48 protein-coding genes and 2 pseudogenes (2 of these 50 only partly in view) are annotated in these 57671 nt (G+C 65.1%); 30 read left to right on the top strand and 20 right to left on the bottom strand.

Features of this window, described 5'->3' with window-relative positions:
* The 3 genes from PMO31116_RS01480 to PMO31116_RS01470 all read right to left on the bottom strand — a co-directional run.
* Nucleotides 1-20 carry the 5' end (the start) of an MFS transporter gene (locus tag PMO31116_RS01480; RefSeq protein WP_150565137.1) on the bottom strand. Its footprint begins 1471 nt before the window's first position, so 20 of the gene's 1491 nt are visible here — the first part of the coding sequence; its start codon is at nucleotides 18-20; its stop codon lies off the left edge, out of view.
* Nucleotides 21-113: 93 nt separating this feature from the next.
* Entirely contained in the window at nucleotides 114-1706 is a 1593-nt protein-coding gene (locus tag PMO31116_RS01475; protein WP_150565136.1) for a lactate dehydrogenase, read from the bottom strand.
* A 367-nt stretch (nucleotides 1707-2073) separates the two neighbouring features.
* Nucleotides 2074-2601 carry a thioredoxin family protein gene (locus PMO31116_RS01470; RefSeq protein WP_150565135.1) on the bottom strand — a complete coding sequence of 176 codons (528 nt, stop codon included), beginning with the start codon at nucleotides 2599-2601 and terminating at the stop codon, nucleotides 2074-2076.
* 247 nt (nucleotides 2602-2848) lie between these two features.
* Between PMO31116_RS01470 and PMO31116_RS01465 the strand changes: the two genes are divergently transcribed.
* Genes PMO31116_RS01465 through PMO31116_RS01450 form a run of 4 tightly spaced genes read left to right on the top strand, consistent with a single transcriptional unit; the run spans nucleotide 2849 to nucleotide 5509 of the window.
* The gene (locus PMO31116_RS01465) at nucleotides 2849-3220 is read left to right on the top strand and encodes a GFA family protein (RefSeq protein WP_150565134.1); all 372 of its coding nucleotides are present in this window, start codon (nucleotides 2849-2851) and stop codon (nucleotides 3218-3220) included.
* The gene (locus PMO31116_RS01460) at nucleotides 3217-3408 is read left to right on the top strand and encodes a hypothetical protein (protein WP_150565133.1); all 192 of its coding nucleotides are present in this window, start codon (nucleotides 3217-3219) and stop codon (nucleotides 3406-3408) included. Before PMO31116_RS01465 ends, PMO31116_RS01460 begins: the two co-directional genes overlap by 4 nt.
* Before the next feature lie 8 nt (nucleotides 3409-3416).
* Nucleotides 3417-4157, top strand: coding sequence for a response regulator (locus PMO31116_RS01455; protein ID WP_150565132.1), 741 nt, complete (start codon nucleotides 3417-3419; stop codon nucleotides 4155-4157).
* On the top strand, nucleotides 4154-5509 hold the full coding sequence (locus tag PMO31116_RS01450; protein ID WP_150565131.1) for a sensor histidine kinase: 1356 nt from the start codon (nucleotides 4154-4156) through the stop codon (nucleotides 5507-5509). Before PMO31116_RS01455 ends, PMO31116_RS01450 begins: the two co-directional genes overlap by 4 nt.
* Nucleotides 5510-5741: 232 nt before the next feature.
* Here PMO31116_RS01450 and hutG read toward each other — a convergent pair whose 3' ends face one another.
* The 7 genes and pseudogenes from hutG to PMO31116_RS24320 form a co-directional block, all read right to left on the bottom strand.
* Nucleotides 5742-6704 (bottom strand): formimidoylglutamase, encoded by a 963-nt coding sequence (hutG, locus tag PMO31116_RS01445; protein ID WP_150565130.1) that lies wholly within the window; start codon nucleotides 6702-6704, stop codon nucleotides 5742-5744.
* A gap of 35 nt (nucleotides 6705-6739) precedes the next feature.
* Complete coding sequence (gene hutI, locus PMO31116_RS01440; protein WP_150565129.1) at nucleotides 6740-7957, bottom strand: imidazolonepropionase; 1218 nt, start codon at nucleotides 7955-7957, stop codon at nucleotides 6740-6742.
* Between the two features lie 7 nt (nucleotides 7958-7964).
* The gene (locus PMO31116_RS01435; protein WP_150565128.1) at nucleotides 7965-9344 is read right to left on the bottom strand and encodes an amino acid permease; all 1380 of its coding nucleotides are present in this window, start codon (nucleotides 9342-9344) and stop codon (nucleotides 7965-7967) included.
* Between the two features lie 181 nt (nucleotides 9345-9525).
* Nucleotides 9526-11058: a histidine ammonia-lyase gene (hutH, locus tag PMO31116_RS01430; protein WP_150565127.1), complete on the bottom strand. Its 1533-nt coding sequence runs from the start codon at nucleotides 11056-11058 to the stop codon at nucleotides 9526-9528.
* Between the two features lie 64 nt (nucleotides 11059-11122).
* Nucleotides 11123-12802, bottom strand: a complete 1680-nt coding sequence (hutU, locus tag PMO31116_RS01425; RefSeq protein WP_150565126.1) for a urocanate hydratase — start codon at nucleotides 12800-12802, stop codon at nucleotides 11123-11125.
* A gap of 101 nt (nucleotides 12803-12903) precedes the next feature.
* Nucleotides 12904-13659, bottom strand: a complete 756-nt coding sequence (gene hutC / locus PMO31116_RS23565) for a histidine utilization transcriptional repressor HutC (RefSeq protein WP_174970796.1) — start codon at nucleotides 13657-13659, stop codon at nucleotides 12904-12906.
* 144 nt (nucleotides 13660-13803) lie between these two features.
* A pseudogene (locus tag PMO31116_RS24320) lies at nucleotides 13804-14313 on the bottom strand (alanine racemase); the annotation flags it as partial.
* Between the two features lie 28 nt (nucleotides 14314-14341).
* On the opposite strand from PMO31116_RS24320, the pseudogene PMO31116_RS23960 reads away from it, so the two are divergent.
* Nucleotides 14342-14952 (top strand): annotated as a pseudogene (locus PMO31116_RS23960) (LysR substrate-binding domain-containing protein); the annotation flags it as partial.
* 105 nt (nucleotides 14953-15057) lie between these two features.
* Here the strand turns inward: PMO31116_RS23960 and PMO31116_RS01410 are convergent.
* Both PMO31116_RS01410 and PMO31116_RS01405 read right to left on the bottom strand, forming a co-directional pair.
* On the bottom strand, nucleotides 15058-15477 hold the full coding sequence (locus tag PMO31116_RS01410) for a hypothetical protein (protein WP_150565124.1): 420 nt from the start codon (nucleotides 15475-15477) through the stop codon (nucleotides 15058-15060).
* Between the two features lie 156 nt (nucleotides 15478-15633).
* Entirely contained in the window at nucleotides 15634-16950 is a 1317-nt protein-coding gene (locus PMO31116_RS01405; protein ID WP_150565123.1) for an aspartate aminotransferase family protein, read from the bottom strand.
* Nucleotides 16951-17064: 114 nt separating this feature from the next.
* Here PMO31116_RS01405 and PMO31116_RS01400 point away from each other — a divergent pair, with 114 nt between their 5' ends.
* The 4 genes from PMO31116_RS01400 (at nucleotide 17065) to PMO31116_RS01390 (ending at nucleotide 20767) form a co-directional block, all read left to right on the top strand.
* Nucleotides 17065-17928, top strand: a complete 864-nt coding sequence (locus tag PMO31116_RS01400; RefSeq protein ID WP_150565122.1) for a LysR family transcriptional regulator — start codon at nucleotides 17065-17067, stop codon at nucleotides 17926-17928.
* 176 nt (nucleotides 17929-18104) lie between these two features.
* Nucleotides 18105-18233, top strand: coding sequence for a hypothetical protein (locus PMO31116_RS24215; protein ID WP_023595918.1), 129 nt, complete (start codon nucleotides 18105-18107; stop codon nucleotides 18231-18233).
* 451 nt (nucleotides 18234-18684) lie between these two features.
* Nucleotides 18685-20295 carry a methyl-accepting chemotaxis protein gene (locus PMO31116_RS24210; RefSeq protein WP_150565121.1) on the top strand — a complete coding sequence of 537 codons (1611 nt, stop codon included), beginning with the start codon at nucleotides 18685-18687 and terminating at the stop codon, nucleotides 20293-20295.
* 79 nt (nucleotides 20296-20374) lie between these two features.
* Nucleotides 20375-20767 (top strand): carboxymuconolactone decarboxylase family protein, encoded by a 393-nt coding sequence (locus PMO31116_RS01390; protein WP_150565120.1) that lies wholly within the window; start codon nucleotides 20375-20377, stop codon nucleotides 20765-20767.
* A gap of 91 nt (nucleotides 20768-20858) precedes the next feature.
* Here PMO31116_RS01390 and PMO31116_RS01385 read toward each other — a convergent pair whose 3' ends face one another.
* From PMO31116_RS01385 to PMO31116_RS01370, 4 genes are all read right to left on the bottom strand, one after another.
* Nucleotides 20859-21788, bottom strand: coding sequence for a hypothetical protein (locus PMO31116_RS01385; protein ID WP_150565119.1), 930 nt, complete (start codon nucleotides 21786-21788; stop codon nucleotides 20859-20861).
* Nucleotides 21789-21974: 186 nt separating this feature from the next.
* Nucleotides 21975-22799, bottom strand: a complete 825-nt coding sequence (locus tag PMO31116_RS01380) for an HpcH/HpaI aldolase/citrate lyase family protein (protein ID WP_150565118.1) — start codon at nucleotides 22797-22799, stop codon at nucleotides 21975-21977.
* Nucleotides 22800-22802: 3 nt separating this feature from the next.
* Nucleotides 22803-23990: a CaiB/BaiF CoA transferase family protein gene (locus tag PMO31116_RS01375; protein WP_150565117.1), complete on the bottom strand. Its 1188-nt coding sequence runs from the start codon at nucleotides 23988-23990 to the stop codon at nucleotides 22803-22805.
* Between the two features lie 65 nt (nucleotides 23991-24055).
* Nucleotides 24056-25447: a 2-hydroxycarboxylate transporter family protein gene (locus PMO31116_RS01370; RefSeq protein ID WP_150565116.1), complete on the bottom strand. Its 1392-nt coding sequence runs from the start codon at nucleotides 25445-25447 to the stop codon at nucleotides 24056-24058.
* Nucleotides 25448-25708: 261 nt separating this feature from the next.
* Between PMO31116_RS01370 and PMO31116_RS01365 the strand changes: the two genes are divergently transcribed.
* Together PMO31116_RS01365 and epsC are read left to right on the top strand one after the other, a co-directional pair.
* Nucleotides 25709-26713, top strand: coding sequence for a LysR substrate-binding domain-containing protein (locus tag PMO31116_RS01365; RefSeq protein ID WP_023595926.1), 1005 nt, complete (start codon nucleotides 25709-25711; stop codon nucleotides 26711-26713).
* A 130-nt stretch (nucleotides 26714-26843) separates the two neighbouring features.
* On the top strand, nucleotides 26844-27785 hold the full coding sequence (gene epsC / locus PMO31116_RS01360; RefSeq protein WP_023595927.1) for a serine O-acetyltransferase EpsC: 942 nt from the start codon (nucleotides 26844-26846) through the stop codon (nucleotides 27783-27785).
* A 6-nt stretch (nucleotides 27786-27791) separates the two neighbouring features.
* On the opposite strand, the gene PMO31116_RS01355 is transcribed toward epsC, so the two are convergent.
* Nucleotides 27792-28868, bottom strand: a complete 1077-nt coding sequence (locus PMO31116_RS01355) for a MerR family transcriptional regulator (RefSeq protein ID WP_145863788.1) — start codon at nucleotides 28866-28868, stop codon at nucleotides 27792-27794.
* 177 nt (nucleotides 28869-29045) lie between these two features.
* On the opposite strand from PMO31116_RS01355, the gene PMO31116_RS01350 reads away from it, so the two are divergent.
* The gene (locus PMO31116_RS01350; protein ID WP_246185094.1) at nucleotides 29046-31757 is read left to right on the top strand and encodes a penicillin acylase family protein; all 2712 of its coding nucleotides are present in this window, start codon (nucleotides 29046-29048) and stop codon (nucleotides 31755-31757) included.
* Nucleotides 31758-31831: 74 nt separating this feature from the next.
* Here PMO31116_RS01350 and chrA read toward each other — a convergent pair whose 3' ends face one another.
* Complete coding sequence (chrA, locus tag PMO31116_RS01345) at nucleotides 31832-32986, bottom strand: chromate efflux transporter (RefSeq protein ID WP_246185126.1); 1155 nt, start codon at nucleotides 32984-32986, stop codon at nucleotides 31832-31834.
* Between the two features lie 355 nt (nucleotides 32987-33341).
* Between chrA and PMO31116_RS01340 the strand changes: the two genes are divergently transcribed.
* The 8 genes from PMO31116_RS01340 to PMO31116_RS01305 all read left to right on the top strand — a co-directional run bounded on the left by PMO31116_RS01340 (nucleotide 33342) and on the right by PMO31116_RS01305 (nucleotide 45803).
* Nucleotides 33342-35081, top strand: coding sequence for an ATP-binding cassette domain-containing protein (locus PMO31116_RS01340; RefSeq protein WP_150565115.1), 1740 nt, complete (start codon nucleotides 33342-33344; stop codon nucleotides 35079-35081).
* A 500-nt stretch (nucleotides 35082-35581) separates the two neighbouring features.
* Nucleotides 35582-39343, top strand: a complete 3762-nt coding sequence (locus PMO31116_RS01335; protein WP_150565114.1) for a nitrate reductase subunit alpha — start codon at nucleotides 35582-35584, stop codon at nucleotides 39341-39343.
* Entirely contained in the window at nucleotides 39340-40866 is a 1527-nt protein-coding gene (gene narH, locus PMO31116_RS01330; protein ID WP_150565113.1) for a nitrate reductase subunit beta, read from the top strand. The genes PMO31116_RS01335 and narH overlap by 4 nt, the downstream gene beginning before the upstream one ends.
* 1 nt (nucleotide 40867) lies before the next feature.
* Nucleotides 40868-41590: a nitrate reductase molybdenum cofactor assembly chaperone gene (gene narJ, locus PMO31116_RS01325; RefSeq protein WP_150565112.1), complete on the top strand. Its 723-nt coding sequence runs from the start codon at nucleotides 40868-40870 to the stop codon at nucleotides 41588-41590.
* Nucleotides 41591-41614: 24 nt separating this feature from the next.
* Nucleotides 41615-42298: a respiratory nitrate reductase subunit gamma gene (gene narI / locus PMO31116_RS01320; protein WP_150565111.1), complete on the top strand. Its 684-nt coding sequence runs from the start codon at nucleotides 41615-41617 to the stop codon at nucleotides 42296-42298.
* Nucleotides 42299-42340: 42 nt separating this feature from the next.
* The gene (locus PMO31116_RS01315; protein ID WP_150565110.1) at nucleotides 42341-43147 is read left to right on the top strand and encodes a peptidylprolyl isomerase; all 807 of its coding nucleotides are present in this window, start codon (nucleotides 42341-42343) and stop codon (nucleotides 43145-43147) included.
* Between the two features lie 10 nt (nucleotides 43148-43157).
* On the top strand, nucleotides 43158-44426 hold the full coding sequence (locus PMO31116_RS01310; protein ID WP_150565109.1) for an MFS transporter: 1269 nt from the start codon (nucleotides 43158-43160) through the stop codon (nucleotides 44424-44426).
* Between the two features lie 174 nt (nucleotides 44427-44600).
* A complete protein-coding gene (locus tag PMO31116_RS01305; protein WP_150565108.1) occupies nucleotides 44601-45803 on the top strand; it encodes a GGDEF domain-containing protein in 1203 nt (400 codons plus the stop codon).
* A gap of 43 nt (nucleotides 45804-45846) precedes the next feature.
* Here PMO31116_RS01305 and PMO31116_RS01300 read toward each other — a convergent pair whose 3' ends face one another.
* Nucleotides 45847-46509 (bottom strand): helix-turn-helix domain-containing protein, encoded by a 663-nt coding sequence (locus tag PMO31116_RS01300; protein ID WP_150565107.1) that lies wholly within the window; start codon nucleotides 46507-46509, stop codon nucleotides 45847-45849.
* Nucleotides 46510-46628: 119 nt separating this feature from the next.
* Between PMO31116_RS01300 and PMO31116_RS01295 the strand changes: the two genes are divergently transcribed.
* The 7 genes from PMO31116_RS01295 to PMO31116_RS01265 all read left to right on the top strand — a co-directional run bounded on the left by PMO31116_RS01295 (nucleotide 46629) and on the right by PMO31116_RS01265 (nucleotide 54974).
* Nucleotides 46629-47861: an NAD(P)/FAD-dependent oxidoreductase gene (locus tag PMO31116_RS01295; RefSeq protein WP_150565106.1), complete on the top strand. Its 1233-nt coding sequence runs from the start codon at nucleotides 46629-46631 to the stop codon at nucleotides 47859-47861.
* Nucleotides 47862-48083: 222 nt separating this feature from the next.
* Nucleotides 48084-49589, top strand: a complete 1506-nt coding sequence (locus PMO31116_RS01290; protein WP_150565105.1) for an amidase — start codon at nucleotides 48084-48086, stop codon at nucleotides 49587-49589.
* A 44-nt stretch (nucleotides 49590-49633) separates the two neighbouring features.
* Nucleotides 49634-50953 carry an MFS transporter gene (locus PMO31116_RS01285; RefSeq protein ID WP_150565104.1) on the top strand — a complete coding sequence of 440 codons (1320 nt, stop codon included), beginning with the start codon at nucleotides 49634-49636 and terminating at the stop codon, nucleotides 50951-50953.
* A 204-nt stretch (nucleotides 50954-51157) separates the two neighbouring features.
* Nucleotides 51158-51889 (top strand): iron-containing redox enzyme family protein, encoded by a 732-nt coding sequence (locus tag PMO31116_RS01280; RefSeq protein ID WP_023595944.1) that lies wholly within the window; start codon nucleotides 51158-51160, stop codon nucleotides 51887-51889.
* 78 nt (nucleotides 51890-51967) lie between these two features.
* Nucleotides 51968-53422 (top strand): aldehyde dehydrogenase family protein, encoded by a 1455-nt coding sequence (locus PMO31116_RS01275; protein WP_150565103.1) that lies wholly within the window; start codon nucleotides 51968-51970, stop codon nucleotides 53420-53422.
* Between the two features lie 33 nt (nucleotides 53423-53455).
* Nucleotides 53456-53935, top strand: a complete 480-nt coding sequence (locus PMO31116_RS01270; RefSeq protein WP_150565102.1) for a GlcG/HbpS family heme-binding protein — start codon at nucleotides 53456-53458, stop codon at nucleotides 53933-53935.
* 13 nt (nucleotides 53936-53948) lie between these two features.
* Nucleotides 53949-54974: a 2Fe-2S iron-sulfur cluster-binding protein gene (locus PMO31116_RS01265; protein WP_150565101.1), complete on the top strand. Its 1026-nt coding sequence runs from the start codon at nucleotides 53949-53951 to the stop codon at nucleotides 54972-54974.
* Between the two features lie 98 nt (nucleotides 54975-55072).
* On the opposite strand, the gene PMO31116_RS01260 is transcribed toward PMO31116_RS01265, so the two are convergent.
* A complete protein-coding gene (locus PMO31116_RS01260; protein ID WP_150565100.1) occupies nucleotides 55073-56002 on the bottom strand; it encodes an ornithine cyclodeaminase family protein in 930 nt (309 codons plus the stop codon).
* Nucleotides 56003-56230: 228 nt separating this feature from the next.
* Between PMO31116_RS01260 and PMO31116_RS01255 the strand changes: the two genes are divergently transcribed.
* The 3 genes from PMO31116_RS01255 to PMO31116_RS01240 all read left to right on the top strand — a co-directional run.
* Complete coding sequence (locus PMO31116_RS01255; RefSeq protein WP_150565099.1) at nucleotides 56231-56539, top strand: 2Fe-2S iron-sulfur cluster-binding protein; 309 nt, start codon at nucleotides 56231-56233, stop codon at nucleotides 56537-56539.
* Nucleotides 56540-56876: 337 nt separating this feature from the next.
* Nucleotides 56877-57155, top strand: coding sequence for a 2Fe-2S iron-sulfur cluster-binding protein (locus tag PMO31116_RS01245; protein ID WP_150565487.1), 279 nt, complete (start codon nucleotides 56877-56879; stop codon nucleotides 57153-57155).
* Nucleotides 57149-57671, top strand: the 5' portion of a protein-coding gene (locus PMO31116_RS01240; protein WP_150565098.1) for an alpha/beta hydrolase. Its footprint extends 437 nt past the window's final position; only the first 523 of its 960 coding nucleotides appear in the window; it begins with the start codon at nucleotides 57149-57151; its stop codon lies off the right edge, out of view. The genes PMO31116_RS01245 and PMO31116_RS01240 overlap by 7 nt, the downstream gene beginning before the upstream one ends.

The following is a 57671-nucleotide window of genomic DNA, read 5'->3' as shown; positions in this document are numbered from 1 at the left end:
GCGTCTGTCGTCTCTGACATCGGGCGGTCGAGAACTCCGGAAATCCCCGTGGTTCATCAATATTTGCCCACCATCTTACTCCGCGACCGCAATCGCGCGTCGCGGATCACCTCTCACGACGACGCGGAGCCGAGCCGCGCCAGATCGATTTCGAGCGCGGTCCGGCGGCGAATCTCGGCGCGGGCGGCGTCGTCGACTTCGGCGTCATCGCTGCCGGCGGGCGGTGCCGGGTGAGCAACGTCGTTACGCAGCATCGAAGCGAGCAGGGTGGTCAAGTCGCTGCGCTGCGACATCGCTTGCGGCGTGATGACGTCGCTGACCAGCCGGGCCATCTCGAAGCGCTGCACCTCGGTGGACTGGTCCGCGCTGCGGTACACCGCGGCGCGGACCGGCAGGCCGTCCCGATAGCCGACCTGAATGTCGGTGTTTGCCGAGTCGTGCACTTTCACGTATTCATAATTCTGCGATTTCGGATCGGTCGTCAGATTCAACGGCACGCCGGCCCAGAGTGATCGGTGATAGCTCGCCGTGAGCGTCGCCTCGGCTTGTTGCGCGACCGTGCGGTTGAGCGTGTCCTTGCCGCCGATATCCGTATGCTGCGAGATCCGGTAATCGAACCCGTCGACTTCCGATGGGCGCAGCGGGTTGGATGCCGAGGTCGTTTGCGAGATCGACGCGCTGAAGTCGGCCAGACCGCTCAGCACGGACTTGTCGGCGCTGCTCAGGGCGATGCGCGGCAAGGCCGGCGCCGGCGGGTAGTGGCCGTTGAGCCCGGTGAAGGCGCCCTTGAACATTTGCATCAGCGAGGCGTCCCCGTTACCGCGTGTCCGGGCGATATCGAACCGGGCGAGCCAGGCGTCGAGCGCCGCGGCCTGTGCTTTCGGGCTGCCGACGGCCTGCATGGACTGCAGGTCGACGTTGACCTCGAATCGGCCGCTCGCGCCGTCGACGTGGACGTTACGTTGCATCGCGTCGGCGTGGAATGCGATGGTTTGCGCAGATGTCCCGTTGGCGCCGAGCGTCGCCGACAGGTCGACGGACGAGAGTAGGGCGGTGTCGAAGCCGGTGAGCGCGCCGAAATCCACGACGGGCGGCTGCTTGGCCAGGCCATCGACGGCGCGTTGAAAGGCGTCTGCGAGCTTGCCGAGCTGATCGCGCTCGGCATCCGTCAACGTGCCCTTGGTGACGGCGACCTCGGCCGACAGCCCATCGTCGCTGCTGCCCAGACGCACGCTTACCTGTGCGCCTGACGCGGTCTTGATCGTCAGAGCGAAGCGATTGTCCGCATCGGTCTGGAGTTGCGTGCGCTGCACCGCGAGCGCGTCGGCAGACGGTGCGGCGACGGTACGCGAGCGAAGCACGCTTTGTGAATATGCCGTGGCGCCGCCCGCGATGACATCCAGCAGCCTTCGGCCGAGACTGTCGAGACGGTTGCCCAGCGCTTGAGTGCTGGCGTTGCCAGACATCAGCAACGACAGAGGATCCGAAGGCGGTGTCTGCCAATACAACGTCGCACCGTTGGCGACTGGCTGGGTATAGGTTGGCCAGTTGGCAAGGGGCGGCGCAGTCGTGAGCGTGACCCACGTGGACGCGGATGGGCCCGTCGCGACAGGTGGCGCGTCGGCGGCGCTCGCGCTGGCGGCGCGCGAGGCGATTTCCGCGCTTGCCAGCGTTACAGAACGGGAGAGGGGGGTGATGGCCGTCATCGGGGGAGGGCTGTCGTCAAAGACACCAGATTTTCCGCAAGCATCGGCAGGCGTTGCCGAAGGTCTGTAAGAACCGGTATGGAAGCCGGCGGGTTCATGAGGAATAACGACTCCCGGACGCCAATATTTAGCGCCGCCTCTCATTTTCGGTGGGCGACTTGAATAACGACGGCCTGGCATGACATTTTGAAACATCAAAAGTTACTTGATTGGACATGTCATGCAGCGAGAGACGATAGCGATGTTCGACCAGCACGCGGCGATAACGCCGGCGGATCTGGCGCAGAGCTTCGACGTGCTATGCCGCGAGCCGCCGCGGGGCGCGGCATGAGTCGACGCCTGTGGGCCCGATGGTGTGCCGCGCGCATTACCGTGCCGTTGCCAACTGCGCCTTGATCGCGGCCTCGGTCTTCTCGTAGTCGCCTTCGCCAAAGTGCGTGTAGACGATCTTTCCGGACTTGTCGACGAGATAGAACGCGGGCCAGTACAGGTTGCCGTAGGCTTTCCACGTGGCGTAGCGGTTGTCCTGGGCGATGGGATAGGTGAGTCCGAATCGGCGGATGGCGTCACGGACATTGCCGGTGTCGCGCTCGAAGGCGTATTCAGGGGTGTGCACGCCCACCACGACCAATCCCTGGTCCTTGTACTTCCGGTGCCACTGTTGCACGTACGGGAGCGTGTGGATGCAGTTGATGCACGAGTAGGTCCAGAAATCGACCAGCACGACCTTGCCGCGGAGTTGCTGCAGTGTAAGCGGCGCGCTGTTCAGCCAGTTGTCGATGCCGGCCAGTTCCGGCGCGGCGCCGCCGGTCGCCGGACGCGCCTGAGATGGGCTGCAGGCGGCAAGTCCGGCGAGCGTGAGCGCGATGAAGGCACTTCTGAGTACGGTCAACATGGCAGTGATCTCCTGTGGGCGTGCAAGGTCGGCGAGGATCGCCGCGAAAGCGGCATCCGTCCTGGGGTGCCGGTAGTCGTATTGCATCGCCCGGGCGTATCCGCCATGTGTTCGGAACCCCTCATTTCGGCAACGTCGTGTATCCGGGCGGCCTTCGGATACACAGTGATACAAACGCGTTCGACATTTGCTCTATAAAGCACTCAGCGATCGCGCCACCGGCGCGGGCCAACCCGGGAGTCACGAGATGTCGTCCGACCTGCTGCAAGGTTCCTGCCACTGTGGAGCCGTCCGTTTCGAAGTCAGAGCGCCCGTCGAACCGGCCGCCCGCTGCAATTGCAGCCTGTGCCGTCGCAAGGGGGCGATGATGACGCCGGCTTTTCCCGCGTCGCAACTGCATCTCCTGTCCGGCGAAGGCGACCTGGCGTGCTATCAATTCAACACGCGCGTCGCACGCCACTATTTTTGCCGGCATTGCGGTATCTATACGTTCCATGAGACCCGTACGGCACCCGGCATGTGGCGTGCGAACATTGGCTGTCTGGAGGGTATCGATCCGTATGCCATGACGGCATCGGTGGCCGATGGCCAACGGCTTTCCGTGGTGGAGGACGCATGAGACGCCTGCTTGGCATCGTCGCCTTTCTGGCGGGCGGCTTCAGCGTGGAAGCCTTGCATCCGCTGCAATGCGAGCTGGCGTCCACCCTCCGCGGCGTGACCCTGGAGCCCGAGCGCGCACGCAGGCGCGCCATGCCGGACCCGTCGGGCGCCGGCAGGGCCCGTGTGCCGACTTCTCCGTCGCTATAATCGCTCGCATGGACAAAATCGATCATGTGCTGATCGTCGACGACGATCGCGGAATTCGCGAACTGCTCGCCGACTATCTCGAGAAGAACGGCATGCGGGTCAGCGTGGCGGCGAACGGTCGGGAGATGCGCTCGGTGCTCGCCGACGGCGCCCCCGATCTCATCGTGCTCGACCTCATGCTGCCCGGCGACGACGGTCTCGTCTTGTGCCGGGAGCTGCGCGCGGGCAAGTTCCGAACCGTGCCGGTGCTCATGCTCACCGCTCGCAGTGAGGAGACCGACCGGATCGTCGGTCTGGAAATGGGCGCCGACGACTATCTCGCCAAACCGTTCGCGGTGCGCGAGTTGCTCGCCCGGATCAAGTCGGTGCTGCGCCGCACCCGCATGCTGCCACCCGGCATGCAGGTCACCGAGACCGCCGAGGTGCTCGCCTTCGGTGACTGGCGGCTCGACACCACCGCGCGACACCTGCTCGACGGTGACGGCACGGAAGTGGCGCTCAGCGGCGCGGAGTATCGACTGCTGCGCGTGTTGCTCGATCACCCGCAACGGGTGCTGACGCGGGACCAACTGCTCAATCTCACGCAAGGGCGGCAGGCCGATGTCTTCGACCGCTCCATCGACCTGCTCGTGAGCCGTTTGCGGCAGCGCCTGCGCGATGGCGCGCGCGAACCGCGCTACATCAAGACGTTGCGCAACGAAGGATATGTGTTTTGCGCGGCCGTAACGGTCGTGGCGTCGCCAGCATGACACCCGTGCCGACCGTGCCTCCCAGTCCCTCGCCGCGGGGCGCATGGCGCAAATGGCGCTGGCGGCATTGGCCACGCTCGCTGTTTGCGCGCCTCGCGCTCATCCTCGTGGTCGGGCTCACGCTTGCCCAGGCGCTGTCGTTCTGGCTCACCATGACCGAGCGCAACCGCGTCACGTCGAACATGATGAGCGTCTACATCGAGAGCGAGGTCGCCAGTTCGGTGGCGCTGCTCGATCATCTGCCGGCGAGTGAACGTGCACAGTGGCTGCCGCGTCTGGCACGCCGCAGCTACCGCTTCGAACTGGGGCCGGGTGCGAGCGGCGGCACGCCCGATGCGGGACTGGCCGCGCAGGTCGCGGCGGTGATTCGGGACGCCATCGGCGTGACCTATCCGCTGACGGTGAGCAGCGTGCCCGGCGACGCCGACCGCCTACAGGTGCATCTGCGCCTGCGTGACGGCTCGCCGCTGACCATCGACGTGTTCCCGACACCGACACTGCCGCTCTCCGGCTGGCTGCCTGTAGTGCTCGTCCTGCAATTGCTGCTCATCGCCGGATGCTGCTGGCTGGCCGTGCGCGTGGCGACACGTCCGTTGAATGCGCTGGCGAATGCCGCCGATACGCTCGGTCCCGACTTGCGTGCCGAGCGCCTGAATGAAGAGGGACCGTCCGAAGTGGCGCGCGCCGCGAGGGCATTCAACGCGATGCAGGATCGCATCGGCGGCTACATGACCGAGCGCATGCAGATACTCGCGGCCATCTCGCACGATTTGCAGACGCCGATCACGCGCATGCGCCTGCGCGTCGACACCATGGAAGACGAATCCTCTGCCGAGCGCCTGCAACAGGACCTGCGCGAGATGGAGTTGCTTGTCAAGGAAGGGGTGACGTATGCGCGCACGCTCCATGGCGCCGCAGAAGCGCCTCGCAAGGTCGATCTCGATGCGTTGCTCGACACATTGGTCTGCGACTACGCGGACGCCGGTCAACCCGTTACCTTGACGGGAACCGTCGGGCAGCCGGTGGTCACGCGCCCGCAGGCGTTACGCCGCATCGTGGGCAATCTGATCGACAACGCGCTGAAGTACGGGGGCGATGCCAATCTGTCGGTCGTGCGTTGCGACGAGGGCATCGAGATCGTGGTGACCGATCACGGCCCGGGCATCCCGGAGGACAAACTGGAGGCGGTGTTTGCGCCGTTCGTGCGGCTGGAGACCTCGCGCAACCGTCACACCGGTGGCACCGGATTGGGGCTTGCGATCGCGAAGCAGCTCGCACAGGCGATGGACGCGCGTCTGACACTGCGCAACCGCGACGGTGGCGGGCTCGAAGCGCGCCTTCGCCTGGCGTGACGTCGTCGAAAGCGATTCAGGGAGATTCACGGCGCATCTCGGTGTTGCAAGCCGCTTTATCGCTCGAGTATCGACCACAGGCGCTGTCACACCGTTCGACAGGCCGGCATTGCCCAGTCAATCCAGCACCGGCAGGGGCGCGTTCGGCGCAAATGTCACGCCCGGCTTCTGATCCCGAGGACCTGCGGCGAATTCACGCCACCGCATCGGCGAATGGCGGAGCGGGGATCGGCTAGAGCAACCGATAGGCGAGCCGCGCCGCCACGCGAGCGCCGTTGCCCTGGGGATCGAAGCGGGGATTGTATTCCGCGAGGTCGGCCGTGCGGAGTTTGCCGGAGCGTCGCACGTGCGTGAGGATGGCTTCGATCACGGACATGGGCACACCATAGGCCGCCGGGGCCGACACGCCGGGCATGACGGGGGCGGGTAGCACGTCGAGGTCGATGGTGAGATAGACGTGTGCGACATCGGCGATCAACGCATCGATTTGCGAGAGGCGGGCGTCGAGGTGGCGATCCTGCATCTCGGTGTCCTCGACGTAGGTCACGCTCAACGCACGGGCCCGCTCGAACAGCGACGCGGTGTTGCTCAGGCGGCTCACACCGAAGCAGGCGTAATCGAAAGGCAGGCAGGCGGATTCGCAGGCCTGCGCGATCTGGTCGAACGGGGTGCCCGATGTGCCGGGTCGCGCTGTACGAAGATCGAAATGCGCGTCCAGGTTCAGGATCAGCACGCGCGATCGATCGCCGATGGCGTCGAGATGCGCGCGCAAGCCTTGCCATGTTCCCCAGGCGACTTCGTGACCGCCGCCGAGGACGATCGGTAGTGCGCCGGCGTCAAGTTGACGACGTACCGCATCGGCCAGCGCCTGTTGAGCAACCTCCAGGGCATCGCCCTCGCACGTGACGTCGCCTGCGTCGTGCAGCGTGCAGATGTCATGCGCGGGCAGGTTCGCCAATGCGCGACGAATCGCTGACGGGCCCTCGGCGGCGCCGATGCGGCCCTGATTGCGTTTGACGCCGGCGTCGCACGCAAAGCCGAGCAACACCCGTGCGCCCGCAGGGGGCGCCGACTCGCGCGAATCGATTTCATTGACGACATTGAACAGCCGGCGCGTGTCGCCGCGCTCGCCCGTGTCGGTGCGTCCGTGCCAGATCGGCAGGCTTTGCGGCGCCGGCTTCAATGGCGTTGCCATGATTTCATCTCCTGAATGGGTGTCGTGCGGCGGCGTCACGCCGAGGCGGGGTCGCGCCACTCGCCGTTGCGAACCGTGCGCGACGTCAGCTCGCCGCCAAGCCAGTACGCGAGTTCCGCTGGTCGTTCGATCTGCCATGCCACGAAATCCGCCGTCTTCCCGGCCTCGATCGTCCCATGCGTCTCGAGCATGCCGAGCGCCTTCGCCGCGTTGCGCGTAACCCCGGCCAGCGCCTCCTCGGGGGTCAGGCCGAACAGCGTGCAAGCCATGCTGAGCATCAGGCGCAGCGACAGCGCGGGCGACGTTCCCGGATTCAGGTCCGAGGCCACCGCGATGTCCACGCCATGCCGGCGCAGCAGGTCAACCGGGGGGCGGCGGGTCTCCTGCAACATGTGGAAGGCACCGGGCAACAGCACCGCCACCGTGCCGGCGCGTCCCATCGCGGCGGCGTCTTCCGGCGTCATGTACTCCAGATGATCGGCCGACAGCGCCCCCAGTTCGGCCGCCATGCTCGAGCCGCCCAGCGGCGACAACTGCTCGGCGTGCAGCTTCACCGGCAACTTCAGCTTCTGTGCACGCAACAGTACGCGCATGACCTGTGCCGGCGTGAACGCGATCGTCTCGCAAAACGCATCCACCGCGTCCACCAGCCGCTCCTCGGCCAATGTCGGCAAAATCTCCGAGCAGACATAATTCACATACTCGTCCGCCTTGCCGGCAAACTCCATCGGGACCGTGTGCGCGGCCAGGCAGGTTGTCTTTACCGTCACGGGCAGCGATTCGCCCAGGCGCCGCGCTACCCGCAACATCTTGCGCTCGCTGGTCAGATCGAGGCCGTAACCGGACTTGATCTCGACGGTCGTCACGCCGTCGCGCATCAACGCCAGCAGACGCTTGCGGGCCGAGACGAATAGCGCGTCCTCGGTGGCGTCGCGCGTATGACGCACCGTGTGCCGGATGCCACCGCCAGCCGCCGATATCTCGGCGTAGCTCACGCCTTGCAGGCGTTGTTCGAATTCCTGACTTCGGTTACCGCCAAAGACCAGATGCGTGTGGCAGTCGATCAACCCGGGTGTGACCCACGCGCCTTGCAGGTCGACGCAGATATCGGAGCCGGAGGCCGATCGCTCGCCGCGCGGGCCAACCCATTCGATGTGCTTGCCTCGCGTGACGATGACGGCGTCTTCGATGGCGTTGTAGCGACCGTCGCGCATGGTCGCGACGTGGCAGTGCTTCCAGTAGGTACGTTTCATAAGAGACTCATTCCATGCGCATCTGGCTGCGCAGTTGCGCTTGCTTGGGTTTGACACCGAACTGGTAGCCGAGCGACATCAACAGGATCCAGCCCGCGCCGACGTACAGTGCGACGCGCGTGTCGTCCCGATAGCCCAGCACGCCGATCACGAACAACAGGAAGGCGATGGCCAGCGCAGGGCCGACCGGCCAAAGCGGGACCTTGAACTTCAGGGCGGCGACTTCCCGCGCAGGCAGACGCCGACGCATCGCGACCTGTGAGAGCAGGATCATCAGCCAGACCCATACCGTGGCGAACGTGGCGATCGATGCAATGATCAGGAACACCCCTTCGGGAATCAGGTAATTGAGGACGACGCCGCCGAGCAATGCGGCGGTCATGACGAGCACCGTGACCCATGGAACACCGTGGCGCGACGTTGCCGCAAAGACCGCGGGCGCCTGATCTTGTCCGGCCATGCCGAACATCATGCGGCCCGCGCCGAAAATGTTGCTGTTGATGGCCGAGATCGCCGCGGAGATCACGATCACGTTCAGAATCGCGGCTGCCGAGCGGATTCCGAGTCCGGAGAAGATCTGCACGAACGGACTTCCCTGGCTGCCGATGCCGGTCCAGGGAAAGATCGCCATCAGCACGCACATCGTGAGCACGTAGAACAGCAGGATGCGCGCCGGCACAGCGTTGATGGCACGCGGGATCACCGTCTCGGGATTCCTCGCCTCGCCGCCCGTGATGCCGATGATCTCGATACCTCCGTATGCGAACATCACCACCGCCAGCGATGCGACGAGACCGCCCCAGCCGTTGGGCAGAAAGCCGCCGTGCGTCCACAGATTGCTCAGCGCCGGTGCGTGGTCGCCATGCAATTGCACACCCGCGAACAGAATCACGCCGCCGCCGACGATCATCGCCGCGATGGCGAGAATCTTCACCAGCGCCAGCCAGAACTCCAACTCGCCGTAGACCTTCACGTTGCACAGATTCAGGCCGCAGATCAGCATCACGATGCCGAGCACCCAGATCCACTGCGGTACGTGCGGAAACCAGAAGCCCATGTAGATGCCGAACGCCGTCACGTCCGCCAGGCAGACGATCACCATCTCGAGGATGTACGTCCAGCCGGTGAGAAACCCCGCCAGCGGCCCGAGATTGTCGCGGGCGTAGCGTCCGAAGGAGCCGGACACCGGTTCCCGCACAGCCATCTCACCGAGGGCGCGCATGACCATGTAGACGGCGGCGCCGCCGAGGATGTACGCGAGGATGACCGCGGGACCGGCGAGTTGGATGGCGGATGCCGAGCCGTAGAACAAGCCCGTGCCGATGGCGGAGCCGAGCGCCAGGAAGCGGATGTGCCGCGCGCTCAGATTGCGTTGCAGGTTTTTCAAGCTGTCTCCTGAAAGCATGATTCACCGGCCCGCGAGCGCGGGCGGCAGAGGAAGTCGGCGTGTCGGGGCGGCGGTCGTGACACCCGGTGGACGACCGCCGCACGAAAGACACCCGTGCGTCATGAGGCCGGAGCGCGAATCGCTGTTCGTTTCGCCCCGGCAGGGCGGAATCAAAGGCGAGTCAAAGGCTTGGCAATGTACCGGCCGGCAAGAGTCTGCTCAGTTCACGCCGGGCGATCAGTTCGCTCGCGCCTTCGATGTCCGGCGCGAAATAGCGGTCCTTATCGTAGAACGGAACCGACTGGCGCAGAAGGGCGCGTGCGCGCTCGAGCACCGGTGTCGTGCGCACGCCTTCGCGGAAGTCCAGCCCCTGACAGGCGCCGAGCCATTCGATCGCGACGATGCCCTTGACGTTATCGGCCATCTCCCAGAGCCGCTTGCCGGCGTTGGGTGCCATCGATACGTGGTCTTCCTGGTTGGCGGAGGTCGGGAGACTGTCGACGCTCGCCGGATGTGCCAAGGCTTTGTTGTCCGACGCCAGTGCGGCAGCCGTGACCTGCGCGATCATGAAGCCCGAGTTCACGCCCCCGTTGGCCACGAGAAACGCTGGCAACTGCGACATGTGCTTGTCCATCATCAGCGAGATGCGGCGCTCGCTTAGCGAGCCGATTTCGGCCAGCGCCAGCGCGAGATTGTCCGCCGCCATGGCGACCGGTTCGGCGTGGAAATTGCCCCCGGAGATCACGTCGCCCTGTTCCCAGAACACGAGCGGGTTGTCGGATACGGCGTTGGCTTCCACGGCGAGCACCTCGGCTGCCTGACGGATCTGCGTGAGACACGCGCCCATGACTTGAGGCTGGCAGCGCAGCGAATAGGGGTCCTGCACCTTCTCGCAGCTGGCGTGCGATTGACCGACTTCGCTCGTCTCGCCGAGCAGATATCGATAAAGCGCCGCCGCGTCGATCTGGCCGCGTTGACCGCGGGCGTCATGAATGCGGGCATCGAAAGGCGCACGCGAGCCGAGCATGGCCTCGACGGTCAGGGCGCCACAGACGCTGGCCGCCGCGAACAGATCTTCCGCCTCGAACAGGCCGCGCAGCGCATAGGCGGTGGAGACCTGCGTGCCGTTCAGGAGCGCCAGGCCCTCCTTGGCCGCCAGTGTGAGCGGGGCCAGTCCGGCCACGGCGAGCGCTTCGCGCGCGCTCATCCATTGGCCGCGATGACGGGCCTGACCTTCGCCGAGCAACAGCAGCGACATGTGAGCCAGCGGGGCAAGGTCGCCCGAGGCACCGACGGAGCCCTTGAGTGGAATGCGAGGGTACACCTGCGCGTTCACCAGCGTGACGAGGGCGTCGATCACCTTGCGCCGGATGCCGGAAAAGCCGCGGGCAAGGCTGTTGATCTTGAGCACCATGATCAGGCGCACGAGCGCGTCGTCGAGCGGGGTGCCAACGCCGGCCGCGTGCGAGAGCACCAGCGAGCGCTGCAGGTTCTCCAGGTCTTCGTGGGCGATGCGGGTCGACGCGAGCAGTCCGAACCCGGTATTGATGCCGTAAGCGGTGCGGCCTTCGCTCACGATATTTTCGACGCACGCCACGCTCCGGTCGATGGCCGTGTAAGCCGATTCGTCGAGCGCGAGGGTGGTCGGGTTCTGATAGACGTTGCGCAGTTGCGCCAGCGTGAGCGCACCGGGCGTCACAAAGAGTTTTGCCATGGACGGAATTCCTTGATTCGGCATAGTCGGGGATGTCTTGCTATTGGGCTGTCGTGGTGCGCGCTCACCTGGCGGCGTTCAGCATCGGCAGGTTCAGGCCCTGATCGCGAGCGCAGTCGATGGCGATGTCGTATCCGGCGTCGGCGTGGCGCATCACGCCGGTTGCCGGATCGTTATGCAGCACGCGGGCGATACGAGCGGCGGCGGCGTCGGTGCCGTCACACACGATGACTACGCCAGAATGCTGCGAAAAGCCCATGCCCACGCCGCCGCCGTGATGCAGCGAGACCCACGTCGCGCCGCTGGCCGTGTTGAGCAGGGCGTTGAGCAACGGCCAGTCCGAGACGGCATCGGAGCCATCGCGCATGGCTTCCGTTTCGCGATTCGGGCTGGCGACCGAGCCGGAGTCGAGGTGATCGCGGCCGATCACGACCGGGGCCGACAATTCCCCCGAGCGTACCATTTCATTGAACGCCAGTCCGAGCTTCGCCCGCAGCCCGAGACCGACCCAGCAGATGCGCGCCGGAAGGCCCTGGAAGCTGATGCGCTCGCGCGCCATGTCGAGCCAGCGGTGCAGATGGGCATCGTCCGGAATCAGTTCCCTGACCTTGGCGTCGGTCTTGTAGATGTCTTGCGGATCGCCGGAGAGGGCCGCCCAGCGAAACGGCCCCACGCCACGGCAGAACAGCGGCCGGATATATGCCGGCACGAAACCCGGGAAGTCGAACGCGTTGGCGACGCCTTCCTCCTTGGCCATCTGCCGGATGTTGTTCCCGTAGTCGAACGTGGGCACGCCCACGGCCTGGAACGCGAGCATGGCATTCACGTGCACGGCCATCGATTGCCTCGCCACCTTGACGACTTCGGCGGGGCTGGAGCGCGCGCGTTCCCGGTACTTGTCCCACGTCCAGCCGATCGGCAGGTAGCCGTTGAGCGGATCGTGCGCACTGGTCTGGTCGGTCACCATGTCCGGGCGAACGCCGCGGCGCACCAGCTCGGGCAAGATTTCGGCGGCGTTGCCGCACAGGGCGATTGAGACGGCCTGGCCGGCGGCGGTGTACTTCGCAATGCGTGCGAGTGCGTCGTCGAGATCGGCCGCTTGCTCATCGACATAGCGCGTGCGCAGACGGAAGTCGATGCGACTCTGCTGGCACTCGATGTTCAGCGAGCATGCACCGGCCAGCGTGGCGGCGAGCGGTTGCGCGCCGCCCATGCCGCCAAGACCGGCGGTGAGCACCCAGCGACCTTTCAGGTTGCCGTCGTAATGCTGACGGCCGGCTTCGACGAACGTCTCGTAGGTGCCTTGCACGATGCCCTGGCTGCCGATGTAGATCCACGAGCCGGCGGTCATCTGGCCGTACATGGCGAGCCCCCTGGCGTCGAGCTCGTTGAAATGCTCCCAGTTAGCCCAATGGGGAACCAGGTTCGAGTTGGCGATGAGCACTCGTGGGGCGTCGGCATGCGTCTTGAAGACGCCGACGGGCTTGCCCGACTGGATCAGCAGCGTTTCGTCGTCGCCCAGTGTCTTGAGTGTTTCGACGATCTTGTCGTAACACTCCCAGTTGCGCGCCGCGCGGCCGATGCCGCCATAAACGACCAGCGCGTTCGGGTTCTCGGCAACGTCGGGGTCGAGATTGTTCATCAGCATGCGCAGCGGCGCTTCGGTGAGCCAACTGCGGGCATTGAGTTTGGTGCCGCGCGGGGCGCGGATGGTGACGTCGCGATATCGGGTGAATGGGCTCACGGCATTCCTCTGGGTCTGAGCGTTGAATGACTTGTACAGTATTGTATATACAAGTTATCGTGAACTAGGGTTTTCACGAGGAGTGCAGCGGGGCGGGCGCCTTAGGCCGTGTCGCCGAAGCGGCCTTCGAGACGATGGCGCGAACCGGGGTGAAGAAGCCGCGCGACGGAGACGACACGCTTGCCCGTCCACGTACGGCGACGGATGAGCAGGCACGGCTCGGTGCGCGCGATCTGCAGCATGTGCGCTTCTTCAGGCGTGGCGGTAACGGCTTCGACGACGTGTTCGCCTGACGTCAGCGGCGAAATGCGCTGCAAATAGGCATTCGGCGTGAGCCTGGTGAAATCCTGCTCGAGGTAATTCGCGGCGAGTGCGGGATTGACGAAGCGGTCCTCGATCTGCACGGGAACGTTGTCCTGGTAGTGGACGATGACCGAGTGAAACAGTTTTTCGCGCTCGTGCAGGCCCATCGCAAGCGCACGTTCCGGCCCGGCCAGTTCCTCGCGCAGCAGCTTCACCTCCGCGCGGTGCCGGTGGCCGAGCCCGGAGATCTCGTCCGCAATGTTGTTGACGGCGAGCAGCGGCGAGTGCGATTTGGGCTCGGCCACGAACGTGCCTACCCCCTGCATGCGTACGAGACGTCCTTCCGCGGTGAGTTCGCGCAGCGCACGGTTGACCGTCATGCGACTCACGCCGCAGAGATCGACGAGTTCGTTCTCGGATGGCACGCGGTGGTGCGGTGGCCAGGCGCCACTGTCGATCTGGCGGCAAATGAACTGCTTGAGTTGCAGATAGCGGGGCGCGGGCCCTTGCTCATTGAGCGCTTCGACGGTCGGCTGGGCGGATTGACGTGACACCTTGAGGAGCCCTCCAGACACGGGCGTGCGGGTGGAAAGCCTGAAGGATAAGCCAATCGTCGGCCGGAGACGAGAAAAAACGGACCCGCGCGCCGCTGCCGCCGCAAGTGTTGTCACCAGCCGTGCAGGCGCGGCCGGACTGCGATCCCGGCTCATCGCCATCCAGCCGGCGTCAACGATGGCCCAGCCATTGTCCGGCTGATGGCCGATGACGGTGGTCAGCTCGCTGAGCGCGAGATCGTCCGTCGTGCAGACTCCGACGTTGTGGATCACGAGATCGAAGAACACGTACACACCCGCGCGCACCTCCGTCACGCCGCCGACTTTGGCACCGCCGTCGTGGATGACGCACGCGACCTCCAGGAGTGCCGGCGCGTCGGGGCGAATGCCCGAACGGTGGCCGTCGGTGTCGATCTCGATCCGGACTTCGAAGGTTTCACCGAATTGCGCGCCGAACGCCACCATGGCTCGGGCGGATGTCGCGCTGTCCGTGACGATCTTCAGATCGCAGCCCCGGCGCCGCAAGGCGAGCGCGGCGGGCAGTTTGCGCTCGACCATCCCCATCGCATACAGGATATCGGTCACGCCCGCCTCGAAAAAACTCGTGGCTTCCTTGAGCGTCGAGACCGTGATGCCCGAGGCACCGGCTCCCATCTGCGCGCGAGCCACGTCGAGGTTTGCCACGTTGCATCCGGATTTGCAGCTCGAACTGGATCTGCGCGAGACCCCGTGGCCGGACAGGCGCGATTCCGATGCGGTCATCCATGTGGGCGCGGTAAGGGACTCGTCGTGGATCGCGCGGTCGCTGTCGCCGAATGAGCGATGGGTGTGTGCGAGCCCCGAATATCTGAAGCGACCTGGCACGCCGACGGATCCGCGCGACCTGTTGCAGCATCGCTGCATCTGCATTCGGGAGAACGACGAAGACGTGACGCTATGGCGTTTTCGACGCCGTATGGCGGACGGCGCCGCGCCGGCGACCCGCCCTCCGCGTCGCGCGAGAGCGTGCGGGTGTCGGCGGCTTATACGTGCAACGACGGCAGCGTGGCCCGCGATTGGGCGGAACAGGGCATGGGGCTTGTGCTGCGCTCCGAGTGGGACACGCGCGACGCCGTGGCGGCGGGCAGGTTGACGCGCGTGTTGTCCGACTGGGCGTTCGACAGCGCCCCGGTCACGCTCCTCGTCCCGATCCGGCGTGGGCGAACTGCGCGGTTGCAGGCGCTCATGGCATTTCTGGAACAGTCGCTCGGTATCTCCGTGCCGCAGCGCCAGGGCAGGCGGCGCACGCCGTGAGGGTGATCGCGGGTGACCTGGCGCCTCCATCGGCACGTGCTGCCAGGCATCGGCGATCCCGGCACGCCGCGTGAAAACGGGGAGGCAGCGCCTGCGGCCCGGGCGTCAGTCCGCGGAGTCTGGCGGGGCGTCGACGATCAGGGCGGGGTCCAGGCGACGGATACGCTGATCGACAAAATAGCCGCCCCCTTCCTGGTACCGCAGATAAAGACGACCGCATTGCCGGCATCGGCAAACGTTTGCGCGGTTATACGGGAAGTAGCGTGGCGCGATCGGTGCGCGCGCGGACCAGTAGGAGGTTCCTTCCGGGTGGTATTCGCTGAACGTGGGTTCTTGCGACGCGTGCAGGGCCATGAGCGTTCCCACAGGCTCGAGCTGATCGTCGGGCAGCGAGTTTGGCAGACTGGCCCAGCCATCGAGCGGCGCTTTCGTGCACGAACAGGATGCGGCAAGCGAATCCGGGGAGACCGACGCGTCGGCAAGGGCGGCGAGCGCGTCGTGATCGAGATACGGAAGTTCGTTCATGGGGCGGAGGTCGGGGGCGATGCGTCAATGCCCGACATGGTAACCCGCCTCCGGAATTTGCGGCGGCGGGCACCGGCAACAGCGATGCGGTCATCAGCCCCCGTGCGTGCGCGGTCCGGCCGCTTCCCGACGAGGCAGTCGCGCGCGCGCTCAAGGTCAATCGGCCCGCACCGACAGTGCGCGTTCGATCGCCTGCCCGAGTAGCGACACACCGAGATCGATTTCCTCGTCGCTCACAGTGAGCGGCGGCGCGATACGGAACACGCCTCCCATGCCGGGCAACTGCACGATGTTCATGCTCAGCCCGAGGTTCATGCATTCGCGCGTGATCCGTGCGCCCAACCCGTCGGCAGGGGCCTTGCTGACACGATCTTTCACGATCTCCATGCCGAGCAGCAAGCCGCGGCCGCGCACGTCTCCCACGCAGTCGAAGCGTTCCATCAAGCCCAGAAGACCGTTTCGAAGCCGTTCGCCCATGAGGTTGGCCCGCGCGACCAGGCCGTCGCGCGCCACGACGTCCAGGACACGCAGGCCGACGGCAGCCGGCAGCGGGTCGGAGACGTGTGTGGTGTAAAAGAGATAGCCGCGTTCGTGTGCGCGCTCCTCGATTTCGGCGGAGGTCACCACCGCGGCCAGCGGCAGACCGGCGCCCAGCGTCTTCGACAGCGTGAGGATGTCCGGCGTCACGCCATCGCGCTCGAATGCGAACATCGTGCCCGTGCGGCCGATGCCGGTCTGCGCTTCGTCCAGGATCAGCAACATGCCGCGCGCCTCGCACTTGCGCTTGAGCGCGGCAAGGTAGCCCGGCGGCAGTTCGATGATGCCGCCCGAGCTGAGGATCGGCTCGGCGATGAAGGCCGCGAGATTGCCACTGGACTGCCGGTCGATCAGGTCGAACGCGTAGTCCAGCTCCGCCAGATAGTCGTACTCGCCCCCGGTGCCAAAGCGCGGCCGGTAGGTAAATGGCGCCGGAATCGCAAATGATCCGGCAGCGGCGGGCCCCACGCCCTTGCGCCCGGCGCTGTAGGTCGCCGATGCGGCGGCACCGGTCATGCCGTGCCACGACTGCGCGAAGCCCACGATTTCGTATTTGCCCGTAACGAGCTTGGCCATGCGAATGGCGGCCTCGTTAGACTCTGCGCCGGTACTGAGCAGCAGGACCCGGTCCAGACCCGCCGGCGTGATGTCGGCAAGTCGCGTGGCCAGATCCACCACGGGGCGCGACAGCATGCCGCTGAACAGATGGTCGAGCTTGCCGATGGACTCGGTCACCACGGACACGATGTCGGGATGACTGTGGCCGAGCACGGCGCTCATTTGTCCGGAGGTGAAGTCGAGGATTGCGCGGCCGTCGGCGTCGTAGACGAAACTGCCGTGTGCGCGTTCGATGATCATCGGCTCGAATGTGCCGCCATAGCGGATCAGATGTTGCCGGGCGTTGCGCCAAAAGTCGGCGTCCTGGTTTTTCGACACGCGGGAATCTCCAAGGAGCGGGAAAGAAGGGCACTTACCGCTTGCAGTCTAGGCATCGCTCTGATTTCATGGAAGCGAATAATGCTTAACTGAGTTAGAAGTGAGGCTAATATCGTGAGCGTGTATCTCGAGATCGACCTTTTGCGCTCGTTCGTGGCGATCGCCCAAGCCGGGTCGTTCAGCCGGGCGGCGCGGCGGGTCGCCCGGACCCAATCGGCGTTGAGTCAGCAAATGAAGCGTCTGGAGCAAGTCGTCGACCAACCATTGTTTCAGCGCACAGGAAGGGGCGTGGTCGTCACGAATTCCGGCGAACGTCTGCTTGGACATGCCCAGCGGATCTTGCGCGCACACGACGAGGCGATTGCGGACATGTCCGGCGGCGGTCTGAGCGGCACGCTGCGCTTCGGATGTCCCGACGACTATGCGGCTGCCTTCCTGCCGCCGCTGCTGCGCGATTTCGCCGTCATGCATCCGCAAGCACAGGTCGAAGTCATTTGCGAGCCGACTCCTCGGTTACAGGCGCAATTGGCGCGGCATGCGCTCGATCTTGCGCTGATTTCCGTGCCGGCAGGGGTAGACGAGAGTCACGTGATCCGGCGCGAGCCGCTCGTATGGATCGGCAGCCCGGGACTTGATACGCTGCTCGCCGACCGCGAGGCGCCATTGCCACTGGCGTTGTCCGACCCGGATACGCTCGACCACATGGCGGCGTGCGAAGCGCTTTCGCGAGCGGGACGGGCATATCGTCTGGCCTATGCGAGCAGCAACCTCGCGGGCCTGACGGCACTTGCGCGCTCCGGGCAGGCCATTGCGGTCATGACCCAGACGGCGGTTCCGGCGGACTTACGCATTGTTACAGCTGATACGCTGCCGTTATTGCCGTCGGTTGGGATTACGGTAAAGTTCGATCGCGCGCGCCCAAATCACCTGAGCATGGCGTTCGCCGAGCACATTCGGCACACGCTGGCGGCGGCGTAAGCGGGCACGGGGCTCGGATTCGCCCGTTCCCCGCGAATTTGACGCACAATGGCGCGTTGCGTCGAGGCGCGGGCAGAAGCATCCGCGTTGCTCAACAAGAAGCCGGGTACCAGGCCTTCGGCGCGTCCAAGGCACGGTAACCCGGGGTTATTCAGCTTATTTGTATCGAGGTCGATATGTTGGCGCGTTTCGTGGCGTTTTTCCTGGTGGTCGGTTCGCTGCTGTCCCTGGCAGGTTGCAATACCGTCGACGGCGTGGGGCAGGATATTTCGGGCGCCGCGCGCACCGTCAAGCGCGCCCTGTAATGGCGTCATCGGCCGGGCGGCACGGCTGCCCGGCATTGCACTTCACGCCCGCGCCAGGGCGTCGTTGATCAAGTCCCTTCCCGGAGCGTTGTCCGTGCCCACGCAGGGCGTGCGAGGTGACACCTCCTCCGGTGCCGACGAACCGGCACCCCGACGTGCCCGGCGCCGCAACGCGTGCCGTGAACACGGCGATAGCCGGGTTGGCTGTTGTCGTGGCATAGCTCCGCGAGTCCCTGAGCTCCGACGGGTTTCCCGCTGCGGTTCGCTCCCAAAACGCCGATTCGACCGTTGTCGATAGCGCGCATCCCTGATCCGTTGTCTCAAGTTTTTCCATTTCAGGCCGTTGGAGGCGATAACGCCACGGTGCGCAGGCAGTGTTCATGCCGCGTCCGATGGCCGGTGACTGCCGGGTGTCGGTGGTGATGCTCGGGAACGAAAGGTGGAAGCGCAAATGTTGAAGCATTGGACGATTCGTTGGCGGCTGCGTATAGCCGTAGCTGGCCTCGCCGGGCTGGTATTGATCATCGGGGGGCTCGCGCTGCTTGGACTGCGCGACACGGTGGCCAGTTTGCGCGAGGTTCACGAGAGTGAACTGGCCAGTACCCGTTTGCTGGGAGAGTCCGAAATCCACATCGGACGCGCCCGTGCCGTGGTGCTTCGCGCGCCGCAGGCACCGAGCGCCGATATCAAGGCGGAGGACATCAGGAAGGGCACCGAGTATTGGGGCAAGTCGGAGCAGGCCTGGCAGTCGTATCTCTCGCTGCCTGCCGATCCGGAGGCGCAGCGCATGGCCGCCCAGGTGACAAGCGCGCGACAGGCGCTCAAGGACGCATTCGTGCTGCTTCAGGGCAGCATTTCATCGGGCGACGCCGATGCCTATTACCCTCAGGCCGCGGTGCTCGGCAAGCGCTACACCGCCTACGTCAATGCGAACGATGCCCTCAAGAAGTTCTACGATGGCCGCGCGAAGGCGAACTTCGAGTCGGCTGTCACGACCTATGACCGGTTGGTCGCGATGACGCTCGGCGCGATCGCGTTCGCCGTGGTCGCGGCAGTGCTCACGGCGCGCTCGCTCGATCGCGCGATTACGCAGCCGCTGGACGACGTGCTGGGCCATTTCCAGGAAATCGCCGACGGGAATCTGCAACGCAGCGTTCGTGTGACGTCGTCCGACGAAATGGGACGGCTGCTGCAGGCGCTCGCCAACATGAAGTCGCAGCTGAGCGAGACGGTGGCCAAGGTGCGCAGGAGCGGCGAGGCGATCGCGGCAAGCGCGGCGCAGATCGCGGCCGGGAATCTGGACCTGTCCGCGCGCACCGAACAGCAGGCGGCATCGCTCGAACAGACGGCTGCCAGCATGGAGGAGCTCACGAGCACCGTGCGGCAGAACATGGAGCATGCCCGTCAGGCGAATCAACTGGCACGCCAGGCAAGCGACCAGACCGGTGCGGGCGACGCGGCGATGTCTGAAGTCACCGACACGATGCGCGCCATCGATGCCGGATCGGCGCGAATTCGGGACATCATCGCGCTGATCGACGGCATTGCATTCCAGACCAACATTCTGGCGCTCAATGCCGCCGTGGAAGCGGCGCGTGCGGGGGAGCAGGGGCGTGGCTTCGCCGTGGTGGCGGGCGAGGTTCGTACGTTGGCGCAACGTTCTGCCAGCGCGGCACGTGACATCAAGTCGTTGATCGAGTCGTCGGCGGAACGCTCCGCGGCGGGTAGCCGGATCGTGGGCGAGGCCGGTGCGGCGATGCAGGAGATTGCCACGAGCGTGCGTCGGGTCACCGATATCATGGCCGAGATTTCGGCAGCTTCGGAAGAGCAGACGGCGGGCATCGATCAGGTGGCGCAGGCGGTCACGCAGATGGACGAGGTCACGCAGCAGAACGCGGCACTGGTCGAGCAGGCATCGGCGGCCGCCCAGTCGCTTGCGGAGCAGGCCGAATCGCTCAAGGCGGCGGTGGCCGTGTTCCGGTTGGCCGGTCAGGTGCACGATACGGAAGGCATCGAGGCCTCCGGCGCCTCCCGGACCCGTCTGCACGCGGTCCGCGCCTGATCCGGAGGCGGCGCTCGTCGGTGAAAGCCTGTAACCTACGGCTTCCCATCCATGAACGCCCGTGCGGCGAAGTCCATCCATGAGCCAGCAAACGCCTGTTGAGTACGCCAGCGCGCCCCCTGAAGTCAAGGCGGTTTTCGACGACATCAAGACCACGCGCGGTGTACCCGACGTGAACAACTTCTGGAAGTACCTCGCGCAGCATCCCGCAACCCTCGAGCGTACGTGGGAAAGTCTGAAGGACGTGATGGCGCAGGGCGCGCTGGATCCTCTGGTCAAGGAACTGATCTACATCGCCGTGAGCGTTACCAACAATTGTGGCTACTGTGTTGCCAGTCATACCGCAGGTGCGCGCCGCGCGGGCATGACCGACGAGATGTTCGGCGAACTGCTCGCCGTTGTCGGCATGGCCAACGAGACCAACCGCCTGGCCGTGGGTTACCGGGTGCCGATCGATCCTGCGTTCGAATAGGCGGGGTATCCGGAGACCATTGCGCGAACGTCCGACAGCGCCGGCAGGCGGCATGGATTGCGCCATGCCGGTCGCCGGTTGTTCCCGTGGCTCATTCCGCCCAGACCCAGCATTCGTTGCGATTCTTGTCGTACTGCACGTCATGCCCCTGGTACTCGGTTGCGCATGCCGTACCGCGAAAGCGGACCTCCGAGCGCGAATGCGCCAACATCCAGCTCTCTTCCTTTTCCCCCGCGCCAATGTCTGCCGCGCGATCGGTGGGCTTGCATCCCTTTCCCTCACACCAATGCGCCTGGACGCTTTGGCCGCAGGTATTGACGATGTTGTACCAGTACATGTCCTTCACGTCGTGATCGAGCCTGACGTCGTTCACCCTCAGGCAGTTCGGATACTGCGTGAGCACCAGGCGCTTCTTGCCGCTGCCATTGTCGCGTTCGGCGATCGACCGCGATACGATCGCGTCGAACTTTGATTTGTGGTCCGTCGCGATGGTTTGCGGACTCCAACCCAACGCTCGGAGGCTGGCCGTGAGGGCTTCGGACAGACAGTGGTCGGCCAGTTCGTCATTTGTTTGGACAAGCTCCGCGCGCACCGCTCGCGCGTTGTTCGAGCTGATAATCCGATACTCCTTCTCCCAGTAGGCTCGCGCGGCAATGGCGCTCTGTTCGGGGGTGAAATTCGGATTGGTACGGGAAATCGAATTGCGCAGCGAGTCTTCGCAGTTGTACCCGTTACTGGTGACGAGTGCCTCGGGCTGCGCCGCGACGGGCGTTTGATAGGTCGGCTCCGGACGTTGAGGCGCCGGTGCCTCGTACGAAGTGTCCGATGGCGTGGCGGTATTTTTCTGGCTGGACAACGCGTTGAGCGTGTTGATCAGGATCTGCGCATTGACGTTGTTGCTGTTGGCGCTCACGCCGGTCCTGCCAGGGCTTTGCGTGGGCGATGGACGTGCGGTGGCACTCGTAGCCAGGCCGCCGGCCGCGAGATCGGCCGACGATACGGCGAGTGCAATGGCAAACATGGCCGTTGCGGCGAACCTTGGTGACGTGAACATCACACCTCCCGTTGGATGTTGTTATTTCGACGCTGCGACCCCGCACGCATCGGTCGGCAGCATTACATCACGGGCGCGGCCGGCTTCCATCCATCAAATGAGGGATTCCGCTCCAGCAGATGTGGCCCATTCGGGCGGCACGTCGTCGGTTCGCTAGCGACTGGCGAGAATTTCACGGGCCTTGGCGATGACCGGAGCGTCGATCATCTTGCCATCGAGCGCCGCGGCGGCACCACCGCTCGCCCGGGCGGCGGCCATCACACGCTCGGCCCACGCGTATTCGTCGTCGCGCCATGCGAACGCGGCATGAATCGCCGGCACCTGCCGCGGATGGATGCACAGCTTGCCGCGAAATCCGAGAGCGCGAGCGCGGCGCGCGTCCGCTTCGATTTCCGGGGCGGCGTCCAGCGCGGTGCTAACGCCGTCGACGGGGGCGTCGATCCCCGAGAGGCGCGACGCGAGCGTCAGTTGCGAGCGGAAGAAAAGCAATTCGTCGCCATCGCCCTCGATCCCGATGTCCAGCTGAAAGTCGATGGTGCCGAACATCAGGCAGCGCACGCGCGGTGCGCGGGCGATCTCGTCGAGCGATGCGAATGCCTGCGCCGTTTCGATCAGCGGTACCAGCTGCAGGGTGGGCGATGCCCCTTGAGCCGCTCGGGCGAGGGTGGCCGCGGTCTCCGCCTTCGGCACGACCAGGCCTTCGAGCGTATCGAGGCCGTTCAGGGCGACAACATCGTCGTCAAACCAGGGCGTGGACGCCGCATTGATGCGGACGTACGTCGGCACGCTCGCGTCACGCCCGGGGTCCGCCAGCCATCGGCAAACCGCCGCGCGTGCCTCGGTCTTGTCGACGGGGGGCACGGCGTCTTCGAGGTCGAGGATGATCGCGTGAGCGCCACTGGCGCGCGCCTTCTCGAAGCGCTCGGGGCGGTTGCCGGGAACGAAAAGCCAGCTGCGAATGACGGGGCGGTTCGCCATGGCTTACACCGCCTTCGCTGCACGCAGCGCTTCGATCTGTGAAGTCGTCCGACCGAGCTCAGCCAGGATGGCGTCGGTGTGTTGGCCGAGCGCGGGAATCGGATCCATGCGCGGGGCGAAGTCCGGGCCGGCGCTCGGCATGCCCGGGGGAATGGGCGCCCTGATCGTGCCGCCGGGCGTGTGCACGTTGGCCCAGCGCCCGCGCGCAGCGAGTTGTGCGTGTTGCCACACGTCGTGCATGTCGTTCAGATTGGCGTTCGCAATGCCCACGGCGTCGAGTCGGCTCACCAGTTGAGGGGCGTCGAGCTGTATGAAGACCTCGCGAATGATGGCGCGCAGGGCGTCGCGGTTCTCAAGGCGCCGAGGGTTCGACGAGAAGCGCGGATCATCGGCCAGCGCCGGGCGCTCGAGCACGCGTTCGCAGAATGTTTTCCACTCCCGCTCGTTCTGCAGCCCGAGCATGACGGTCTTGCCGTCGCCCGTTTCGAACGGACCATAGGGAAAAATCGTGGCATGCGCCGCGCCGGCACGGGGCGGCGGCGGCTGATCGTCCACTGCATAGTAAAGGGGAAAGCCCATCCACTCGACCATGCATTCGAGCATGGAGATGTCGATGCGGCTGCCGCGACACGTCTTGCCACGGGCAATGAGCGCCGACAGGATGTTCGTGTAGGCATACATGCCGGCGGCGATGTCGGCGATGGAGCAGCCAGCCTTGGCAGACGCCTCCGGCGAGCCTGTCACGGACAGGAAGCCCGACTCGCTCTGGATGAGCAGGTCATAGGCCTTTTTGTCGCGGTAGGGCCCGTCCGGCCCGTAGCCGGAAATGCCACAGACGATGATTTGCGGATAGCGGGCCGACAGCGCGTCGTAGCTCAGACCGAGCCGATCCGCCGCGCCGGGGGCGAGGTTCTGCACGAGCACGTCGGCGTCGGCGAGCAGATCGTGCAGAACCGATTGCGCGGCATCCTGCTTCAGGTCCAGCGTCAGGCTTTCCTTCGAACGGTTGGTCCACACGAAGTGCGACGACATGCCGTTCACGCGCGTGTCATAGGCGCGGGCGAAGTCGCCGACGCCGGGGCGCTCGATCTTGATCACACGTGCGCCGAGGTCGGCCAACTGGCGGGTGCAGAACGGCGCCGCGATGGCGTGTTCGAGTGCGATGACCTTGATGCCGTCCAAGGGCCTCATGAAAGAAATCTCCGAATTGCGTAGGCGCGGATTGCGCGCGTGGTAACGAGGGGAATGCGTTCTTGTCAGACGATCTTCGTCAGGACGATCAGGGCCAGCGTGATCGTGATGGCGCCACCGATGCGGGTCGCGATTTGCGCGAACGGCATCAGCCGCATGCGGTTGGCCGCCGTGAGAATGGCCACGTCGCCGGTGCCGCCCATGCCGCTGTGCGTGCCCACGACAATGGCGGCGTCGATCGGGTACATGTTCATGCGCCGTGCCACGACGAAGGCGGTTGCCATGAGCGTCACGACTGTCGCGACGATGGTCACCAGCGTGGGCACGTTGAACGAGTCCACGACCTTCTGCCAGGGCGTGATCACGACGCCGATGGCGAACAACAGCGGATAGGTCACGGCGGTGGCGAAGAACTTGTAGACGACGCCCGCGCCAGCTTCGAGCTTCGGCGAGAAGACGAAGCCGATCTTGGCGGCGACGGCAAGCACCAGCATCATCACCGGGCCGGGCAGGCCGAGCGTGTTCTGCGCGAGCATGCCGACGAAGTAAAGGCATACGGCAATCATGCCGGCGGCGGCGATGTCGGTGGCATCGACCGGTGCGCCGGGCTTCGCATGGGGGTGGTGCGGGTCGTGCGCCCCGATGTCATCGTCGCCCGATCGCATGAGCTGGCCGTTGCCGGTCAACGCGGGATAGCGTTTGCCGATCGCGTTGAGCACGCCCGAGAAGACGATGGCGCACACGTTGCCCAGCATGACGGCCGGCAGCGCCTGGGCGAGCAGATCGCCGGGGCTTTGGTGCATGACTTCCGAGTAGCCGAGGGTCAGGGGGATCACGCCCTCGCCCAGACCGCCTGACATCACCGGAATCACGACGAAGAACACCGTGTGGAAGAGCCCCATCCCCAGCAGCGTGCCTACCGCGGTGCCCACAATGCCGGCGAGGACAGAGCCCACCGCGAGCGGCACGAAAATCCGCAGGAAGCCGTCGATCAGGACCTTGCGGTCCATGCTCAGGATACTGCCGACGATGATGCCCGGAATGAACAGGTACAGGAAGTTGCTCTGCTTCCAGAAGCTGACGATGGGGGCGACCATCGACGGCGGCAAGGCATGCGTGAAGACGAGGTAGGAGGGCAGGAATGTCACCAGGATGACCGGCCCCCCAATGCTTCGAAACACGGGAATGCGCTGGCCGATCTCCATGCAGGTAAAGCTGCACACGGCGAGTAGCGCAATGATGGGCGAGAGTTCGGCCGAGAGCTTGCCGGTGGTGAGTACCGTGATGATGATCGCCGCGATCAGCACCAGATGCACTGGCAGCGGCACGATGCCCACGCGCATGTCCATGAGCCGCCACCAGGCGTCGCGCAGCGGGTGATGCGCGCGCGACGTGGGCGTGTTTGCGTCAACTCCCGCGCTGCCGCGCGCGGTCGTGGCAGAAAGACCGTCTCGCATTCTGTTGTCTCCGTGTAGGGATTCGAATTGATTTGATGACGCGACTATAGGCCCGCACCCGTCGGGGGAGGAAATATGGATTTTGGATGTGGGTATAGGATGAAACTATCGCTTCTTGGCGGATTCGATTCCCGATAGGCGGGAATCGCCCATGTGGGCGGATCGATCCGCGAAATGCCCGAGTTTTGCTGGTGGCGATATAGGGGTACGCTATGGCTTTCCGAAATTGGAGCGCGTCGCCAATCGGCGGCGCGGGTCGTCATGGACGTGAGGCAGCTTCGAAATTTTGTCGCGATCGTCGACAGTGGAAGCGTATCGAAGGCCGCGGATCGCCTGCACATCGCGCAGCCGTCGTTGAGTGCGCAACTGCGCGGGCTGGAGGAGGAGCTGCAGACGCAATTGCTTTTGCGCAGTGCCCAGGGCGTCACACCGACCGAGGCGGGCAAGGCGTTGTATCGACATGCGCGCGTGGTGATGCGTCAGATGGAGCAGATTCGCCAGGAAGTGCGTGAAGGCGGTGGCAGCGAATCGGGGCCGGTGGCGGTGGGATTCCCGACGACGATTGCCGCGATTCTGGCGGTGCCGTTGTTCACGCGGGTACGCGAACAGTATCCGGGTATCCGGCTCCAGATTTTCGAGAGCATGAGCGGTTACATCGGCGAATTGCTCGCGAACGGACGTCTCGATCTGGCCATGCTGTTTCGCGACTCGGAGACGCGCGGCATTTCGGTGATGCCGTTGTTCGACGAAGCGCTGTATGTGCTGGGCGGGCATCGCGTTTGCCCGGCGATCTACGAGGGCGACCCGCAGCGCCCATGTGCGTTGTCCGCGCTGGCCAACGTGCCGATCGTGGCGCCGAGCGGCACGAACGGTCTTCGCTTGCTCATCGAACGAAGCTTCGCACAGGCCGACGTGGAGTTGAACATCGTGGCCGACATCGACTCGTTGCCGACGCTCATCGACATCGCGCGTTCGGGCGATGCCTGCTCGATCCTGCCGGCGTCGGCGCTTGCGTCGCGCGATCCGGCGTTGCGCCCGCCGTCCCGGCGAATCGTCTCGCCGCCGTTGCAACGCCCGGCCAGCGTGTGCTGGTCGAACTCACTTCCCGTGGGGTCCGCCACACTGGCCGTGCGTCAGTGCATCGCCGACCTGATCCGCGAACTCCAGGCCGACGGACACTGGACCGGGATTGCGCTCCGGCCGGCAGAGCGCCACGTCGCCACCGGCATGGCGTCGGACCCGCCCGCATCGGGGCGCGCCCGATAACCACGTCGCGACTGATGGCTTGGAAACCCGCTATCCTTCTGGCAACGGCGCGATTTGCGTCCCCCCCTTAGTTCGCCATGTCCGGTCACGACGTCGTTATCCGGGCATTCGCTTTTCAGGAGTTCGTTCAGTGGCTGCGTTCGACATCGACGATATCGTGACTTCCCTGCATTCGGCGCGTTTGCGTTGGCGCGACGGCCAGCGGCGCCTGCTGGAATCGGGGGGACGCGACCTGCCTTCGCGCGAGCGCCTTGCCGGCATCGTCGTGCAGCTCAAGGGCGTGCTGTTTCCCATGCGCCTCGGGCCGCTGGATCTGCATCAGCAGGGCGAAAACTATTACGTCGGCCACACGCTCACCAGCGCGCTGAACGGCCTGGCCGAGCAGGCGCGTCTCGAATGGCGCTACAAGTCGCGTCACGACACCGCCATTACCACCGACCTGATCGAAGCGCGCACGCATTCGGCGATCCAGCAATTCGCCGCCAAACTCCCGGAAATTCGGGAATTGCTCGACGCCGACGTGCTGGCCGCCTATCAAGGCGACCCGGCCGCCGGCAGCGTGGACGAAGTGCTGATCTGCTACCCCGGCATTCACGCGATGATTCACCACCGGATCGCGCACGAGCTTTACCGGCTCGAACTGCCGCTGCTCGCCCGCATCATCGCCGAGCAGGCGCACTCCGACACCGGTATCGACATTCATCCCGGCGCCCGGATCGGTGCGGGCTTCTTCATCGATCACGGCACGGGTGTCGTGATTGGCGAGACGGCCATCCTCGGACAGCGCGTTCGGGTGTATCAGGCCGTCACGCTGGGCGCCAAGCGCTTTCCGGCCGACGACGAGGGCAACCCGCGCAAGGGGCTGCCGCGCCACCCGATCGTCGAGGACAACGTCGTCATTTACGCCGGCGCGACGATTCTCGGACGCGTCACCATCGGTCAGGGGTCGGTCATTGGCGGTAACGTCTGGCTGACGCAGGACGTGCCGCCGTACAGCAACATCACGCAGGCGCGATCGCGCACCGAAGCCGGTTCGCCGCCGGTGTCCGGGTGCGACAACGACGCCGCCTGATGCGCACTATGCCGTGTCAGCCCGCAGGGGCTCGCTCGAGTCGCCGCGTCGTGGCGTGAGGGACGACGGTGGCGCAACGGCCACCCGCTCGCGCACGTCGGGCGATGCCAGACACGTTGCCACCGCTTCGAATCCCGGCGCCCCCGGATACGGCGCGACACGCACCGGCACGCTGTGATTGGCGGGGCACAGCAAGATGGCTTCGTGCGGCCCGACGGCCGTCAGATCCAGAATGGCGGACGAGCGCGTCATGATGAACAGGGGATGGCCGCGCGTCGCGCGGGCTTGTTGGCGCAAGTAGCGGATCAACGCTTCCTGAGTCGCTTGCGTCAGGTTCTGCTCGATCATGTCGATGACCAGCGCTCCGTTGCGCTCGGCCGTGAGCGAGGCGAGAAGCACGGTCAATGCGTCTGACGCGTGGGCGCCTTCGTCGCGGAGCCACGCCATCGCGCGATCGACCCTGTCCTGCCAGGCGGTGTCCTGCGACAGTGCGCCAAGGAGGGTGGCGCGGCATTCGCTCAGGCGGTCGAGCCCGAGAAAGATGCCGTTCGGCAATGCCTGTGCAAGGTGTATCGCGAGCCGGGTCTTGCCACTGCCAAGCGATCCGATCAGGTAGTTCAGCGCTCGAATGTCCTGCATTTCGAACCATTCGCCGCCCCATGGCCACGGTAACGCAAATGCCACGCTCGGCGCGGCTCGCTCGATGAGATGCCCCAATTCGCCGGCGGCCGGCATCTTGCCCGCCGCAAGTCCGGCGCGCAGGGTGCGCACGCGTTCGAGCCGCTGGAGTCGCTCCCGAATGTCCCGATCCAGCGCGTTTTCATGTGCCGAGAGCGCGCATGCGAGTGTCTGCGGATCGCCGCCAAGCACACGCGCCGCGTCGGCGAGACTCAGCCCAAGCGCGCGCAAGGCGACAACCTCGGACGCACGTGCCATCGCGTCGACCCCGTAGATGCGATAGCCGGCCGGTGTCCGTCCGGGCGTGACGAGACGATGCTGCTCGTATAGTCGGAGCGCCTTGGTAGAGACGCCCAACCTTCGTGCGGCTTCGGACGCTGTCAATGGCCGAGAGGGTGTCTTCATCGATGACCTCATGGTGTGAGCCAGGTTGACGCCATCGTCAGGCCGGCCCCGGGGGACAGGTCAACCGCGAACCACCTTAGCGAACATATCAACGTCTGTCGAATTAATTAACCGACCGGTCGGTTTTGTCATGTTAGGCTGTCAGCGCTTCCCTCGATAACAATTACGGAGACGTTGATGACTTTGATTTCTCGTTGGCCCGACGCGGTGAACTCGACCGGCATGCCTACCGTGAACAAGCGGGTCCTGGCCGGCGTGGCCGCCTCGCTGGTGAGCGCGACGCTGGTCATGCCGGTGACGGGCATGGCAGCAACCGGGCGAGATGCCGCCGGCACGACGGCGTCGTCGCCAGCGACGCAAAAGACGCCCGGTCGCGTGGAGGTGACGATCAAGCGCGACGAGTTTGGCGTACCCCACATCTACGCATCGACGACCTACGCGCTGTTTTACGGTTACGGTTACGCGATCGCCCAGGACCGCCTGTTCCAGATGGAAATGGCGCGACGCAGCACGCAGGGCACCGTGGCCGAAGTGCTCGGCGAGAAGTTCGTCGACTTCGACAAGTCGATTCGCGGAAATTACTGGCCGGCGTCCATTCGCCGCCAACTGGCCGACCTGCCGCAGCGGGAGCGCGACATTCTTGATGGCTACGCCGCGGGGATGAACGCGTGGATCGCGCAGATTCGCGCGCAACCCGACAAGCGCATGCCCAAACAATTCAACGATTACGGGTTCCAGCCGTCGAACTGGGACGCGTTTGATGTGGCGATGGTTTTCGTCGGCACCATGGCCAATCGGTTTTCGGACGCGACGAGCGAGATCGACAATCTCGCGCTGGTCACCGCGCTCAAGGACAAGTACGGCGCCGACAAGGGCATGGCCCTGTTCAACGAACTGAAGTGGATCAGCAATCCCGATGCCCCCTCTACGGTGCCGGCATCCGAGGGCGTGTATCCGGTGAAGGTCGGCCCGGAAAGCGGCGCGCCCATGCAGCCGCTTGCCCGCTATGATGGTCCGGCGCCGATGTTCGCGCGTCTGGCGCGCGGCAGCGACGGCGCCTTGCTGCATCAGGACGCGCAGACCAATGCCGCGACCATGCTGGCGCAATTTGCCGACGCCGGGCAGCCAGGTCTGGCAGGCTTTCCGACCACGAGCAACATGTGGATCGTCGGCAAGGCGAAGGCGCGCGACGCGCGCGCCATCATGCTCAACGGCCCGCAGTTCGGATGGTTCGCCCCCGCGTACACCTATGGCATCGGCCTGCACGGCGCGGGCTTCGATCTTGTCGGCAACACGCCGTTCGGATACCCCTGCATCCTGTTCGGCCATAACGGCAAGATCTCGTGGGGCTCGACGGCGGGCTTCGGCGACGACATCGACATCTACGCGGAAAAACTCGATCCGGCCAATCCCAACCGCTATTTCCACAACGGTCGATGGCACGACATGGAAAAGCGTGTGGAGATCATTCGCGTGAAGGGTGGGGCACCCGTGGTGCAGGAGGTCTATCGCACGGTACACGGCATCGTCATGCAGCGCGACGCCAGGCGCCCGGTGGCCTACGCCAAGGCGCGCGCCTGGGACGGCCTGGAGGTTCAGTCGCTGCTTGCCTGGACGCATCAGGCGCAGGCGCACGACTGGAAGTCCTGGACGGCGCAGGCGGCGCGTCATGCCCTGACGATCAACTGGTACTACGCCGACGTGGCGGGCAACATCGGTTACGTTCACACTGGCGCCTATCCGGCTCGCCGGCCGGGGCACGATCCGCGTTTGCCAGTGCCTGGCACGGGCGAGTGGGACTGGAAGGGATTGTTGCCATTCTCGACGAATCCCAAGGTCTACAACCCCAAACAGGGCTGGATCGCCAACTGGAACAATTCGCCGCAGAAGGGCTACCCGGCGAGCGATCTGTTCGCCTTCCTCTGGGGCGGGGCCGATCGCGTGGTCGAGATCGACTCGCGCATCGAGGCGCACGACAAGCTCGGCGTCGACGACATGTGGCAGATCCTGAAAGATACGAGCTCGGTCGATGTCAATCGGCGTCACTTCCTGCCGTTCATCGAACGCGCCACCGCAGGGCTGCCGGCAAGCGATGCACGACGCCAGCTCGCCTTGAAACTGTCCGAATGGAATGGCCTGAGCCTCGACCCGAAGCACACCGGCCACTACGACACGGCTGGCCCGGCCATCATGGATGCCTGGCTGAGTGCCATGCTCAAGCGCACGCTCGGACAGGTGGTGCCCGCGCCTTATGACAAGTGGTTCCTCGCGAGCGGTTACGCGGCGCCGCAAGACGGGCCGACCGGATCGCTCAACATCGGCAACGGTAGCAAGGTGCTTTACGAAGCGCTGCTCGGCGAGCACGCCGGCGTGCCGCAGACGTTCGACATCTTCGGCGGCCAACGTCGCGACGACGTGGTGCTGGCGGCGCTCGACGACACGGTCGCCGCGCTCAGGGCGAGGCTTGGCCCCGACATGTCGGCCTGGCGCGCGCCGACCGTGCCGCTTACGTTTCGCGCCAACAACTTCTTCGGTGTGCCGCAGGCCAATGCCGACGAAGCCGTGCGCACGCCTGTCTACATGAATCGCGGCACCGAGAATGATTTGATCGTGTTCGGTCCGACTGGGGGGAAACAAGGGGGGCAGGGCAAGTCCGGGAAGGGCGCCGGGGCCGTGACCGGGAGCGACGTGCTGGCGTACGATGTGGTCGCGCCGGGACAAAGTGGCTTCGTCGCGCCGGACGGCACACGCTCTCCCCACTACGCCGATCAGTTGGAGATGTACACGACGTTCGGGCGCAAGCCACTGTGGCACGACGCCGGTGACGTGAACCGGGCGGCCACGTCCGTCGAGCGCTTGTACATCGAGCGAGGGGCTTACGCGCAATGACCGGGCGCGGCGGCGGCAAGGGCGCCGCCGCGATCCTGCAGCGTTCGGCAGTCCACGACGGGCAAGCTGGCCCGTCAGGCAAGCCCCGTCGCGCCCGCCAGCGCGCACATCGCCACCACGGCGAGCGGCGGGGCTTTCCACCGGACCAGCAGAGCGAACGCGACCGCCGCCACGGCGAAATCGGCGGCGCCATGCACGGCGCTCGTCCATACGGGCGAGTACAACGCCGAAGCCAGAATCCCGACCACCGCGGCATTCACGCCCGCGAGCATCGCGGCCGTCGACGCGCGCTGCCGCAATGCCTGCCAATGCGGCAGCGCGGCAACGACGAGCAACAGCCCGGGCAGGAAGATCGCCATCGTCGCGAGCGTGGCACCCAGCACGGAATGCGCGGGGCCGCCCGAGAGCCAGCCGAGATAGGCGGCAAACGTGAACAGTGGCCCGGGAACGGCCTGCGCCGCACCGTAACCCGCGAGAAAGTCGTTCGGCGACACCCATCCCGTGGTCACCGTCTGCGCCTGGAGCAGCGGCAACACGACGTGCCCGCCCCCGAACACCAGCGCCCCGGAACGGTAAAACCCGTCGAAGATCGCGAGCATGCGTCCGCCCACGAACTGTTGCAGGGCCGGCAGCCCGGCCAGCAGGGCGCAGAAAAGCAGGAGCGCGCCAGCGCCGCTCGCTCGCGAGATGCGAAATTCGATCGTGGCGGGCAATGGCAATGGCGCGGTCAGCTCGCGCGAGCGTAGCAACCAGAGCCCCAGCAACGCCCCGAGGCCGATGACCATCAGTTGCGCGTAGACCGTTGTCGTCAGGGCGAGCAGGACGAGGGCGGCCAGGGCGATGCCCGCCCGGCGCGTGTCGGGGCAGAGGCGTCGCGCCATATCCCAGACCGCTTGTGCCACGACGGCCACGGCGACGAGTTTGAGTCCGTGCAACACGCCGTTGCCGATGGGCCCGCCGAGATGCGGCGCCACGATCGCGAACGCGAGCAGCAGCACTACCGACGGCAGCGTGAATCCGCACCAGGCCGCGACGCCGCCCAGCCAGCCCGCACGCAGCAATCCGATGGAGAAGCCGACCTGGCTGCTCGCCGGTCCCGGCAGGAACTGGCACAGGCCCACCAGATCGCCAAACGCGGTATCGTCCAGCCAGCGGCGTCGCTCCACGAATTCACGGCGGAAGTAGCCGATGTGTGCGACCGGCCCGCCAAAGCTCGTCAGGCCGAGCATGAGGAATACGCGCAACACCTCCCAGGCGTGGCGCGTCTTTGCCGCCGGATCGCCGGCAATGGTTTCGATTTTCGATTTCAAGGGGGCGACGCGTATTCCGCAGAAGACGAAATTCCGTAAGCATAGCCGTTGTGCAGTGACGCGAGCGTGAAGTCCCGCCGTTATCCGTTGCCGGCGCGTATATGATTCGTCGCGGTTCTCGGGCAGGACGCCTGAACCGTTTTCCCCTATATTGGTCCCTCCCGCGCCCAATCCCTTGCGCGATGGTGCGCGCGAAGCCCGGCCACGCGCCGCCGCGTGGCGGTGCGCGAGGAGGGCGTCAGGACGGCAAGACAACCCGAGGAGCGATGAACGCATGACGGCGTCTGAATCCCCCGCGCGCGCGCGAGCCATCGGGCTCGGCACTGCAGCGAGCGACCTTTACCGCGCGTTGTGGCGCCATGCGCAAGGCGTAAGAATTCACCTGTTGGGCGCCGCCGGCCTGCTGTCGCTCGCCCAGTTGTTGCGGCTTACGATGCCGTGGCTCGCGGCGCAGGCCATCAATGCGCTTCAGCAGGGCAACATGTCGACGGCGGGTCGTTGGATCGGCTATCTCGTCGGCATCTATCTGCTGTCGTGGCTGTTGCACGGCCCCGGGCGGATTCTCGAGCGCAACGTGGGCGTACGTGTGCGCGTGCGGCTCGCGGATCAGCTGTATGCGCGCATTGCCGCCGCACCGCTGGCGTGGCGCGACGGCCGCCACTCCGGCGAGCTTCAGCATCGTGTGGTGCAGGCAAGCCGCGCGTTGTCCGACTTCGCGCAGAACCAGTTCGGCTATCTGCAAAGCGCACTCAACTTCGTCGGGCCGCTGGTCGCGCTGGCTTTGCTCTCGCGCACGAGCGGTGTGATTGCAGTAACCGGCTATGTGGTCATCGCCGTCATCATTCTTCGATTCGACCGCGTGCTGATGCAGCTCGCCCGGGCGGAGAACGACGCCGAGCGACGATATGCCGCCGCGCTGCTCGACTTCGTCGGAAACGCGGGTACCGTGATTGGCCTGCGTCTGCAGGCGGCATCGCGCAAGGTGCTCGGGCGCCGCATGGAGGCGGTCATGGCGCCGCTGCGGCGTACCGTCACGGTCAACGAGGGCAAGTGGTTCGCCGTCGACATCCTCGGCATGGGGCTGACCTGGATTCTCGTGATCGTCTACGTGCTGCAATCGCGTGAACCGGGGCAGGCCGTCATGCTCGGTACCGTGTTCATGATCTACCAGTACGCCCAACAGGCCGCGACGGTCGTCGGGGCAATGGCGTCGAACTTCCAGAGCTTCGCGCGCATGCATACCGACTACGGCAGCGCCGAACCGATCTGGGATGCGCCGGGCGATCCGGACGCCGCGGTGCTCGCCGTCACGCCGGACTCGCCATGGGACACGCTGTCGCTTCGCGGCGTGACGTGGCGATACACCGACGACGCGCGCGGAGGACTGCGCGACGTCGACCTGACATTGCGGCGCGGCGCACGCGTTGCCCTTATCGGCCCCAGCGGCGGTGGAAAGAGCACCTTGCTGCGCACGCTGGCGGGCCTGTATCTCCCCCAGCACGGCACGCTGATGCGCGACGGCAAGGCGATCGACTTCGCGGCGTTGCGCACGCTGGCCACCCTGATTCCGCAGGAGGCGGAGGTGTTCGAGGCGAGCGTTGAAGAAAACCTCACGTTCGGCGAGGCGGCCGATGCGAAGTCACTGCACGACGCCGTGCACGCCGGTGCTTTCGACGAGGTGCTCGCCGGCTTGCCGGACGGCCTCGCGAGCGCACTCAACGAGCGCGGCGGCAACCTCTCCGGCGGACAGCGGCAGCGGCTCGCGCTGGCGCGCGGCGCGCTGGCTGCGCAAGGCAGTTCGCTGCTGCTGCTCGACGAGCCGACCAGTGCCCTCGATCCCGCGGCCGAGGCCCGTGTGTTCGAGCGCATGTATGAGGCGTTTCCGAGCGCATGTATCGTGGCCTCGGTACACCGGCCGAGCCTTCTGTCGCGCTTCGACACCATCGTGGTGATGGAGAGCGGGCGCGTCGTGGACGCCGGTCCCCGCGACGATGTGTTGTCGCGCCGCACATAGCACCGTAACCCGTTGCCGCATGTGGCGATGTCCGCAAACACGAAATTTCACGTCAGAAAAATACCGACGCCTTCAATTCAACGCTCGTATCGATCCGACGCATCGTGCGCAACAGGCATCGTCGTAGTTGCACACGAATGCGTTGTGACTTTACGGATATAGCGGTGCGAAATTGAAGACGGTGCGGCAGATGCCCATGGGTGTGACGAGGCTCTCACGCCATGTCGCAACACCTCCGAAAGCCAGGCGGGGCGGGGCTTCGCATACATAGCACTACGTGAAATATCGAAACATGTTGAGCAAGCGCAAACCTTCGGTTAGACGCGCTTTACATGACATTGGCGAAAGGCAATAATCGCTCCGTAATCGAAGACCCGACTGCGCAGTCGTTACCATAAAGTCAGCGGGAACCGCCCCCCGGAATATTGGAAACGTTGGCGTTCCTGCTTTCGCTCGCCCGCCGGTGCCCGTGTGTACCGGCCCAAAGCCAGGGAAACGCCATGAGTCACTTCGTTGACCGTCTTCGTTTTTTCACTTCGTCGCGACCGCAGTTCTCCGAGGGGCACGGCGCCACGACAGACGAAGACCGACGTTGGGAGGACGCTTATCGTCAACGTTGGCAATTCGACAAGATCGTGCGCTCCACGCACGGCGTGAATTGCACCGGGTCCTGCTCCTGGAAGGTGTATGTCAAAGGGGGCATCGTCACCTGGGAAACCCAGCAGACCGACTACCCCCGCACCCGTCCCGACATGCCGAACCACGAGCCGCGCGGCTGCTCGCGCGGCGCGTCGTACTCGTGGTACCTCTACAGTGCCAACCGGCTCAAGTATCCGCTCGTTCGCAGCGCGCTCGTGTCGCGCTGGCGCGAAGCGCGCAAGTCGCTCGCACCGGTCGACGCGTGGGCATCGATCGTCCAGGACGACACCGCACGCCGCGCTTATCAGACGCGTCGTGGCCTGGGCGGCTTCGTGCGCGCCTCCTGGGACGAAGTCAACGAGATCGTGGCGGCGGCGAACGTCTACACGGTCAAGCGTTACGGCCCCGATCGCATCACCGGCTTCTCGCCGATTCCCGCCATGTCGATGGTGTCCTACGCCGCCGGCGCGCGCTATCTCTCGCTCATCGGTGGCGTGTGCCTGAGCTTTTACGACTGGTATTGCGATTTGCCTCCGGCCTCGCCGCAAACCTGGGGCGAGCAGACCGACGTGCCCGAGTCGGCCGATTGGTACAACTCGACATTCATCGTGATGTGGGGCTCCAACGTGCCGCAAACGCGCACGCCCGACGCTCACTTCATGACGGAAGTGCGCTACAAGGGCACGAAGATCGTGTCGATATTTCCGGACTACGCGGAAGGGGCGAAGTTCGGCGACCTGTGGCTTCACCCGAAGCAGGGGACCGACGCCGCACTGGCCCTCGCGATGGGGCACGTGATCCTCAACGAATTCCACCTGGCCGGCAAGAGCGATTACTTCATCGACTACTGCCGCCGCTTCACCGACATGCCGTGCCTGGTGCGCATGGTGCCGCATGGCGACGGTTACGTGCCCGAGCGCCAGTTGCGCGCGGCGGACTTCGACGGCGCGCTGGGCCAGCCACACAACGCCGACTGGAAGACAGTGGTGATCGACGACCTGAGCGGCGATTTCGTGGCGCCGGTCGGGTCGATCGGCTATCGTTGGTCGCAGGGCGACGCGCCGAATCAGGGCAAGTGGAACCTGCGCGAGGAGGGCCCGGACGGCCAGGCCATCAAGCCCCGGCTGTCGCTGGTCGAGGGCCACGATGAGGTCGTGCCCGTGCTGTTTCCGTACTTCGGCAATCAACCGCAGGCGCACTTTACCTGCACGTCGCACGCGTCGACGCAGCGTCGCAATGTGGGCGTGCGTCGCGTGAAGACGAACGATGGGGAGGTGCTCGTCGCCACCGTCTACGATCTGTTCATCGCCAACTACGGTCTCGACCAGGGGTTGGGGGGCGAGCACATTGCGCACACCTACGACGACGATGTGCCGTACACCCCGGCGTGGCAGGAAGCGATTACCGGTGTGAAGCGCGAGGACGTGATTTCCGTGGCCCGCCAGTTCGCCGAGAACGCACACAAGACGCAAGGCAAGTCGATGGTCATCATTGGCGCCGGGATCAACCATTGGTTCCACATGGACATGTCGTACCGCGCCATCATCAACATGCTGGTGATGTGCGGATGCATCGGCAAGTCGGGCGGGGGCTGGTCGCATTACGTGGGGCAGGAGAAGCTGCGTCCGCAAACCGGCTGGACGCCGCTCGCATTCGGTCTGGACTGGCACCGCCCGCCGCGCCAGATGAACGCGACGTCGTACTTTTACTCCCATACGGATCAGTGGCGCTATGACAACAGCGACCCGTCCGGGCTGCTCTCGCCGCTGGCCGACAAGACGCCGTTCCACGGCCGGCCCATCGACTACAACGTGCGCGCCGAGCGCATGGGGTGGTTGCCCACCGCACCGCAGTTGCAGACCAATCCGCTCGACGTGGGCCGCTCGCTCCCCGATCCGGCGAACGCCGCTCAGCAGGTGGCCAACGCGCTCAAGGACGGGTCGCTACGCATGTCGTGTACCGATCCCGATCATCCGGACAACTTCCCACGAAACCTGTTCGTATGGCGCTCGAACCTGCTGGGCTCATCGGGCAAGGGGCACGAGTACTTCCTGAAGCATTTGCTGGGCACCACGCATGGCGTGCAGGGCGAGGACATCGGCAAGCAGCACGCTGCGCGCCCCGAGGAAGTGAAATGGCGCGACGAGGCGCCCAAGGGCAAGCTCGACCTGCTCGTGACACTGGACTTCCGGATGTCGACGACCTGCATGTACTCCGACATCGTGCTGCCGACCGCCACGTGGTACGAGAAGGACGATCTGAATACGTCCGACATGCATCCGTTCATTCATCCGCTGTCGGCAGCCGTCGACCCTGCGTGGCAGGCGCGTAGCGACTGGGACATTTTCAAGGGCATCGCCAGGCGCTTCTCCGAACTGTGCGAAGGTCACCTCGGGGATGAGACCGACGTGGTGCTCACGCCGATCGCCCACGACGCCCCCGGCGAGCTGGCGCAACCTTACGACGTGAAGGACTGGGGTGCTGGGCAATGCGAGCCGGTGCCGGGCAAGACCGCTCAGGGCGTGGTGGTCGTCAAGCGCGACTACCCGAACACCTACAGGAAGTTCACCTCGCTCGGGCCGCTGATGGACAAGATCGGCAACGGCGGCAAGGGGATCAGCTGGCAGACCCACGACGAGGTCGACCTGTTGGGACAACTCAACTACAAGGTGGACGAGCCAGGGGTGTCGCAGGGTCGTCCGCGCATCGATTCGGCGCTCGACGCGGCCGAGGTCATTCTCACGCTGGCTCCGGAGACCAACGGGGAGGTCGCGGTGCGCGCGTGGCAGGCGCTGTCCAAGGCGACCGGCCTGCCGCACGATCACCTGGCGCAGGCGCGCGCCGACGAGAAGATCCGGTTCCGGGACATCCAGGCACAGCCGCGCAAGATCATCTCGTCTCCGACGTGGAGCGGGATCGAGTCGGAACACGTCTCGTACAACGCCGGCTACGTCAACGTGCACGAACTCGTGCCTTGGCGCACGCTCAGCGGACGCCAGCAGCTGTATCAGGACCATCCGTGGATGCGGGCGTTCGGCGAGTCGCTGTGCGTCTACAAGCCGCCGATCGATACCGGCAGTTATGCGCACATGCTCAACCAGCGTGGCAACGGCAACCGGGAGAAAGTGCTCAACTTCCTCACACCGCACCAGAAGTGGGGCATTCACAGCACCTACACCGACAATCTGTTGATGCTGACCATGTCGCGCGGTGGTCCGATCGTGTGGATGTCCGAGGACGACGCGCGCGATCTCGACATCGTCGACAACGACTGGATCGAATGTTTCAACGCGAACGGCGCGCTGTGTGCCCGCGCGGTGGTCAGCCAGCGTATCCCGAGCGGGGCGGTGATGATGTACCACGCCCAGGAGAAGATCGTGAACACACCGGGCTCGGAAATCACTGGCACGCGTGGCGGGATTCACAACTCGGTAACCCGCATCAGCGTCAAGCCGACGCACATGATTGGCGGCTACGCCCAGCTTTCGTATGGATTCAACTACTACGGCACCGTCGGCTCGAACCGCGACGAGTTCCTGGTAGTGCGCAAGATGAGTCGTATCGACTGGCTCGACGATACCGCCGACCAGGTGCTTGTGCCCCCGACCGGAGAACGCCAATGAAAGTTCGCGCACAGATTGCGATGGTGCTGAATCTGGACAAGTGCATCGGCTGTCACACCTGTTCGATCACGTGCAAGAACGTGTGGACCAGCCGCGAAGGCATGGAGTACGCGTGGTTCAACAACGTGGAGACCAAACCCGGTATCGGCTATCCCAAGGACTGGGAGAACCAGAAGCGCTGGCGCGGGGGCTGGACGCGCAAGGCCAACGGCAAGCTCGAACCGCTGCAGGGCGGCAAGCTGAAGTTGCTGGCGAGCATTTTCGCCAACCCGCACTTGCCGGAAATCGACGACTACTACGAGCCGTTCACGTACGACTACGCGCACCTGCAAACCGCCTCCGACGCGAAGGCCATGCCGGTCGCCCGGCCGCGCTCGCTGGTAACCGGCGAGCGCATGGAAAAGATCGAGTGGGGGCCGAACTGGGAGGAGATTCTTGGCGGGGAGTTCGCCAAGCGCTCTCAGGACTACAACTTCGAGGCTGTGCAGAAGGACATCTACGGGCAGTTCGAGAACACCTTCATGATGTACTTGCCACGCCTGTGCGAGCACTGCCTGAACCCGGCGTGCGTCGCGTCGTGCCCATCGGGCTCGATTTACAAGCGAGAGGAAGACGGCATCGTGCTCGTCGACCAGGACAAGTGCCGGGGTTGGCGCATGTGCGTCTCCGGCTGCCCGTACAAGAAGATTTATTACAACTGGCACAGTGGCAAGGCGGAGAAGTGCATCTTCTGCTACCCGCGCATCGAGGCGGGGCAGCCGACCGTGTGTTCGGAGACCTGCGTCGGCCGGATTCGCTATCTCGGCGTGTTGCTTTACGACGCGGACCGGATCAGCGAGGCCGCGGGCGTTGCCGACGAGAAGGATCTCTACGCGGCGCAGTTGTCGGTCTTCCTCGACCCGAACGATCCGGCCGTCATTGCACAGGCGCGGCTCGACGGCGTGCCGGAAGCGTGGATCGAGGGCGCGAAGGCCTCGCCGGTGTACAAGATGGCGGTCGACTGGCGCATCGCATTCCCGCTGCATCCGGAATATCGCACGCTGCCCATGGTCTGGTACGTCCCGCCGCTCTCGCCGATCAACGCGGCCGCCAACAGCGGCGATCTGGGCATGAACGGCTCACTGCCCGACGTCGGGTCGCTGCGCATTCCGCTGCGTTACCTCGCCAACCTGCTGACGGCCGGCGATGAAGCGCCGGTCAAGCTCGCGCTGGAGCGGCTGCTCGCCATGCGGGCGTTCATGCGTGCCCGCCATGTCGATGGCGTGCAGGCCGACGACGTCCTTCGCCAGGCGGCGCTGAGCGTGGCGCAGGTCGAGTCGATGTACCGGTATCTCGCGATTGCCAACTACGAAGACCGGTTCGTCATTCCGACAGCACATCGAGAGTATGCGGAAAACGCGTTCGAGCTGCACTCGGAGTGCGGCTTCTCGTTCGGCAACGGCTGCTCGCCCGGAAACGACACGGGCAATCTCTTCAACCCGGTCAAGAAGCAACAGCGGACCATCCCGATCCAGGAGATTTGACATGTCCGCATCCGACATCACACCGGGCGTGCCGTGCCGGTTGCTGGGCGCGCTGCTGCATTACCCGGCCGACGAGGTGAGCGAGGCGCTTTCCGAGATCGAACACACGCTGCTCGGCGCAGCCCGTATCGATGGCGCCGCACGCCGGGATCTGACGGGCTTTTTCGCCTATTGGCGCGAGCGCGACCTGCTTACGCTGCAGGAGAACTACGTGGCGCAGTTCGACCGGGGGCGTGCGACATCGCTTTACCTGTTCGAGCACGTCTACGGCGAGTCGCGCGACCGGGGGCAGGCGATGGTGGACCTCATGCAGACGTACGAGCGCAGCGGCATCTATCTTGCGCCCGGCGAGCTGCCCGACTATCTGCCGGCGTTTCTCGAGTATGTGTCGGTGTTGCCGGCATCCGAAGCCGCGGTGCGGTTGAAGGACATCGAACATTTGTTGCAGGCGATCGACGCCGGGCTTGCCAGGCAGGGCTCGCCGTACGCGGCGATCACGCGGGCGCTGCTGTGCCTCGCGGGGGCGTCGATGCAGCGCGAGACGCAGGCGTCCCCCGCCCACGTGGACGATGCCGCGCTGATTCCCCAGGCGAAGGACTACGAGGCCATCGATGCCAGCTACCAGGACGCCCCGGTGCGCTTCATGGGCGCGGGGCATCCCGGAACCCAGGGCAACACGGTTGGCGAGCCGATCCAGTTCTACGCGCGCCGTCCCGGGCGCTGAGTCCGGAAAGCAAGGAGTGTGACCATGCAAGCTTTCGTTCATCAGTTCGTCTTCGGCATCTATCCGTACATCTGTCTGACGGTGCTGCTCGTGGGCAGTCTGATTCGCTTCGACCGCGAGCAGTACTCGTGGAAGAGCGACTCGTCGCAGTTGCTCAAGCACGGCATGCTGCGTCTGGGCAGCAACATGTTCCACTGGGGCATTCTGGTGGTCGTGGCCGGACACTTCGTCGGTTTCCTCGCGCCGCACTGGCTGGTTTCGCCTTTCCTGACCGCCTCGCGGCACCAGTTGCTGGCGATGGTCGGTGGCGGCGCGGCGGGCGTTGTGGCGATCATCGGCCTGACGATCCTCATCCTGCGGCGCATCGGCACGCCGCGTGTGCGGGCCACGAGCCGCACCTGGGACATCGTGATCGTGTTCATGCTCTGGTTCCAGCTTGCCCTCGGGCTGGGCACGGTGCTGCTTTCGATGCGGCACATGGACGGCGCCATGTTCGAGCAACTGACCGATTACGTGAAGGGCATCGTCACGTTCCAGCCGGGCGTTGCCGCGCTGCTCGACGGCGTGCCGCTGACCTATCGGGCGCATATCGCGCTTGGCTTCACCATTTTCCTGGTATCGCCATTCACGCGCATGGTCCATATCTGGAGCGGCCTGGCGTCGGTCGTGTATCTCATTCGTCCTTACCAATTGGTGCGCAAGCGCTGAGCGCGCCATTCGCGACACGTCATCACACCAGGAGCGCTTACCATGCAAACTGTGACGGCAGACGCCCGCGCGCCGCTGCGCGTGAACGGCGTCGAGATACCTCCGCTGGCCATCGACGAGGCCATGGCCGAGCTCGCCGATGCGTCACCGGCTGCGGGGGAAGATTTGCCATCCGGGGTCGAGCAGACCGCTCGCTACGCGCTCGCCATTCGCGAACTGCTGCGTCAGCGCGCGCTCGAGCTGGGCCTGACGTTCGACCCCGGGCTGCCCGATGCCATGGCCGATGCGGTCTTCGCCAAGGATGTCGTGACGCCGGTGGCGAGCGTCGAGGAATCGCGCCGTTACTACGACCAGCACCCGGAGCGTTTCACGAGCGGCGAACTCGTCCATGCCAGCCACATCCTGTTCGGCGTGACGGGGCGTGCGCCGCTCGCGCTGGTGCGCGCCAAGGCGGAAGAGACCCTGAACGACATACTGAAGGCGCCCGATCGGTTCGAGGCCATGGCGCGCGAACGTTCGAACTGTCCGTCGGCACAGGTCGGCGGCAGCCTCGGACAGCTCGAGCGCGACAGCGTCGTTCCCGAGTTTGCGCAAGCCATCTTCGGCACGAACGAGACGGGCGTATTGCCGCGTCTGATCAAAACGCGCTTCGGATTTCACCTGGTGCGCATCGATCATCGCGTGCCCGGCACGCAGATTCCGTTCGAGGCGGTGCAGGACGACATCGCCACGATGCTCACGGAGCAGGTGCGACTGCGCGCGACGCGGCAGTACGTGATGCTGCTTGCCTCGCAGGCCGAGCTCGAAGGCGTGACGTTTGCGCCGGCCGACGGGCCGCTGGTCCAATAAAGGAGACCGCATGGACACCGCACGCGTTGCCGCTGCACCCACGCTCACCGAGGGCTCGCCGGCGCCGGGGGCACGCGCCTACTCGGTGCTGTTCGCCAGCACGCTGGCGTTTCTCGTGTGCTTCGTGGTCTGGATGATGTTCGGGGTGTTGGGCATCCAACTGCGCGAAGACCTCGGGCTCAACAGCACGGAGTTCGGCCTGCTCACGGCGACCCCCGTGCTCACGGGCGCCGTGATGCGTCTGCCGCTTGGCATCTGGACCGATCGTTTCGGCGGGCGCATCGTGATGACCGTGCTGCTCGTCGCATGCGCGATTCCGGTATTCATTGTGAGCTATGCCACGCAGTTGTGGCAGTTCCTCGTCATCGGGCTGTTCCTGGGGTGTGTCGGGGCGTCGTTCGCGGTGGGCACGCCCTATGTCGCCCGGTTCTTCCCGCCGGCCCGGCGTGGCTTCGCAATGGGCTTCTTCGGCGCCGGTACCGTGGGTGCCGCCGTCAATCTGTTCATCACGCCGAGTCTGCAGGCGGCCTACGGCTGGCGCATGGTGCCGCGCATCTACGCGCTCGCGCTGATCGTGACCGCGGTGATCTTCTGGCTGGCATCCGCCCCCGATCCGGGCGCAGGGAAGAAGGGGGGCTCGATTCTCGCGTCGTTCAAGGTGTTGGGGAACGTGCGCGTCTGGCGGCTGTGCCAATACTATTCGATCACCTTCGGCGGCTTCACCGCGCTCTCGCTGTGGATTCCGCAGTACCTGAAGGCCGAATACGGCATGACGGTGGTGATGGCCGCCGCCGTGGCAGCGGGTTTCTCGCTGCCCGGGTCGGTGTTGCGCGCCGTGGGCGGGGTGCTTGCCGACAAGTTCGGCGCACACGCCGTGACCTGGTGGTGCCTGTGGGTCGCGTGGATCTGCCTGTTCCTGTTGTCGTATCCGAAAACCGACTTCGTCATTTATACGATCGATGGGCCGCAGACTTTCCACATCAGTGTGACGGTCGTGGCATTCGTGCTGCTCGCGTTCGTTCTCGGCGCCGTGTTCGCATTCGGCATGGCCTCGACATTCAAGTACGTCGCCGACGAGTTTCCCGAGAACCTCGGCGTGGTGACCGGCATCGTCGGTCTGGCGGGCGGTCTCGGCGGTTTCCTGCTGCCGATCATGTTCGGCGCGCTGCTCGATATTCTCAAGATCCGGTCGAGCTGCTTCATGCTGATGTACGGCATTGTCTGGGTGTCGCTGATCGTGATTTATCTGTCGGAAGTGCGCCGTGCCCGGGTGATGTGATACGTCGCGCGGGGCTAGCGGGTTGCCGGGCGGGCGGCAAAGAAAATCTTTGCGCAAGCCCTCCGGGCAGGCTATCGTGACGCTGGAGGCCGGTTGGCGGGGGCTACGGCCGGGAGCGGTTTAAAGGTTTGCTTTGAACGGCCGTTTACCAAATCAATTACTCGTTGGGCGTTCATGTCGATTCCGGCCGTTTTTCTCAGCATCGCCATTTTGTCCTGTGTCATGGGCGTGGCGGTGCTGGGTTCGTTGTTCAAGGCGGAGGTGCCGGGTATCCGCCTGTGGTGCGTCGCGAGCGGGCTGCTTGCGCTGGTTGCGGCCCTGCTGCTGACCGGCAAGAGCGATGCCGTCGTGGTCACCGCGACCAGCCTGCTGATGATCGCCTCGATGCTCGGCTTGCGCGGCTTTCGTCAATTCCTCGGGGCGCGCGTGTCCGTGCCCGCCGAGTATGTCGCGTTCGCCGTCATCCTCGCCATGCTGGTCTACTGGACGTTCGTCACCCCGCACGTCAACGCCCGCAGCGCGATGGTCTCGGCCTTTATCGCCTATGTCCGGTTCCAGATCGGCTGGGAAGTCCTGACGTTCCGCCCGGCGGGACGACCCAAGTATGCCTACTATTTCGTCTCGATCGCCGCGATCTCGGGCGCGGTGATCCACGCAATCCGGGCACTCGCCTACGCATTCGGCCTGGCAAACGAAACCGAGTTTCTCCAGCCGACCCCCTTGAACATCGTCTTTCTCGGCATGGCCACATTGACCTTGCCCTGTCTGTCCGTTGGCATGGTGTTGCTCGCGCACGACAGGCTGGCCGACCGTATGGAGCGTCTGGCCACGTTCGACGACCTGACCGGTGTGCTGGCACGCCGCGCGTTCATTGCGCGGGCCGAGGCGGTCGCGGCGGCGGCAGCGGCCGGCGGCCCGACGTTTTCCCTCGCCATTCTTGACATCGACAATTTCAAGAGCATCAATGACCGATACGGACATGCCGCGGGCGATCGCGCTCTGGCGCACGTGGCGTCGGTGATCTCCAGGGCCGTGCGCGACACCGACATCGTTGGCCGCATCGGCGGCGAGGAGTTTGCGCTGTTGCTGCCCTCGGAAACGAAGGAGGAGGCCGGGCGGGTGGTCGACCGGCTACGTGCGATGGTTGGCGCGTCAGGCACCTGTGTGCCCGGCCGCGATGCGCTGGCGACGCTCAGCGCCGGCGTCGATGCTTTTGTCGAGGGCGACACGCTTGCGACCGTCATGGGGCGTGCCGATGCGGCGCTATATGCCGCGAAGGCCAACGGCAGGAATTGCGTGGTGGTCGCGCCGGCGCACATCCTGACGGATCATCAGGACGCCGACGACCCCGACTGGCATTCCCGGCAACTGGCCTGAGCGGTCGGCGAGCGCTGCCCGCGACGCGCTCGACGTCAGCGAGTCACAGATCGCCCGGGCCCGACCCACGGGGCGACGCCGTATCGACGCAGCACACGATGGCATCGACGCCGCGCTCATCGCGACTCAGATAGACGTGTCCCACGCCGCTGTCGAAATAGAGGCTGTCGCCGGGCGAGAGATCGAAGCGCTCGCCGGTCTCGAATTGCAGACGCAACCGGCCCGACAGCACGAACACGAACTCCTCGCCGCCGTGACGAATGTAATCGGGAAAGTCCTCGAGGCGTCGCGCCCTGATATGCGCCCGCATGGGCACCATGCGCTTGTGCGGCAGATCGCTGGCGATCATGCCGTAGCGATAATTCGGTGTCTCGTAGTTGGGTTGCGTGCCGGCGGCGGTGAACGACGGCGCCGTTGCCGTGTCCGGCATCACGTGGCCTGCGCGGAAGATCGACGCATAGTCGAGTCCCAATGCACGCCCCAGCGCACCGAACTTGTCGTAGGTGAGGGCGATGTCGCCCCGCTCCGCCTTGGAGATGGTCGACACCGCGATGCCCGACTGCTCGCTCAGGTCTCGCAACGTCCATCCCCGCGCCTTGCGCGCATCGCGCAAACGCCGTCCCACCTCGCCGTGGTCGACTGGCGGGCTGCCGGTATTTCGCGGCGATTTCGCGAGCGAGCGCTTTCGGGGAGACGAATCGGCCATGGCGCGTCGTGACAGAAAAGATTTCAAAAATTCTCGTATGCGAGAAATTAGGTTCTCATATATGATAATTGCGTTGCGCGAGCATACCTGACGCGTCACCCATTCGTGAAGGGGTTTCCATGAAATTCGATGTTCTGGTGCTGGGCGGCGGCATCGTGGGGGTGTCGACGGCCGTGCATCTGCGACAGCGCGGGCTGAGCGTGGCACTCGTCGACCGTCAGGCGCCGGGGCGCGAAACGTCGTATGGCAATGCCGGGCTCATTCAGCGCGAAGGCGTCTATCCGTATGCTTTTCCTCGCGACGTCGCCACATTGCTGCGATACGCGCGCAATCGCTCGCCGGACGTTCGGTATCACCCTTCGGCGCTGCCCACGATTGCGCCTTTCCTCGCCCGATACTGGTTTCACTCCGCGCCGGCCCGGCACGCCGCCATTGCCCGGCATTACAGCACCCTGATCGAGCATTGTGTTTCGGAGCATCGTGCGTTGGTCGAACGCGCGGGGGCGGGTGGTTGGCTCCGGCAGGGCGGTTGGCTGAAGGTTTTTCATCACCGGCCGGCTTGGGAGGCGGCGCAACGGGAAGCCGAGCGCTGGCAGCGGGAGTACGGCGTGCCGTTCGCGTCGCTCGATGCCGCGCAACTGCAGCGCGACGAACCGTCGCTCAGTCCGGCGCTCGTGGGGGCGTTGCGCTACACGGCGTCGGAATCGGTGAGCGACCCGGGGGCGCTGGTTGAGGCATACGCGGCATATTTTCAGTCGCTCGGTGGACAAGTGCTCGTTGGCGATGCGACAACGCTCGCGCCGCAGTGGACAGTGAAAACTGGCGAAGGCGAAATCGAAGGACGCCATGCCGTGGTGGCGATGGGCCCCTGGTCGGATACGGTGACGCGACCGCTGGGCTATCGGTTTCCGCTGGCCGTGAAACGAGGCTACCACATGCATTACGCCTCGCAGCCCGGCGCGAAGCTGAACCAGCCGGTGCTCGACGCCGAGCATGGCTTTCTCATCACCCCGATGACGCGCGGCGTTCGGTTGACCACGGGGGTCGAGCTGGCCTTGCGCGACAGCCCTCGCACGCCCGTGCAACTCGACGCGGTGGAGCCGATGGCGCGTGCGCTTTATCCCCTCGCGCAGCGCGTCGACGACACTCCGTGGATGGGGGCGCGACCCTGTACGCCCGACATGATGCCGGTGATCGGCCCGGCGCCCCGTCATCGCGACTTGTGGTTCGCTTTCGGCCATGCGCATCATGGACTGACGCTGGGTCCGATCACAGGGCGCCTGATCGCGGAGATGATCACCGGCGCGCCGCCGTGCGTCGATCCCCGGCCGTTCAGCGCCACACGATTCTGACATCCTGCAACGTACGGCCCTCAGACCACCGTCGTGGGGTTGACGCGCGCTTGCAGGGCGTCGGCGCCGCAAGGCTTTCTCCTTCCGATGGGAAATGAGAGGCCTGGTGCTGACGCAACCGTTGCTGGGTCACGTCTAGGCAAAAACCCTGAGTCGCAATCGACTTGACAGCGACAATTTGTCCATCGATGGTATACAGAATACTGAAAAGAGTGTTCCATCATGACAAACCCCACAGTCGAGTTGCCCGACCGCGGCATCGCGTCGCCGAAGCCGTCACAGACCACGCCGTGGCAATACGCCACGGTGTGCGCCGCCCAGGTGGCGCTGAGGCGCCGGGAAGTCACATCCGAGTCGCTGGTGGCGGCCTGTGAAGCGGCCTGGCGCAAGTCCAATCCAGCGCTCAATGCCGTTGTGGTGAGCGATTTTGCGCGGGCTCGCGAGGCGGCGAGTCAGCGCGATGCCGAATTGCGCGCGGGCGTCGTCCGCGGCCCGCTGCATGGTGTGCCGTTCACGATCAAGGAGTCATTCGACGTCAAGGACTGGCCGACCACGGTGGGCGATCCGGCGTTTGCGAACAATGTCGCGAGCAGGCACGCCAGCGTGGTGCAGCGATTGACCGATGCCGGCGCGGTGCTGCTGGGCAAGACCAACGTGCCGCTGTGGCTGCGCGACTGGCAGAGCTACAACGACGTCTATGGCACCACGCGCAATCCGCACGACCTGCGGCGTACACCTGGCGGATCGTCAGGGGGCAGCGCCGCGGCGGTCTCCAGCGGGATGGCATTCTTCGACGTGGGCTCCGACATCGGTTCCTCGATCCGCAATCCCGCACATTACTGCGGCATCTTCTCGCACAAGAGCACGCACGGGCTCGTGCCACTCGACGGCCATGGACTGCCTGGCGGCGTGACGTTCCCCGACATCAATGTGGCGGGGCCGCTCGCGCGAAGCGCCGGGGATCTCGAGGCGGTGCTGTCCGCGATCGCCGGACCGTCCGCCGAGGCGGCCTGCGCGGTGCGTTTCGAGCTGCCGCGCTGTCACGCCGCAGATCTGCGCGAAATCCGCTTCGGCATCCTGCCGAATCATCCGATAGCCGAGGTCGACGCCGAGGTCGAGCAATGCCTCGTGAACCTTGGGCAGGATCTGGAGCGTCGGGGTGCGCGGGTGCTGTGGAACGCACGGCCGTCGCTCGACGCCGCCGAGTTGATGCGCGTCTACACGTTGATGTTGCGGGCGTCGACGTGCGGCTACCTTGGCGACGACGCCTTCGCATCGGCGATCGCAGCAGCGGAGCAGACGCCGGCCGATGACATGCGGTACGCGTCGCTGCAATACGTGGGCGCCGTCATGCGGCACCGCGACTGGCTGCGCCTGCAACCGTTGCGCGAGCGCTTTGCGGCGGCCTGGCGCGAGTTGTTCGAGCGCGTCGATGTGCTGCTGTGTCCCGTGGCGGCGACGCCCGCGTTCGTGCTGAACGAGGCGGGGGCGCCCTGGCAGCGCACGCTGGACGTCAACGGGCGGGCGCAGCCGCTGACGACGCAGCTTTTCTGGGCCGGCCACTCCGGCTTGTGCGGCTTGCCCTCTAGCGTCGCCCCGGCAGGGCGCACGGCGGAGGGGCTTCCCGTGGGCGTTCAGATCGTGGCGCCGCTGTATCACGACCTGCGCTCGATCCACGTAGCCAGATTGCTCGAAGCCGCCGGCTACACCTTCGTTCCACCCGCCTGACCCTTTTTTCCCAACACCCACGACCCACCAAGGAGGACACCTTCATGTCCTGGCTCAATTCGCTATCGAGAAACGAGAAGCGCGCCTTCGCCGGCACCTTCATCGGCCATACGGTCGATGTCTACGACTTCATGATCTATTCCTTCCTCATTCCGGTGCTGCTCACGAGCTGGAACATGAGCAAGGCCACCGCGGGCAGCATCGTGACTTACACGCTGGTCGCCTCGCTGGTGGGCGCCATCGGTGCGGGCCTGCTGGCCGACCGCTACGGGCGCGTGCGTATCCTGCGATGGACCATCGCCATCTTCGCACTGGCCTGCTTCGGCTGCGGCCTCACGAATTCGCCCACGCAGCTGGCCGTGATGCGCATCATCCAGGGCCTGGGCTTTGGCGGCGAGTCATCGTTGTGCATGGTCCTGGTCATGGAGACGATCCGCAATCCGGCCCATCGCGGCAAGTTCTCGGGCTTTACCGCGAGCAGCTATTCGTTCGGATGGGCGTTGGCCGCGCTGGCCTACAGCGCGATCTTCAATTGGTTGCCCCCCGAAATGGCATGGCGCGTCTGCCTGTTCATCGGGGTTGCGCCGGCGCTGATGGTCGTCTGGCTGCGTCGCAATCTCGAGGAACCGGAAGCCTTCACACGCACGATGTCGGAGCGGCGCCAAACGAGTCCGCTCAAGACGATGCGTGGCGTTTTCAGCGGGCGCCTCGCGGCACGCACGCTGTGGTGCAGTCTGCTCTCCGGCGGCATGCTCGGCGCGTACTATGCGATCGCCACCTGGATGCCGACGTGGCTCAAGACCGAGCGGGGATTGTCGGTGACGGGCACGGGCCTGTGGCTGGCGATCACCATCGGCGGCTCGCTGGTCGGCTACGCCGTGGGCTCCTGGGCGACCGACAGGCTCGGCCGGCGCCCCACTTACATTCTGTTTGCCATCGGCGCATTCGCGATGAGCATCGCTTATATGCTGGTGCCGGCGCCCATGCCGGTGATGATGGTGCTCGGCTTCCTGATGGGCGTACTGATGCAGGGCACATTCGCTGGCGTGGCCGCCACGATCTCCGAGACGTATCCGCACGAAGTGCGCGCCACGGGCTACGGTGTGGCCTACAACACAGGCCGGGTCATCGGCTCGGTGTTTCCTTTCATGGCGGGCTGGCTGGCGAGCGGTCATACCACGCTCACGCTCGCAATCCCGATCGTGGCGGCCGTTGGCTATGGACTGGTCATTGTCGCTGCGGTGATGTTGCCCGAGACGAACGGCATCCAGCTCGACGCCATCGATCCCGTGAACGTCGGCGAGGGTGCTTCTCAGGGGGCCCACGCGGCGGTCCCCGGTGCGATCGGTCGAGCGGCGGACTGAATTCACCGTTTGTCGCATCGCATGCTTCGCAGCTTTTCTTCCGTTATCTGAGATCCGAGGCGCGGGCCGTCCCGCACAGGCAATTTTGTTGTATTGGCATTTTTGGCAAAACTGTATACAGTGTACCAAAATAATCAATCGACCCGCTTCGGGCGCCATCCGGCGCTCGCAGTGGGTTATCCACCCCAAATCAAGGAGCAACTCATGGCTGAACTGATGGACCGCGAAACCTTCCGCGCGGCACTCGAAGACGCAATCAAGGGCAAGAGCGCGAACAAGGCGCCGTTCAGTGTCGCGTGGGCGAGCGGCAAGCTCACGCGCGCGCATCTCGCGCGCTGGGCGGAAAACCACTATCACTACGTGGGGCCTTTCGCCGACTACCTCGGCTACCTGTATGCCCGCACGCCGGACCATATGACCGAGGCCAAGGACTTCCTGCTGGCGAACATGTACGAAGAGGAGATCGGTGGCGATCGCCACACCGACCTGTTGATCCGCTTTGCCGAGGCGTGCGGCACCACCCGGGAGCGCGTCGTCGACCCGGACAACATGTCGCCGACCACGCGCGGGCTGCAAAGCTGGTGCTACGCGGTGGCCATGCGTGAAGATCCGGTCGTGGCAGTCGCCGGACTCGTGGTCGGCCTGGAGTCGCAAGTGCCGTCGATCTATCGCAAGCAGACGCCGACGCTTCGCGACAAGTACCAGTTCACCGACGAGGAAGTCGAGTTCTTCGATCTGCACATCGTCTCGGACGAGATCCACGGCGAGCGTGGGTATCAGATCGTGCTGGAGAACGCGAACACGCCGGAGTTGCAACAGCGCTGCCTCAAGATCTGCGAGATCGGTGCGCAAATGCGGCTGCTGTACACGACCGCGCTCTACTACGACTACGTGGCGAACGAAGTGTCGCTGCCCGAGCTGGGGCTCGCCGCCTGAGCGGTGTCCGGCCGCGCCGTCGCTCGCCGGCGGCGCGGGTATCGAAGACCGCATGACTTCCTGCAGGACACTGCCTTCATGACGACTGTTCCCACATTCCTGAATTACATCGACGGCGAGTGGTGCGCGAGCCGATCGGGCGCGACCTTCGCGAATCTGAACCCTGCCGACACGCGCGACGTCGTGGGCCACTTCCAGGCATCGGACGGCGCCGATGCAAAAGCCGCGGTGCTCGCGGCCGCCAAGGCGTTCGACGCATGGAAGCGCCTGTCCATGAGCGCACGCGCGAAGATTCTGATCGATGCCGCCGCTTATCTCGAGCGTCACGCCCAGCCATTCGGCGAGGAGCTCACGCGCGAGGAGGGCAAGCAGAAGGCGCTTGCGAAGGACGAATTCCTGCGTGCGGCGCAGACGCTGCGGTACTACGCCGTAGAAGCGCAGTCGTATGGCGGCGAGACATTTCCGAACGACGATGCCGAAATGTCCGTTTATACGTTGCGCGAGCCGCTGGGGGTTGTCACGGTGATCTCGCCCTGGAACTTCCCTGTTTCGATACCGGCGCGCAAGATCGCGCCGGCCCTGGTGTGTGGCAACACGGTGGTGTTCAAGCCTGCCTCGGATGCGCCGCTGAGCGGCTTGCGCCTGACTGAAGCGTTCGTCGAAGCCGGCATTCCGAAAGGCGTGCTGAACTTCGTCACCGGCAGCGCCTCGGCAGTGGGCCCGACGCTCGTCGGCGCGCGCGAAGTTCGGGCCATTTCCTTTACCGGTTCGACGACCGCCGGCGAGCAGATTCACCGGGCGGCGTCGATGTCGACGCGCACGCAGATGGAGCTCGGCGGCAAGAATCCGTTGATCGTGCTCGATGCGCGAGATATCGATCGTGCGGTCGATCTGACCGTCAAGGGCGGATTCTCGCTGACCGGGCAGGCATGCACGGGCACCAGTCGCGTGTTGGTCGCCCGCGACATCCGCGCCGCCTTCGTCGAGCGACTGGCTGCGAAGACCGCGACGCTCAAGGTCGGCAACGGCATGGACACGGGCACCGACATCGGCCCGCTGGCCACCGCGGGACAACTGCAAACCGTGCTCGAGTACATCGAGATCGGAAAGCGGGAGGCCACGCTCGTGTGCGGTGGCGAGCGGCTGGCGCACGGCCCCTTCGCCAACGGATTTTTTGTTACACCGGCGATTTTCTGTGATGTACCGCGCAACGCCCGCATTGCCCGGGAAGAAATCTTCGGCCCCGTGATTGCCGTGATCGACGTCGACGACTACGCGGACGCGATTTCTGTGGCGAACGATAGCGACTACGGCCTCGCGGCTTCGCTTGTCACGCAGGACGCAAGCCTGATGCACCGGTTCGCCAGCGACATCGAGGCCGGTACGGTCAAGATCAATCGCACGACGACGGGCAATCTCGTAAACGCGCCGTTCGGCGGTCTGAAGCAATCGAGCACGGCCACGTTCCGGGAGTCCGGTCGTGACGGCCTCGAGTTCTACCTCCAGATCAAGACGGTGTACCGCGGCATTTGACGCCCGATCCACCAACAACTCATCTCAAACGCCATGAAACCCTTTTTCAAGCTCGAACTCGCCGAGGCCCGTCACATGATCGCCGCGGCCATCGCCCGCTCTCAGGAAATCGGTGTCCTCGAATCGATCTGCGTGGTCGATGAAGGCGGTTTCCCGCTCGCCCTCGAACGTATGGATGGCGGGCGCATCACCGGACCGCAGATCGCCTGGAACAAGGCGTTCACCGCCGCAGGGCACAAGCGCTCCACGCACCTTTTCACCACGCCGCCCAATGGTCCTGCGCTGCCGGGCAACGAAGCCTTCGGCATTCAATGGAGCTTCGAGGGACGCTTTGCCGCGTTTGTCGGTGGCTTTCCGATCGTAGTCGATGGCCAGGTCGTCGGCGGCATCGGTCTGTCGGGGGGCAATGGCGAGCAGGACACCAAGGCCGGTCTTGCCGGGCTCGCGGCATTGCAGACGCTGCTGCGCGAGAGCGGACGCGAAGTCCTGGTGCAGCCCGATATCAAGCTCTGACGGAGGACGGCCCGTGAGCTATCGAATCACATGGATCGAGGCCCAGTGCAGCTTCGAGGCAACGCCCGACGAATCCGTGCTCGATGCCGCACGACGCGCAGGCGTCGTGTTGCCCTCGGCATGTGAGTTCGGCGGCTGCGGGACGTGCCGCGTGAAGCTCTCGCAAGGGCGCGTGCGCTACGAGGCCATGCCGGACGCGTTATCGCAGGAGGAGGCGGACGCAGGCTACGCGCTGCTGTGCCAGGCGCGGGCATGCTCGGACCTGCTGCTCAGCACGGAGCGAGTGCTCGACGCTCCCGCGCCGGTGCGCCGTCGCCAGGTGAGCGTGGTGCGTACGCAAGCGTTGAGCCCGGACGTGACGCGCCTGGTGCTCGCGTTCGACGACGGCGAGCCCTGGGCATTTCGCCCCGGGCAATACCTCAACGTGTTGACCGGCGACGCCGGCCCGCGCAGCTTCTCGATGGCCTGTCTGCCCGAACAACGCCCGGGCGAGGTCGAACTGCATATCCGACGGATCGACGGCGGGCATTTCACACAGACGCGTCTGAGCAGGCTGCGTCCCGGCGACAGGCTCGAAGTGGAGGCGCCAATGGGCGGCTTCGGTTATCACGAGGACGACTACCGTCCGGTTGTGATGGTGGCGACTGGCACGGGCATCGCACCGCTGCGCAGCATGCTCGGGCAGATGCTGGCGAGCGGAGACACACCGCCCGTCGAGCTTTACTGGGGAGGGCGCACGCGGACGTCACTCTATTTGCATGACGAGTTGACGGCGCTCGCAAGCCGACACGACGATTTCCGCTACGTCCCGGTGCTCTCCCGACCCGATGGCGCGTGGGGCGGCGCGCGCGGCTACGTGCAGGATGCCGTGCTCGCCGACCATCCCGACCTGTCCGAACACGCGCTTTACCTGTGCGGCTCGCCGGTCATGATCGCGGATGCGCGCCGTGCGTTTCTCGCGAATGGCGCCAGTGTGCGTTACCTTTACGCGGACAGTTTCACGTTCCAGCATCTCGTACCGGTGGACGTGGCGGCCTGACGCGAGATCCCCTCGCGAACGGACGGGAGGCGATCCCGCGTGGCGAATCCGTTGTGGCAAGCGGGGGTCGCCCGCTTGCCCTTGCCTTGCGTGGACGCTCAGCCGCCGCGCTCGATGTAAGTGCGGTAGGCGAGGGCAGCCAGCGCAACGTCCTGCAAACCGAAGCCTACGGCCTTGTAGACGACGATGTCGTCGCCATGTCGGCGCCCCGTCGTCAGGCCCTCCATCACGTGGCCCAACTCGGCAACTTCGTGCCAGTTCACCAAGCCGGGGGCTGCCATCAGCAAGTCTCCGGCCTCCTCGCGTGCCTGATCGCGCAACTCCACCACGATTCGTGAGGCACGTGCCAACGTCGTGTCGTCCAGCTCGCGTGTGTGCGGCAGGCTCGAACCAATGGCGGCGACGAATGCGCCCGGCGACAGTGCGCGGCCATCGAAGAGAGGGGTGCTGGCCCGCGTCGCGGTGACCACGATGTCAGCGCCATCGAGGGCCTCGTCGGTCGATACGGCGCGTGCCGTGACCCCTTGCGCGCGGTACGCCTCGTCAATTGAGGCGGCCAGTGCCACGTCGCCTTCGATCCCGACGATGCGCAACTGGCGCACGCCGGCGAACCGGGCCAGCGCGTGCGCGTGCGCCGCACCCTGGACACCCGTGCCGAAAACCGCGGCGGTGCGGGCACCGGGCCGCGCCAGCGCACGTACCGCGAGCATGGTCGTCGCGGCGGTGCGAAAGCGGGTGATCGCATTAGCGTCCAGTGTGGCAAGGCAGGCGCCGTCCGACGCGCGGAACAACACGATCACGAAGTTGAACTGACCGCGAAGGGTCGTGTAGACCTTTGCGCCGGCAACGTCTGCGCCGGGCAGTACGGCGCCAAGTGTCGAGAGCTTTGTGCCCTGCGCTTCGGTCCGAACCCGGCGCTGGACCGCCGCCGCGCCGCGTGCGAGTTCGCGAAAAGCGCTCTCCAGCGCGGTTATCGCTTGTGGGAAGTCGATCAGTTCGTCGATTTGTGCGTCGGTCAAATGGATCATCGAAGGTCCGGCGTGTCGAGGGTGAATGGTAGGTATACGGTATACGATTGAAGGGAATTCTTCAAATTCCGTTTCGATGGCAGCGTGCGAACTCGCGAAATCTCGAACAGTCCGCGACAGGGCTCGTTAATTTTATTTATTTCAGTATACAGTATTCATAAAAGCGGTACACTTTCGCAAAGGCCGTCTTTGCAGCGCTCGGTGGTCGTCGTGATGATAGGAGGATGCATGCCAGTCGTCGTATTTCGCAGTAACGGGCAGACATATCGGGAAGAGGTGAAGGTCAATACCAATCTCGTCGTCCGCGCCGGTATCAAACAGTTTCCGTTTCCGCATTTGCGCTACGAGTGCGGCATGGGCAAATGTGCTCGGTGCGCGTGCCGGGTGCTTGCCGGTGGCGAGCACCTGCCGTCGCCGAACTGGAAAGAGAAGAAGCAACTCGGAGAGAAGCTTGATGCCGGGTATCGGCTGGCGTGCCAGTTGTGGATCGAACACGACATCGAGCTTGCGCAGGACGAAGCGCCGGCGGCGTCCTGACACCCGGGACAACGAGGAAAGCATGTACATCGTACTTACCAGCCGCCCGGGGCAGTACCGCAGCGAGCCGACTTCGGGCATCACGCCGGTCGAGACACACGACTACTTCTACGGCGCGCGCCATGTGGCGGCGTTCGTCGTGGCCAGGCTCGACGGCACGTCGCGGGTGCGCATTGTCGATGAGGCAGACCCGGAGCGCGCGAATCTCGTGCCGACGAAGTTTTTCGAATCCTTCGACAGCGTGTCCGAGGCAGTCGCATCGCTCGCGGCGCTGGTCGGACCCGATCACGCACAAGCGCGGCTCAGCCGCCGAGACACGGAGGCCTCCCATAGCACCATGGTTCAGATCACGTTCATCACTAACGGCGGCAAGACGGTGGAGGCGCCACCCAACAGTAATCTGCTTCGCGTTTCGCTTCGGGAGAAGGGCGGCATTCCTTTCAAGTGCGGCGGCGGGCTGTGCGGCACTTGCCGTTGTCGCGTGGAAGCCGGCCGCGAACATACCGACGACGTAAAGCCCAAGGAGCGCCGTCATCTCAGCCCGGAAGACCTCGCGAACGGTTACCGCATGGCGTGCCAGACGTTCGTCAATGGCGATGTGAGCGTGTCATGGTGAGCGAGTCCGGCATCACGGGCGCGCCGTTCTGCGCATTGCCGCCGGCCCAGCGACAGCAGATGCTGGCGCTGGGCCCCCGTTGGAACGACGACATCATCGCCCACCGCAAGGCGGTCATCGATTGTTACACCCCGATTTTGGCGGCCGCACCCAAGAGTCCGCACGTGGAGCGCAACGTGGCATACGGCGGGCACGCTCGCCAGGTGCTCGACATTTTCGCGCCGGCCGCCGCCCCCTCGGGCACGCCTGAGCCGACGCTGCGCGAAGCCGTCGTGTTCGTGCACGGCGGCGCGTTCGTGCGTGGTAACAAGAGCGTCAATGGCGAGATTTACGACAACGTGTGCCATTGGTTCGCCCGGCAGGGAAAGCTAGCCATCAACGTCGAATATCGTCTGGCCGACGAGGCGCCGTGGCCGGGCGGGGCGCGGGACGTGGCGCAGGCGATTGCGTGGGTGCGCGAGCACGCCGACGAGCTGCGAATCGACACGTCGCGGATTTTTCTCATCGGCCATTCGG

It is taken from the genome of Pandoraea morbifera (assembly GCF_902459575.1).
In the GTDB taxonomy this organism is placed as follows: Bacteria; Pseudomonadota; Gammaproteobacteria; order Burkholderiales; family Burkholderiaceae; genus Pandoraea; species Pandoraea morbifera.
The sequence above is the reverse complement of the archived record's forward strand: the minus strand, read 5'-3'. Positions and strand labels throughout refer to the sequence as shown.

What these genes read in the sequence shown, in the direction of transcription:
- PMO31116_RS01475 (WP_150565136.1), bottom strand. Translation starts at nt 1,706, where the DNA reads ATGACGGCCATCACCCCCCTCTCCCGTTCTGTAACGCTGGCAAGCGCG.
- PMO31116_RS01470 (WP_150565135.1), bottom strand. Translation starts at nt 2,601, where the DNA reads ATGTTGACCGTACTCAGAAGTGCCTTCATCGCGCTCACGCTCGCCGGA.
- PMO31116_RS01465 (WP_150565134.1), top strand. Translation starts at nt 2,849, where the DNA reads ATGTCGTCCGACCTGCTGCAAGGTTCCTGCCACTGTGGAGCCGTCCGT.
- PMO31116_RS01460 (WP_150565133.1), top strand. Translation starts at nt 3,217, where the DNA reads ATGAGACGCCTGCTTGGCATCGTCGCCTTTCTGGCGGGCGGCTTCAGC.
- PMO31116_RS01455 (WP_150565132.1), top strand. Translation starts at nt 3,417, where the DNA reads ATGGACAAAATCGATCATGTGCTGATCGTCGACGACGATCGCGGAATT.
- PMO31116_RS01450 (WP_150565131.1), top strand. Translation starts at nt 4,154, where the DNA reads ATGACACCCGTGCCGACCGTGCCTCCCAGTCCCTCGCCGCGGGGCGCA.
- hutG (WP_150565130.1), bottom strand. Translation starts at nt 6,704, where the DNA reads ATGGCAACGCCATTGAAGCCGGCGCCGCAAAGCCTGCCGATCTGGCAC.
- hutI (WP_150565129.1), bottom strand. Translation starts at nt 7,957, where the DNA reads ATGAAACGTACCTACTGGAAGCACTGCCACGTCGCGACCATGCGCGAC.
- hutH (WP_150565127.1), bottom strand. Translation starts at nt 11,058, where the DNA reads ATGGCAAAACTCTTTGTGACGCCCGGTGCGCTCACGCTGGCGCAACTG.
- PMO31116_RS01410 (WP_150565124.1), bottom strand. Translation starts at nt 15,477, where the DNA reads ATGAACGAACTTCCGTATCTCGATCACGACGCGCTCGCCGCCCTTGCC.
- PMO31116_RS24215 (WP_023595918.1), top strand. Translation starts at nt 18,105, where the DNA reads ATGTTGGCGCGTTTCGTGGCGTTTTTCCTGGTGGTCGGTTCGCTGCTG.
- PMO31116_RS24210 (WP_150565121.1), top strand. Translation starts at nt 18,685, where the DNA reads ATGTTGAAGCATTGGACGATTCGTTGGCGGCTGCGTATAGCCGTAGCT.
- PMO31116_RS01390 (WP_150565120.1), top strand. Translation starts at nt 20,375, where the DNA reads ATGAGCCAGCAAACGCCTGTTGAGTACGCCAGCGCGCCCCCTGAAGTC.
- PMO31116_RS01385 (WP_150565119.1), bottom strand. Translation starts at nt 21,788, where the DNA reads ATGTTTGCCATTGCACTCGCCGTATCGTCGGCCGATCTCGCGGCCGGC.
- PMO31116_RS01380 (WP_150565118.1), bottom strand. Translation starts at nt 22,799, where the DNA reads ATGGCGAACCGCCCCGTCATTCGCAGCTGGCTTTTCGTTCCCGGCAAC.
- PMO31116_RS01375 (WP_150565117.1), bottom strand. Translation starts at nt 23,990, where the DNA reads ATGAGGCCCTTGGACGGCATCAAGGTCATCGCACTCGAACACGCCATC.
- PMO31116_RS01370 (WP_150565116.1), bottom strand. Translation starts at nt 25,447, where the DNA reads ATGCGAGACGGTCTTTCTGCCACGACCGCGCGCGGCAGCGCGGGAGTT.
- PMO31116_RS01365 (WP_023595926.1), top strand. Translation starts at nt 25,709, where the DNA reads ATGGACGTGAGGCAGCTTCGAAATTTTGTCGCGATCGTCGACAGTGGA.
- PMO31116_RS01355 (WP_145863788.1), bottom strand. Translation starts at nt 28,868, where the DNA reads ATGAAGACACCCTCTCGGCCATTGACAGCGTCCGAAGCCGCACGAAGG.
- PMO31116_RS01350 (WP_246185094.1), top strand. Translation starts at nt 29,046, where the DNA reads ATGACTTTGATTTCTCGTTGGCCCGACGCGGTGAACTCGACCGGCATG.
- chrA (WP_246185126.1), bottom strand. Translation starts at nt 32,986, where the DNA reads ATGCTCGGCCTGACGAGCTTTGGCGGGCCGGTCGCACACATCGGCTAC.
- PMO31116_RS01340 (WP_150565115.1), top strand. Translation starts at nt 33,342, where the DNA reads ATGACGGCGTCTGAATCCCCCGCGCGCGCGCGAGCCATCGGGCTCGGC.
- PMO31116_RS01335 (WP_150565114.1), top strand. Translation starts at nt 35,582, where the DNA reads ATGAGTCACTTCGTTGACCGTCTTCGTTTTTTCACTTCGTCGCGACCG.
- narH (WP_150565113.1), top strand. Translation starts at nt 39,340, where the DNA reads ATGAAAGTTCGCGCACAGATTGCGATGGTGCTGAATCTGGACAAGTGC.
- narJ (WP_150565112.1), top strand. Translation starts at nt 40,868, where the DNA reads ATGTCCGCATCCGACATCACACCGGGCGTGCCGTGCCGGTTGCTGGGC.
- narI (WP_150565111.1), top strand. Translation starts at nt 41,615, where the DNA reads ATGCAAGCTTTCGTTCATCAGTTCGTCTTCGGCATCTATCCGTACATC.
- PMO31116_RS01315 (WP_150565110.1), top strand. Translation starts at nt 42,341, where the DNA reads ATGCAAACTGTGACGGCAGACGCCCGCGCGCCGCTGCGCGTGAACGGC.
- PMO31116_RS01310 (WP_150565109.1), top strand. Translation starts at nt 43,158, where the DNA reads ATGGACACCGCACGCGTTGCCGCTGCACCCACGCTCACCGAGGGCTCG.
- PMO31116_RS01305 (WP_150565108.1), top strand. Translation starts at nt 44,601, where the DNA reads ATGTCGATTCCGGCCGTTTTTCTCAGCATCGCCATTTTGTCCTGTGTC.
- PMO31116_RS01300 (WP_150565107.1), bottom strand. Translation starts at nt 46,509, where the DNA reads ATGGCCGATTCGTCTCCCCGAAAGCGCTCGCTCGCGAAATCGCCGCGA.
- PMO31116_RS01295 (WP_150565106.1), top strand. Translation starts at nt 46,629, where the DNA reads ATGAAATTCGATGTTCTGGTGCTGGGCGGCGGCATCGTGGGGGTGTCG.
- PMO31116_RS01290 (WP_150565105.1), top strand. Translation starts at nt 48,084, where the DNA reads ATGACAAACCCCACAGTCGAGTTGCCCGACCGCGGCATCGCGTCGCCG.
- PMO31116_RS01285 (WP_150565104.1), top strand. Translation starts at nt 49,634, where the DNA reads ATGTCCTGGCTCAATTCGCTATCGAGAAACGAGAAGCGCGCCTTCGCC.
- PMO31116_RS01280 (WP_023595944.1), top strand. Translation starts at nt 51,158, where the DNA reads ATGGCTGAACTGATGGACCGCGAAACCTTCCGCGCGGCACTCGAAGAC.
- PMO31116_RS01275 (WP_150565103.1), top strand. Translation starts at nt 51,968, where the DNA reads ATGACGACTGTTCCCACATTCCTGAATTACATCGACGGCGAGTGGTGC.
- PMO31116_RS01270 (WP_150565102.1), top strand. Translation starts at nt 53,456, where the DNA reads ATGAAACCCTTTTTCAAGCTCGAACTCGCCGAGGCCCGTCACATGATC.
- PMO31116_RS01260 (WP_150565100.1), bottom strand. Translation starts at nt 56,002, where the DNA reads ATGATCCATTTGACCGACGCACAAATCGACGAACTGATCGACTTCCCA.
- PMO31116_RS01255 (WP_150565099.1), top strand. Translation starts at nt 56,231, where the DNA reads ATGCCAGTCGTCGTATTTCGCAGTAACGGGCAGACATATCGGGAAGAG.
- PMO31116_RS01245 (WP_150565487.1), top strand. Translation starts at nt 56,877, where the DNA reads ATGGTTCAGATCACGTTCATCACTAACGGCGGCAAGACGGTGGAGGCG.